We start from the raw sequence: 57671 nt of genomic DNA, 5'->3' as shown, positions 1-57671 counted from the left end.
TATGGTTATGCCTTTGTTGTTGCTTATCCAGGCTACATAAAAATAAACCAGCGGATAATGCACCAGGTACAGCGGGTATGATATATCGCCCAAAAACTTACATATCCTGTTCTCTCGCTGAGTTTGCAACACGCCGCTGGCACCCAGGTATACTATAAGCGGGAATACAATGATGATACATACCGACTCGTAAAGCCCGTTCATCCATAAATGTTCGGCACCACCAATGCGGGGCATGTAAAGTACCGCGGCAATTAATATGCTGCACCATAAAAAGGCATTTTTTATTTCGGTTGGTTTGGCTATGCGCGATAGCAGCAAACCAGCAAAGAAAGGATAAATGGTACGGGTTATGCCGATGCGCACCTGCTCTACGTTCAGTGTCCAGCCGCCGCTTACGTCGCCATTGGTGATGGCCAGTTGAGCCAGCGCTATGGCGGAGATAACCACCAGGATGGTTAACGCCGCTTTAGAGAATTTCCTGATCCATACGGCATACAGTATGTTGGCAATGTATTCAAAAAATAAAGACCAGCCCACACTATTCAGCGGGTGCATTTCCTGCCAGCCACGTATATCAAGCGATAAGGGGATGGGCAATATGGTATAGCCGATAAACAGCACCAGCAGCATCTTCCACAGCGGTACGGTATGAATGAGCGGCCACAGTGTGGAATCGGTATAATAAAAGCCGATGGCGCCCATCGTCATGCCCAGAATAACCATGGGTTGCAGGCGTTCAATACGGCGTTTAAAGAAATTGCCAACGGTCATTTTACCCCAGCGATCATCATAAGCATAGCCGATAACGAAGCCGGATAGCAGGAAGAAAAAATCGACAGCGAGATAGCCGTGGTTAACAATAATATCTAAATGACCGGTGCCCAAAGGCTCGGCAAGGTGAAAGGTAACAACTATAATGGCCGCGACACCGCGCAGTCCGTCAAGTATAGGGTAATGGGGTTTAATTTGTAATTGGTTAGATTGCATGGGGCCAAATATATAATTATGGGTGGAAAATGGAGTATTTGATGTGATTGTCTGAACCAGAATTTATAGAATTAAAGGATTTACAGAATGTGTAGCGGTAAGCTGTAATAGTTTGTTAGTGCTTCGACAGGCTCAGCATGACATGGATGCGTACACATGGACTACAAGTGGCCTAAACCCCTCTGTTTTTGTCGCGGATTGCCCTGTTGGGGTATAATGTTATGCTTTACTTTTGATATATCTCTTTAACAACCTTTAAAATGAGAAAAGTAAAATTCGGTATAAATATTAGTCTTGATGGTTATTGCGACCATACGGCCATGAGTCCGAGCGAAGAACTGCTTGATTATTTTACCGGCACTATGCACGATGTAGACCTGGTGTTTTTTGGCAGGGTAATGTATGAGCTGATGTTCCCCTATTGGGCTGATGTAGCCAGAGATCAGTCGGGCAGCCCGGCCGAGAACCGGTTTGCCGAAAGGTTTACCGACATTAATAAGATAGTTGTTTCACGATCATTGCAACATGCACGCGAGGATACCCGCATCATCCGCGAAAACCCCGTGGCCGAACTCCTGAAATTAAAGCAGCAAGCCGGCAAAAACATTACAATGGATAGCGTGAGTATGCTGCCGGAGATGATAGCCGCCGATGTTATTGATGAATTTAATCTGGTGGTACACCCGGTAATCGTTGGCCAGGGCAGGCCGCTACTGGCTGCCGGCAGCCTCCAGCAAAAGCTTAACCTGAAACTGGTTGATACCATCCCCTTTAAATCAGGCCATGTGGCGCTGCATTATGTGAGGGAGTGAGTTAGATGTGCAGATGTGCGAATATGCAGATGTGCGGATGATGTATAGAAGGGATGGCCTGTCACCCTGAGCTTGTCGAAGGGTGCGTGCGGTGGTCTGAACCAGAATTTTTGGAATTTGGTGATTTACAGAATGTGCGGCGGTTAGCTATCATAGCTTGTTAGTGCTTCGACAGGCTCAGCATGATAAGATATATCACATCATTATCCAGCCTCGTTTAAAAAATGTTAGCGTAGAATTTTGGATAAAATCTCGCATGTCCATATTTCCATTTGCTTTGGGATTGCTTAATTCAAAAAAACACACCGTAGGATTGTGCATCCCCTTTGTGTAAAGCAAAAATCTGAATCTTCTTTTCTTTGGGGAGGTCTTTATAAAATCAAGCTCCTCTATATCACTTACGTGGTAGCCGAATATTATTTCAGGATAAAGCAGCCCCTTTGAGAATATCAAGTTCATTTTTTCATCAGAATCAGATACGATTATAGAATCTCGTCCGAATATGAATACGTTATCGATGTGAGTAATATTACCGGCAAATGCTTTATACTTCAACTCCTTGTATTCTTTTTGAAAGAATTTTTGAGCCCAGTAGTCTTCCTGTTCACCTTGATTTTTGAATTCAGGAGTGTCAGTATCGTTTAATTGATTTTGAGAGAATCCATTTAAAGATAAAAAGCAAAAAAAGAGTGATAAAATATAGATTATGGTTTTTTTCATCGGCTTAATTATAGAATAAATCAGCGTACCGTGAATATATACAAAAGTATTAACAACTGTAGGCACATCCTCCCCCATTTATGCTCCCCATCACAAAATCTCCTGACCATCATCATTCCATCCCTCAACGCGTGAGTTGATATTTGTGCAGGCATTCATGGTGCCGTGTACGAATTAAAAACTCATCGTTATGAAAACCATATTCGTCCCTACTGATCTTTCGGCCGCTGCCGAAAATGCCGCGCAGTACGCGCTGGCCATTGCCCGGGCTACGGGCGCGCGTGTTAAATTGTTCAACGTGTTTATGGTGGCGGCCACCTCGCCGCTGGCACCGCAGCTTGCATGGCCTTTGTATGATTATGATGCCATTGTTGAAAGCACTAACGCCGAGCTGAACAAATTAGCCAACAAGCTCACCAATCAGGATGATAGCCGCGCTGTGGATGTACTCACCGACTGCGAAAACTCGGCAGGCAACGTGGCCGAAATGATCAGCGATAAAGCTATCGATGAGCGGGCATGCCTGGTTGTGATGGGCACCTCCGGCGCGGGCGATGTGCAACAATTCTTTTTAGGCAGTACAAGTAATGATCTGATCGGCAAAACACGTTTACCGCTGCTGCTTGTGCCGCCAAAATACCGGTTCAAGCCCATCCGCCGCATCGCCATAGCTACCGATCTGAGTGAGCACGAGGTAGAGGTGATACAATCAGTAGCCAGTTTAGCCCGCTACTTTAATGCCGAACTGGTACTGTTCCACGTAACTGATGACAAACAGGCCGCGGAGTATGGCAACAAGATAGATGCCTACCTGCGCTATGTTACCAACCGCATAAATTACAGTAACGTATTTTACAGGCACGTAACCAGCACGGGCGTTAACCCCGGCCTGGAGTGGATAGCCGAACATGGTTTGGTTGACATGCTGGCCATTGTACATCAGCAGCATAACTTTTTCGACAGGTTGTTTAACCGCAGCCATAGCCACCACGCCGCCAAGCATATTGATATACCGTTGCTGGTATATCCTTGTGCCGGAAAACGTTTCATCGCCCCTAATTTTTAACATACATATAAATACCCCTGGCCTTAAAATGTGATACACGTCACTTTTAAGGCCTCTTTGTATCACTTGAGCGGCGGGGCGCTTATCACATTTTTGTATTAACTAAAGCGAGCCATTATGTTAGTTAATACCACTGCAAAATCAACATGCTACCACTGCGGGCAGGATTGCGATGACGTGATCTATCAATTTGACCAAAAGGAGTTTTGCTGCGTGGGCTGCCGGGGCGTGTACCAGGTACTTTCGCAAAGCGGATTGTGCAACTACTACAATTACAACGAGCACCCCGGCGCTAACCGCGCCCGTACCGATAAACGCTTTGAATACCTGGACGAGCCAAAGATCATCAGCGATCTGGTTGATTTTATGGATGGCGGCATCACCATTGTTACCTTTTACATTCCGTATATACATTGCAGCTCGTGCATTTGGTTGCTGGAGCAGTTGCACCGGCTTAACCCGGCTATATATTATAGTCGTATCGATTTCCTGAAAAAGCAGGTAAACATTCGTTTTGATAGCGAGCAGGCAACACTGCGCGAGGTGGTTGAACTGCTGTTTGATATCGGCTACGAACCCTTGATCAACTTGCAGGATGTAGTGAAAAAACAATCGGCCACACCAAAGGATAACCTGGTGCGCAAAATAGCCGTAGCCGGTTTTTGCTTCGGCAATGTAATGCTGCTCAGCTTTCCGGAGTATTTAGGCCTGGCCGGGCACGAGGAAAGTTTCAGGCGCTTTTTCGGCTGGCTGAATATTGTATTCTCGCTGCCCGTGGTGTTTTACAGCGGTACGGAGTATTTTACATCAGCCTGGCATAACCTGAAAAATAAGGTTTTAAATATTGATTTCCCGCTGGCTTTAGGCATTGCCGTGCTGTTTGCGCGCACCGTTGCCGAGATACTTACCCATAGCGGTCCCGGTTTTGCCGATACGCTATGCGGGTTAGTGTTCTTTCTGCTGGTGGGTAAATTTGTTCAGCGTAAAACATACTACCATCTGTCTTTCGAGCGCGATTACCGGTCGTTTTTCCCTGTGGCGGTACAGGTAATAATTGATGAGGAGGAAAAGCCCCTGCCATTGGCCGATCTGAAAGTTGGCCAGCGTATCCGCATCCGTAATAACGAGATCATTCCTGCCGATGCTATTTTATTGAAAGGCAACGCCATGATTGATTTTAGCTTTGTAACGGGCGAATCGGCACCGGTAAATAAAACTTTGGGCGAGATCATCTACGCCGGTGGCCGCCAAATGGGCGAGGCTTTGGAAATGGAGATCGTAAAGCCCGTATCGCAAAGCTACCTTACCCAGTTATGGAACAACGAGGCCTTTACCCGGCACCAGGATAACCGCATGCAAACCTTTAACGAGCGGGTGAGCAAACATTTTTCGATCGTGCTGTTGGTCATTGCTCTTGGTTCGCTGCTGTTTTGGTTACCGTTGGATTGGCAGCGCGGTTTGTCGGCTTTAACGGCTGTGCTCATCGTGGCCTGCCCCTGCGCTTTGGCGCTGAGTACGCCGTTTACCATGTCGGCGGCATTGAGTGTGTTCGACCGTAATTTTTTCTATCTCAAAAATACCGCTGTGGTTGAGCAATTGGCCCGTATCGATACTTTGGTGTTCGATAAAACAGGAACCATCACCAGTAACAATAATAAAATACTTACCGATCATACCACCCTATCGGCAAGCCAAAAGCAACTGGTACAAAGCGTGTGTATCAACTCAGGGCACCCGCTCAGCAGGCAGATTTGCGCTTATTGGGGTACAGGTACAGTTTTGCCGGTATCAGCCTATAAAGAAATTCCGGGTAAGGGCATCCGCGCTGTGGTGGGCGAACATTTGATAGCTATAGGCAGCAGCGATTTTGTGTTGAATGGCAGCTATGAGCTAAGCAATGCCACCATGGTACATGTAGTTATTGACGATGCTTATTGTGGTTATTACAGCTTTAACCACAAATACCGGGATGGTTTGCAGCAGGTAGCCGCATTATCGCCAAAATATGAGCTCTATCTTTTATCAGGCGATCAGGATCATGAGCGCAAGGAATTACTGCCCTATTTTAATAACGACAGTAATATGCTGTTCAAACAATCGCCACAGCAAAAGCTGGATTTTATTAAACACCTGCAAAATCAGGGCAAAAAAGTAACTATGCTGGGCGATGGACTGAATGATGCCGGGGCGCTAAAGCAAAGCGACCTGGGTATAGCCATTACCGATAACGTAAACAATTTTTCGCCGGGCAGCGATGCTATTTTGGATGGGCGGTCGCTCAAAAATTTCCCCCGGTTTTTAAGGTTCGCTAAGGATGCCGTGCGGGTTATCCATATCTCCTTCTTTATATCGCTCACTTATAATCTCATCGGGTTAAGCTTCGCGGTAACGGGCAAGTTATCGCCGCTTACCGCCGCTATACTGATGCCGCTGAGTACGGCCACCATTATATCATTCACCAGTATCGCCACGCATGTGGCAGCCAAAAAACGCAGGTTATTATGAGCATAATTTATTTTTTGATAGGGTGCAGCATACTGCTGGCCCTGGGGTTTTTGTGCGCTTTTTTCTGGGCGCAGCGCCGTGGTCAGCACGATGACCTGTACACCCCATCCGTACGCATACTGCTGGATGACGATACCTCCGGCGAAGCCGAAAAATGATATACATCATGTTTGGGGCTAACGGGCATCACTCGCCCGCCGCACCGGGGCGGGTAATTTTACACCATTAATTATTTGAACTAACCGCAATATTATGCAACCCGAAAAATTTTACTACGATAACAAGATTGTACGAAATTTTGGAATTGCCACCATTGTTTGGGGAATAATCGGCATGACGGTAGGGCTACTGGTAGCCATGCAGCTGTTTAAACCCGGCATGAATATGGGCAACCAGTACACCACCTTTGGCCGCATACGTCCGCTGCACACCAATGCCGTGATATTCGCGTTTGTGGGCAATGCCATTTTTATGGGCGTTTACTACTCGCTGCAACGGCTGTTAAAGGCCCGCATGTTTAGCGATGCCCTCAGCAAGATACACTTTTGGGGATGGCAGCTCATCATTGTGGCGGCGGCCATCACCCTGCCGCTGGGGTTCACTACCTCGCACGAGTACGCCGAACTGGAATGGCCCATTGATATTGCCATAACGCTGATATGGGTCGTGTTCGGTATCAATATGTTCGGTACCATTATTAAACGCCGCGAGCGGCACTTGTATGTAGCTATATGGTTTTACATCGCCACGTTTGTTACCATAGCGGTGCTGCATATCGTCAACTCGTTCGAGCTGCCTATATCAGCCTTAAAAAGTTATTACCTGTATGCCGGCGTGCAGGACGCGCTGGTGCAATGGTGGTACGGCCACAACGCTGTGGCTTTCTTTTTAACCACGCCATATCTGGGCATGATGTATTACTTTCTGCCTAAAATGGCTAACCGCCCGGTGTATTCATACAAACTGAGCATTCTGCACTTTTGGGCGCTGATATTCATTTATATATGGGCCGGTCCTCACCACTTGTTGTACACCACCTTACCGGGCTGGGCACAATCACTGGGTATTGTATTTTCAATTATGCTGATAGCGCCAAGCTGGGGCGGCATGATCAACGGGTTGCTTACCCTACGCGGAGCGTGGGATAAGGTGCGTGATGATGTGGTACTTAAATTTATGGTGGTTGGGTTAACAGCCTACGGCATGGCCACCTTTGAGGGGCCGATGCTATCTCTTAAACAGGTAAACGCCATCGGCCACTTTACCGATTGGATAGTAGCCCACGTACATGTTGGCGCGTTGGGCTGGAACGGCTTTTTAACCTTCGCCATATTGTATTGGCTGATACCGAGAATTTACCGCACGCAGCTTTACTCTAAAAAACTGGCCTCGTTCCATTTTTGGATAGGTACGCTGGGTATATTGTTTTATGCCGTGCCGATGTATTGGGCAGGTTTTACGCAGGGGCTGATGCTGAAGGAGTTTACTCCCGAGGGCATCCTGAAATATCCGACTTTCCTTGAAACCACGCTGCGCATCATCCCGATGCATGTAATGCGCGCCGTGGGCGGGGGCTTGTACCTGCTGGGTGTTATCGCGATGGCTTATAACCTGGCTAAAACTATGGCCATAGGCAAGTTGGTAGCGCAGGAACCGGCTGAGGCCATGCCATTAGAGAAAGTGTTTGTAGCCCATAACGAGGGCGATAACTTTTGGCATCGTGTGCTGGAACGCAGGCCGATACAACTCATGGTATTATCACTACTGGTAATATTGATAGGCAGTATCATCGAGCTGATCCCTACCATGACCATCTCATCAAACGTACCTACCATCGCCAGTGTAAAACCTTATACCCCGCTGGAGTTACAGGGGCGCGATATTTACATACGCGAAGGGTGTGTTAACTGCCACTCGCAAACGGTGAGGCCTTTCCGCTCAGAAACGGAGCGTTATGGCGAGTACAGCAAGGCCGGTGAGTTTGTGTACGACCATCCTTTCCTTTGGGGATCAAAACGTACCGGGCCCGATCTGCAACGCGAGGGCGGCAAGTACAGCAACGCCTGGCATTATAACCACATGCTTGATCCACGGCTGATGTCGCCGGGCAGTATCATGCCGAATTATGATTGGCTGATCAACCAAAAGCTGGACACCACCACCACCGCGGCTAAAATAAATGCCATGCGCACATTAGGTGTACCCTACGCCAACGGTTACGAAAAACTGGCCAATACCGAGTTGGATAAACAAGCCCAAGGCATTGCCGATAATTTGGCTAAAGACAAAATCAAGGTACAATGCGACCGTGAGATAGTGGCCCTGATAGCCTATCTGCAACGCCTGGGTACTGATATTAAAGTGACTAAAACCGCCAATAACAATTAAGCGCCATGTTTAAACAATTTGTACAGGGTATTGATGGTAACCAGGTTTACCTCATCACCTCGTTAGCCATATTTCTGCTGTTTTTCATCGTGGTAACGGTAATGCTTATCCGCATAAAAAAACCACATGCCGATTATATGGGCGATATCCCGCTGAATGATGCCCAGGCCGATCACCTAAACTTACAGGAGCTATGAAAAAGATACTGACCGCTTTTTTGCTGATAACAGCTTTAGGCACTGCCCCTGCAATGGCAGCTGATGACAGCCTGATACCTGTTGATATGATGAACTACATTGGCTACGGCGTTATTATGCTGATGCTGATATTGTTTGTGATAACCATGCTGGTATTGCTGCGCACATTCAAAATACTTACCCGTTTGCTGATGGGTGCCGAGGCTAAAAATGCCGCTGCCGAGGTTGAAGCTGAGGTAATTCCGGCTCAGCCTAAAAATAGTTTGGTAAACAAACTGCTTTCGCTAAGGCCAATGGCCGAGGAGGAATCGCTACTTACCGAGCACGATTTTGACGGCATTAAGGAACTTAACAATCCTACACCTGCCTGGTTTATGGGTTTGTTTTACATCACCATTGTGTTTGCGGTTGGGTATCTGCTGGTTTACCATGTGTTTGGTGTGGGGCAGTTGCAGTACGAGGAATATCAAACCGAAATGAGCATCGCCAATAAGGAGAAGGAGGCTTTTCTGGCGAAATCAGCCAACCGGGTTGATGAAAATACGGTCACGCTTTCCAGTGATGGCGCGGTGCTGCAATCAGGTGCAGCGGTTTTTAAAACGTATTGCGCCGCCTGCCACGGCGAGCATGGGCAGGGTATTGTTGGCCCTAACCTTACGGATGAATACTGGCTGCACGGCGGTAAAATAAACGATCTTTTCAAGACCATTAAGTACGGCGTACAAGCCAAGGGTATGCCTAACTGGGAGAAACAGTTAACCCCTAAACAAATTGCCGATGTGGCTAACTACATCAAATCTATTTACGGTACGCACCCTGCCGGTGCTAAAGAACCGCAGGGCGATGAGTACAAGGAGGCCGCCACAAGTACCGCCAACACGGCATCACTATAAAAACTAACCGAACATGCTTACCGCTGACATTACCGAACAACCCAACACCACCACCGGTGGCGGCCGCCGATGGATGTACCCGGTTGTGCGCAAGGGTAAGCTGTACCGGTACCGCAGTTTGTTAAGTTATGCTTACCTGTTGCTGTTTTTTGCCGGACCATTCATCAGCATAAACGAGCACCCCATGTTGCTGCTAAATGTGATGGAGCGCCGCTTTGTAATATTAGGGCAGGTATTTTGGCCGCAGGATTTCTTTTTGTTCGTGCTGGCTATGTTGGCCGGGTTGGTATGCATCATATTGTTCACCATAGCGTTCGGCAGGGTGTTTTGTGGTTGGATATGCCCGCAAACCATTTTTATGGAGATGGTTTTCCGTAAGATTGAGATATGGATAGAGGGCGATGCTAAAAAACGCCGCAAGTTGGATGAAGGCCCGCTAACCCGCGAAAAGCTTGTTAAAAAATCAGCGAAGCATATCATATTCATCGTACTCTCTTTCCTGATAGCGAATACTTTTTTGGCCTACATTATCGGCAAGGATGCGCTGATCGATATCATTACCGAGCCGGTTGTGCTGCACTGGTCGGGCTTTATTAGTATTTGCGTATTTACAGTGGTGTTTTACCTGGTGTACAGCCAAATGCGCGAGCTGGTGTGCACAGTGGTTTGCCCCTACGGGCGTTTGCAGGGTGTATTGATAGATAAGAGCACGCTGGTAGTAGCCTACAACTTTTTACGTGGCGAACCGCGCGGCAAGATCTCTAAAAAGCAGGATCAAACTAAAAAAGGCGATTGTGTGGATTGCGGTTTATGTGTAGATGTTTGTCCCACGGGTATTGACATACGTAAGGGCACGCAATTGGAGTGTATTAACTGCACCGCCTGTATTGATGCCTGCAACCAGGTGATGGACAAGATCAACAAGCCGCTCAACCTCATCGGTTTTTACTCGGAGCAAAGCATCGCCCAAAAGGAACAACGCACCTTTAATGGCCGCATGGTTGCCTACAGCGCGGTTATTGTTGTGTTGCTGGGTGTGCTCACCTCGTTCGTGCTCAGGCGCAGCGCGGTTGATGTTACCATACTACGCTCGGCGGGTATGCTGTACCAGGAGCAACCGGGCGGTTACATCAGCAATATTTACAATGCCGATCTTATCAACAAAACCAGCTCTCCGCAACAGGTTAGCCTGGTTACTGATGATCCGGCCATCAAAATAAAATACATCCAGGCGCCCGGTACTCTTAAGGCCGAAAGCGAGGGCAAGGCTGTTTTCTTTTTAATGATACCTGCCAACCAGATAAAAAGCGCTAAAACAGATATTGAAATTAAAGTGATGCGGGGCCATGAAACGCTCGGCACCATATCAACAGCATTTATAGGACCGGTTTATGGAAGCAATTAAAAATTGGAACTGGGGCAAATGGCTGGTTACCGGCATGGTAACCTTTATGCTCTTTATTATTGGCATGGCCGTTTACATGCTAAGGCAACCTGCTGATGATTACGACAACAGCTATTACGAAAAAGGCCTCGACTACAATAGCGAATACACTAAACTAAAGCGTACGGAGCAGGATCATGCTCAACCCATCATTAAGGTTGAAGGCAACACGCTTGGCATACAATTTACCGGCGCGGCAAACGGTAGGGCGAGCTTTATTCGCCCTACAGGGCAAAAATTTGATAAGGCCATAAACTTTAAAACCGATGCCGGTAACCTGTTTACCCTGCCTGTTACTGATTTTGCACAGGGGCGCTGGCAATTAATTATCAGCTGGCAGCAGGGCGGTAAGGAGTATCTGTACAAGCAAGAGATCATGATACCATGAGCGATTGGCAGGTAGCTTTTTTTATAGGTCTTTTTGGTAGCGTGCATTGCATTGGCATGTGCGGGCCATTAATGCTGGCCGTGCCCTTTAACGGGCGCTCGGCATGGTTGCTGGCTTTCGATAAGTTGTTGTACCAGTTAGGCCGCACACTGAGCTATGTTATTCTTGGGCTGATCATCGGGCTTATCGGCAAGCAAATATGGCTGGCCAATATTCAAAACGGATTGAGTATTGTAAGCGGTGCCTTGATTATACTGGCAGCTTTATCCCGCTTATTCAAGCACTCATTTAAAAGCCCGGGCATCGCCATAAAATTAACGCGGCCGTTTAATACCATGCTGGTTTGGGCATTAAAAAAACGTGCCGGGCATTTACTTACAGGCATGCTTAACGGCCTGCTACCTTGCGGCTTTGTATACCTGGCATTGGTAGGCGCGGTAAATACCGGGTCGGTGTTGGCATCCGCAGGTTTTATGTTTTGGTTTGGAATGGGTACGCTGCCGCTCATGTTCGCCGCGGCATTTAGCAGTGGCTTTTTCACCGTATCGCTCAGGCGAAAGCTGAATACTATAGTACCTTATTTTATGCTGTGCCTGGGGTTATGGTTTGTGCTGCGGGGGCTGGAATTGAATGTGCCTTATCTTAGTCCGGCGGGCATGGATGCACCAGCCATTTGCAAGTAATCGCCCAAGTAAAAAATGTGCGCACGATCACTTTTTGCCATGACGGCAATCATGGCCGGGGCAGGGTTTTATCGGCAATTTTGAATTGTAAACAAAACGATAAAAGTTATGGCAACCATTAAAACAATAACCCCGCATTTTGTAAGTGACAATAAACCGGCAACCCGGCATTTTAACTTGTGGGACAAGTTTAATGAGTTTGCCGACGCGCAAAAAAGCAAGCAAACCTTATGGTTCTTTTTAGTGCTGATGGTGCATGGCGTAATATTTTTACCCATACCGGCAGTGCTAAGCTACTACTTCGACGGTTCTGCCGCAGTATTGGCCATCACCATGATCTGCTTTTTTGCAAACCTGATCGCCAATATGGCCGGTGCCGGTATACGTACCGTGCTCAGGCTGTTCGCGGCCAGCTTTCTTATCCATCTGGCAATGATCATCATTGTAATAGTTTAACAACAAGATTAGTGTGGTATGATTAAAAAAAGCGGTTTGTCAGCCGCTTTTTTTATTGAATAACAATTTTTCCCTTATTAATATGCACAACTTCCATATCCCGGTTTTAGGACTGGCCTTTTCAATAGATACGCCGCTAAAGGTGGCACGTTATGGTATATCATCGGTAGTTTCAATAGTTGATGATGAGCTTACGGAACGCATGCGTGAATTCCACATCCGCGAGCATAATGATGAGTACATCCCCATCCATAAAACCGAGCACGATTACCGCGCCCGCCGCATTACGGCCTACCTGGATATGCTGAACACTTATGTTAACCTGCAAATGGTAGCCATAAAGCAACAGCCATTTAATGAGGGGCACGATATTGACCGTTATTTTGATATGCTGCCCGATGGCTCGCGCCTCAAACAAAAATATACGCTGATGCAGCAAACAGACGATGCTGAACTTAAGCACAGGTTAGAGCAACAGCTACGCTGCCAAATGCAGCCCGGCAGCATTGATGTAAATATTATGGCTAAGGTTGATAAGATGAATTATGATAAGGATGGCCAGCCAACCGGAGATATGAATACCGATGCGCTTGCCGCCCTGCGTGGCTTTGCCCAAAGTGCTGTACATGGCTCAGTGGTATTATCGGCAGGGATGAACCCGAGGCTGTATAGCTACCTCGAACAGTTCAGGGATTTTTTTCCGGATGAGGATGGCAATATCCGTAAGCGGGTGATACTGAAGGTGAGCGATTACCGGTCGGCTTTGATACAGGCTAAGTTTTTGGCTAAAAAAGGTATATGGGTGCATGAATTCCGTATCGAATCGGGTCTTAACTGCGGCGGCCATGCCTTTGCTACCGATGGTTTGCTGCTTGGCCCCATTTTGCAGGAATTTAGCGAAAAGCGACAGGACATGTTTGATGAACTGCAACAGATATACTTGCATGCGCTGAATGGCAAGGGTTATCATACCCTAAATAATCCATCTATCCGCGTAAGTGTGCAGGGTGGTATAGGCACCGCTGCCGAAAATAGTTTTTTATTAGATCATTACGCGCTGGATGCTACCGGCTGGGGTAGTCCGTTTTTGTTAGTACCCGAGGCTACCAATGTGGATGAAGAAACACTACACCAACTTACTAATGCCCATCCCGATGATTTTTACGTGAGCGCGGCATCACCTCTGGGGGTATTGTTCAATAATTTCAGACCGGCAGGTATACAGCAGTTACGCTTAAAACGCATAATGGCCCATCGGCCGGGTAGCCCGTGTACTAAAAAGTATTTGTGTACCAATACCGAATTCACCAGCGAGCCAATATGTACGGCATCGCGCCAGTATCAGCACCTTAAAATTGAGCAGCTGATGGCCTCCGATCTGCCGATTGATAAGATAACCCATCAGATAAGGGAAGTAACCGAAAAGGTATGCCTTTGCGAAGGATTAGCGGTATCGGCCTATATTAAAAACGACATCCTCAAACCGCGCGAAAACAAGGCCGTAGCCATTTGCCCCGGCCCTAACCTGGCTTATTTTAAAGCGACGTACTCCTTAGATGAAATGGTGAAGCATATTTACGGCAAGCTAAACCTGTTGAAGAATGTAAGCCGCCCCAACCTGTTCATCAACGAGCTTAACCTGTATATTGATTATCTGAATAAGGAAGTAGCCCGCTCGGTAAATAACATAAACAGCAAAAAGGAAAAGTACTTAGATAAATTTAGGCAGCAATTGCAACAAGGCATCGACTATTACAAAGGGCTGATACCGCAAATAAGCAACCAAACCCGCGAATATTTGCAGGAGATGCAAGCCATGCTGCAAACCTGCGAGGCACAGTTGCACGCTATGGTATAGTTAGAGTATCAAACAGCCAGATATAAAAAGCACAACAATTTATATAAAGAAATTTCTTTATATAAAACACTCCCCCCTTACCCGCCCGGATGATGATTCTCGGGCGGGGCGGGGTGACCTGAATTTTCAAAAAAATGTTTTTCTGCATGGACTCGAACCACGATCTTCTGAACCAAAATCAGACGTGCTACCATTGCACCACAGAAAAATTTAAAACACGGAGGCCGGTACAAGATTCGAACTTGTGAACGATCCTTTTGCAGAGGATACCCTTACCACTCGGGCAACCGACCTTTATTTGTGGAAATAACAGGACTTGAACCTGTAACCGGCACCGTATAAGGGTGTTGCTCTCACCATTGAGCCATATTTCCATTTAATTACTGTAGGGTAACCCGGACTCGAACCGGGAGCCTCCACATCCCAAATGTGGTAATCTGACCAATTGATATACTACCCTGAAAAAACTCCCTAAAACAAAAAATCCCCTTAGATGAACTAAGAGGATTTTAAAGTATTTTCTTATTTTTTAGTCAATACATAGCCTATCCTCTCTGATCACTCAGTTGGGGTATAGCACATTGTATTGTTGTTGTTTTCATGCTGCAAGTATACAACTAACATTTATCAAATCAAGAATTTTTCTTTATTTTTTTTATTTAATATTTTTTATCGGATAGATCGAGGGGGTAACATCCTCCTGTCAAAAGCTAAAAAGCGGGCATGGGGTTTAAATAATTTTGCTTTGATTTGCGCATAACAAATACATTTCAACTATGGAGATCAACCTATTTGAAAAACAGGTTTATACCAACCGCCGTGATGTGCTAAAACAACGCTTTGGCACCGATGGCATTTTGCTGTTTATGGGTAACGAGGAAAGCAGCATGAACTATAAGGACAATGCCTACCTTTTTCGTCAGGATAGTAGTTTTTTATATTATTTCGGGCTTGATGTAGCCTCGCTGGCAGCCACCATTGATACCGAAACCGGTGAGGAAATCATATACGGTAATGAGCTTACCATTGATGATATTGTGTGGACAGGCACCCTGCCTACCGTTAACGAAATGGCCTCGATGGTGGGCATCAGCAATACCAAACCATACAACGCCGTTGCCGACTATATTCAGGCAGCCATAAGCAAAGGTCGCACGGTACACATATTGCCACCCTATAGGCCGGAGAATGTGATCAAGCTGGCCACGTGGTTCGGTAAAACTACGGCCGAAGTAAAAGGTTTGGTGTCCGAAAAATTGGTTCGTACAGTGATCGGGCAGCGTGTTATCAAGTCTGCTTTGGAGGTTGATGAGCTGGAGAAAGCGGTTAACACCAGTATTGATATGCAGCTGGCTGTTATTAAAAACTCGCGACCAGGTGTAAAATGTTTCGAGATGGTATCGCATGCGCACCAGGTGGCTATAGCCCAAAATTCAAGGTTGGGTTATCCGGCTATCATAACCACACAAGGTCAAACCCTGCACACCCACTATTATGGCCACGAGCTTAAAGAGGGCGATATGGTATTGAGCGATATTGGCGCCGAAAATGCCCTGCATTACGGCGGCGACCTTACCCGCACTTTTCCGGCAGGTAAAAAATTCAGTACCAAACAGGCCGATCTGTATAACACCGTGATCAGCGCTATGGATCATGCCATCAGTATGCTGAAACCGGGCGTTAGATATTTGGATATTCACTTAGCTGCCTGCCAAAAATTGGTTGAGGGCTTAACCGGCGTAGGCCTGATGAAAGGCGATGCTGCCGAAGCGGTAACCGCGGGCGCGCATACCATGTTCTTTCAATGCGGTTTAGGCCACATGCTGGGTATGGATACGCACGATATGGAAGACCTGGGCGAGCAGTTTGTTGGCTATACCGACGAGCTGAAGAAGGAAACCAGTATTTTCGGTTTAAAATCGTTGCGTTTGGGGCGTGAGTTGCAGGCCGGTTTCGTACTAACCGTTGAGCCGGGCATCTACATTATACCTGAACTGATTGACCGTTGGCAGGCCGAAAATAAGTATGCTGATTTTATTAATTACGATGTGCTGAACACCTACCGCGATTTTGGCGGCATACGTGTTGAAGATAACTTTTTAATAACCGATACCGGCCATCAGCTATTAGGCAAATACCTGCCCAAAACCCTGCACGAAATTGAGGGATTGAAATAATCCCTCAACTCCCATTACATTAAGGCTGCCTTATTAATTGATAGGCAGCCTTAATATACGCTCCAACTCCGGTGCTACTTTGTTGTTATAATAAACACTTAGCGATGCCGTGTGGCTCAATGTTGATGCGGATGACCTGCTCTCGGCATAAGCACAGGCCGATTGATAGAGGTATTTGAATGATATGAACCTGATATGCACATTGCTGTTTTGCAGCAGGCCCTGCTCAAAATGATCATATATCGGGTTAAGCAACTTTACCAGCTCGGTCCTGAAATCCTGCGCCTGAAAAATTGACGGCGATTTAAGATAGCGGCAAATAACGCTGGCTTTATCGGCATTGTGCGTGTTAAAGGCTACCAGCAAAGCCCAAAAATCTTCGGTTTTATGTTCACGATAGTCGTTGCGGTACGAGCGTAACGACATAAAGAGCGCCAGGCTATCCAAACTGGCTTGCAGGCAAACTTGCATCAGGTTGCCCAGATTACCGTATTTGGCTACTATGGCATAGCGTTTGGCATTGGCGGCAACGCCCACCTGGTCGAGCGTTAGCTGTTCAAAACCGTACTTGCTGATAAGCCTGATGGCACTATCAACAATTTGCTCCTTACTTTTTGATGTTTGCCTTTGCGCGGTTCTTGCTATCATGATTGGGTTGATTTGATCTGTAATAGAATGAATTGTGATATTGCTATAACGCAGAAACTTCGATAATCATATAGACACTTTACGTATTTATGTCGAATTATGATCAAAAAAAATTCTACTTTAATCCTTTATATAAAATCTGGGCTAACCAGTTTATTTTTTCTTCAAAATTTGGCAGCTTGTTGTATAATACTATTTCGTGCTCAAAGCTTTTAAAGGCCGTCACAAATATCTCCGACAGAAACATACTATCGTCGGTACTTAACGGGGCTATCTCCTTATTGGCCTGGGCCCATTGTATAATATTGTTCAGCAGGGCTATCTCGTTATTTTGTAGTGTATGCGTTTTTGATGCCAGTAGCGATGGATCTTGCCTGAAATCTTCGGTCACCAGTTCGTATGATGATACCAGCCTTTTCAGGTTACGCAGCTTAACGGTATAGTACTTTTCAATATTGGTAACAAAGGTAGCCTCGGGGCTTATCACCTTTTGGCATTCGCGCAGCAGCTGGGTGAACATTCTCACACCAACGGCATCAAACACTTCCATTTTATTGCGGAAGTAATAATAAAGCGTGCTCCTACCCTTACCACTGGCTTTTGAAATATCCTGCATGCTTACCTTCAGGTAACCATACTTTTTAAATACCTCTTCAGCAGCGGTAATTATATCCTCACGTACACTATCCAGAGCCTCGGCTTTAATCATTAGACAATTATACACATTTTGTCGAAAATAACAAAATCAAACCTCTGTTGTTTTTACAAACAGATGTTCTTCCGTGAAATTCTTTACATAAAGTTTTATCATATCCCTTACAACCTTAAACTGCTGCATAACCTCCACCTCGGTACCGGTAGCTTTTGCCGGGTCCGGAAAGTTGTGGTGCAGCCGGTGTACATTACCCGGAAAGTAAGGGCATGCCTCATTTGCGTTGTCGCAAACGGTTATCACATAATCAAAGGCTATGTGTTGGTATTCATCCACATGGTTTGATGTATGGGTGGATATATCCATACCCTCATCAGCCATAATTTTAATGGCTTTAGGGTTAACGCCATGTGTTTCAATACCCGCGCTGTAAACATTGGCTTTGTTACCTGCAAAATGTGTCAGGTAACCATGCGCTATCTGGCTACGGCAACTGTTACCGGTACATAGTATCAATATGTTTTTCAAACTGATGTTTGTTAAAGTGTTTTAAACATTACGATGGCTGTTTGCGGGCATACCGAGCTATATTGTTTTGAGAGCTGCAATGCGGCAGGCACATCGGCGCGCCGAGCCTCATCAAACCCCGATCGCTTAAAATATCCCGAAGCTGTTTCGGTAAATAACCATAGCTGCTTTATGCCTTTGTGTATGGCACGCGTATTCACTACGCATAACAAGCTGGCCGCAATACCCTTACCCCTATGTTCGGGCGCTACGGCAACCGAGCGCAGCAAGCCATAACTGCCATAGCTCTCAAAGCCGGCCACAGCTATTATCCTGTTATCATTTATAGCTACATAAAAATCACTCATATCATCAGGCAGATCCTGATAAGGTAAGTTTTGCGATTGCAGCAGAGCGGTTACCTGTTGCCTGTAGGGTTTTGCCGATAGTATGATCATGTTAAATTATAATTAACAGCAACCACCACCCGGTGTACAGCATGATGCCGCTGCCAAATTTTGTATGCCTGTTCTTTGTTCACTATCATCAGCCCCCGGGGTGCCGCAATTACCGCCACGCTCAATAGCCTTGCACTGTACGGTATCGGGGCGAAGGTCAACCACCAAATTGCCATCGGCAATAATAAAACCCTTGGGTATAAGCTGGCGGGTATCAAACTGCTGGTTGCCAAACTCAACCTTTACCATAGCTAACGGATGCAGGGGCATAGTTTTTTCAACCAAGTTTACTATGGCGAGTGCCTTATCAACCTTCATGGCTTCGCGATTGCCCTCGCTTACGGGCTCCCATAGTTGTATTATCACTTCTGTCCAGGCATTCATTACACCACCACAATCAACCGAAGTTACCGGCGCCTGCTTTATTTCGGTTATATGGTATGATGCATCAACCCATTGCCCTTCGGCGTACTGAAACTGTAGGGTAAGCCCCTTGTTAGCCACCAATGTATCCTTAAATGTTTGCCAGTTTAGTGTTTCCATGTTAATTGTATTATTGCAATATTACGATAGTTGTTTTCAAAAAAAATCAGCAGCAGGTATTTGCTGATCCCTTATATGATTCAAAAAAATTATTTAATAAACTGTTAAGCGCTTTCCATGCTTTAGGTTCAATACAGTAACAAACACTCGCGCCATCAATACTGCCCTGAATAAGTCCCGCGTTTTTTAGTTCTTTTAAATGTTGCGATATGGTGGCCTGAGCCAACCCTAACTCCTCAACCAGATCGCCGCAGATACAGGCATCAGCTTTAATAATATGCTGAAGTATGGCTATACGTGCCGGGTGCGCGATAGCCTTAAGCATAACAGCCAAGTGGTTTTGCTCATCAGTAAATATCTCGGTACGTGTAATCCCCATATCAATCGCAATATTACGATGGATATTTCAGAAATCCAAATCTGTTAATAACAGAAAAGGCCCGTAACAAATACGGGCCTCTTGCATATATATTGAGTTAAGAATTTTCGTTAAAAATCGAACTTAACAAAGAATCTAAATCCGCTTTTGGCAATACCCGGATTATCGAGGTATGAGAAACGTTTAACATAATCAACCCTTAATAGTTTGAATATGTTTGATATACCCACACTACCCTCCATGTATGGGTCATTGCCTAATGAATAAGTGATAGGCAAGCCTGTTTCGGTACTAACAGGGAAGTTCAGCAACTCCGGATGCAGAGCTGGGTTGTTTTGATTACGGATGCCACCCCAAAGGCTTTTAAAGTCAACAACCTCACGCCATTTCAGCTTTTTAAGCAATGGTATCTTGTTAAAAAAGAAACCATTAAAGCTATGATCGATAGTTATTGACGCGTAATGATCACTCACAAACTCCAAAAAGTTCATTAAGTTGTATGATTGGAACTGGAACGCGTACGATTGGTTGGCCCTGTGTATATCCAGCAACGGAAATGGTGCCTGCCCGAATATGTTGTTACCCTCTAACCAAATATCGGTATAACCAAACTGCGACCAGTAAAAACGTTTGTTAATGTTAGCCGTAATGCTTTGGTAATTATAATCGCCACCAAACAGATCTCTCACCCCCTGGTTATACTGCACCATAAAAATGGGATACTTATCAGGTATCGGTGTACGGTATAGTTTGCCTTGATAAAACTTTTCGTGAGGGGCATAACGCAGTTGTAACGAAAGCTCGGTAGTGCTTAGGGTACGCACGTTGTTAGGCTGACCGTTCAAATTATTTTGGAAATACAAGGCACCGGCCGGGCTTTGCGACCATGTTTTAAAGCCCAGATTGTACGAGAAGTGGTTGCGGAACTCATGTACATAATCTAACCTGAATATGTCGTTATACAACCACATATCATTATTACCACGTTTAAATGATAACAGGAAGCTACTCTCCTGCACAAACTGCAACTCCTGACCCGGAATTTTTGTATCGTGCTGAAAGCTTGCCCTGATATAGTTTTGCGGGAAACGATAGATAGACTTATCATTTAACGAGTAGGTAGCACTTAAAAAGTACTTGAACTTTTCGTCCTTAAAACCATAAGCGCCGTACGTTTCAAAATAGTAACGCTCGCTCAGCGCGGTAGTGGTACGGCCACCTAAACGCAGCCTGAAACCCTCAACCGGGTTAAAGCTGTAAAAGGTATTTACGGGGCCAACCTCAAACGGACCAAAATTCTTGTAACCGGCAATGAACAGGGTAATCAGGTCCATAGTGCGTTTAAAGGATGGTATGGTTTGCAGGCTATCAATATTCTTATAAATATCGCGCTGCTGCACGCTAAGCGTATCCAGGCGGTTTGACTGCCAGAACATATCGCTCTTATCCTCCGCATCCAACGATGTTACCACTGCCGGACCATCATAGATAGTTTTTGGCTGGGCCTGGTTAATGGCAAAATCCTGAATAGTTACGGTGCGCTGGCCAAAAATACCGCCACCTTTATTTTTATTGATACCAAAATCCATCTTCAGGTCGCTGCCGCTTAGGTGGTAACGGCCATCGGGATTTTTGGCAAAGGTTAGCGTGGCCATCATTTGGCGCACAAAGTTAAGGTTGATGTTTTTATTGACTGATAATACCGCGTTCTCAACAGCATAGTTACCATCAAGGGTGATGTATATGCGGCCTTCAAACAGCATATCGGTAGTGTTGCGCGGCGTAAAGCTCAGCTCAACCAATTGCGGACTTTGATCCTTAAGCGTATCGGTAATAAAGAATTTATAGAATGCCGGTGCAGAGTTGGCTATCGGGCTAAGTATCTGGTTGCTTAACAGGGAGATATTATTATCATATATCTCAATATCCTGGTACATGCGGTTAAAGTACTGCTGCAAGCCCTCGTTATCAATAAAGTTCTCATCAAACTTAACCTGCTTGTGGGCGGTAACTATTTGTTTTTTCCTTTCAGGATCTTTGCGGTAGTAATTGTCAGACAGCTTTTCTTCCATATACATCGGCAGCAAATTCTTGCCACCAATGGCGGTTGAATCCTGCTCTTGGAACAGGAACTGGTAGTTACGGAACATTTTACGGTTCTTGAACTTGTCAGACAGGTTGCTTAGCGAGAAGAACATCTTTTCGTACTGCTTGTACTGGGTATAGTCGTATGCTTCAGAGCGGTTTTTATCCCTGTTAGCAATAACCTTGCGGATCAGTTCAACAGCAGGGTTATTCTTGTTGCTATATTTCTTCTTTTTACCGGCTTTTACCACTACTTCGCTCAGTAGCTTGGCATCGTCGCCCATTAAAATATCAACGGTTTGCTCGCGGCTGGGCAATATGTTTTTTAGTACGGTTTTATAACCTACGTATGATGCTTGCAACTGGGTATAGGTGCCGTTAATGGTGATGCGGTAACGACCATTCATATCGGTATTTACGCCTTGTGTGGTACCCACAACAGCCACCGAAACATAGGGCAGTGTTTCTTTGGTCTTTGCATCGCGAATGGTACCCTGCACAACAGTATTTTGCGCAAAGGCCATCACGGTCAGCAACATAGCTACTGCCAATAAACTTAATTTCTTACTTACTTGTATTATGATATTCATATTTATATTCACTCAATTTACCTCGCGGCAAAAAGGCGCACAAAGATAATTACAATACCGCAGGGTAAATATCCCCGCGGTATTGTAGACGAACATTGCTTTGCAATATTTTAAGCCAATGTTAAATATTGCTAACTTTTTGACAATGCCGTGTTTTATTTCCAACCACCACCTAATGAACGGTATAGGTTCACTATGGATTGTAATTGTTGCAACCTGTCGCTTACACTGCTAAGCTGCGCGGCCAGCAGGCTTTGCTCTGATGTTAACACATCAGTATAGTTAGTTGCCGAGCTGTAGCGCAGCAACTCCTTAGTAAAATCAACCGACTTTTGTAATGCTTCCAGCTGATGGGTACGTGAGCTTTGTTTCTCCATAGCTGTTTGATAAGCATACAGCGCGTTCGATACTTCTGAACCTGCATTCAATATTGATTGCTGGAAAGCATAGTAAGCCTGCTCCTGATTAGCCTTTGCTGTACGTAACCTGGCGCGGTTCTCGCCCTTGGCAAAAATAGGTTGGGTAAGACCGCCAACTATATTGTAAAATATAGAGTTATCAAACAGGTTCTTGATTTTTAATGACGACAAACCACCCTGTGCCGTTATGGTTAAGGCCGGGTAAAAATAGGTGCGTGCCATATTAGTATTCTCGAACGCGCTGCGGAAGGCAAACTCAGCCTGCTGCACATCGGGCCTGTTTTTTAGCAATTGAGATGGTATACCCACCTGCATATCGCTATAAGGCTTTTGCTCATCTAACGAGGTGCGTTTTATGGCGCCCGGAGCACGGGCAAGCAGTATACTCAAAGCATTCTCCGTTTCGCGGATGCTGCGTTTCAGATCAGGTATGGTAACCTCGGCAGCATAACGGTTGGCCTCGCTTTGTACCACGGCAGCACCGGTAACTATGGCGCTCTCCTTCAAAGCCTTCATGGTTTCCACATCGGTAATGCGGTTTTTAAGCGTTTGCTCAGTTATGGCCAATTGCTTATCTAAAGCCAGCAGGTTGTAGTAGTTGTTGGCAATATCAGCTATCAGCTGTGTTTGCACGGCACGCTTACCGGCCTCACTCGCGAAAAAGCTTGCCAACGCCGAACGTTTCGAACTGCTTAGCTTACCCCAAATATCGGCCTCCCAGCTACTGCTTAAACCCAATTGGTGGGTAGTGGTGGTCAGGATGAACGAGCTTGCAAACTCCGGCGGAAAGTTCAAACCTGCCAGTGATTGCTTGTTACGGGTTACCTGCGCGTTGCCCGATAGGCTCGGGAAAAACGCGGCCTTGGTTTGCTGCAACGTAGCATACGCCGAGTTGATGCGCTGCATAGCCGTTTTAAGGTCGAGGTTATTTTGTATACCCTCTTTTATAAGGCCTTGTAAAACGGTATCGGCAAATAGCTGCTCAACAGGCACAGTGGCTATCGAGGTGGTATCGCTAATGGTAGTATCACGATACAGCTTATCCGTTTGTACGTTAAGGTCGGGCTGCTTATACTTTTTAGTAACACACGATGAAATGATCATCGTTGCTGCAAGCGCTGCGAGTACCGGCCATTTATATCTCTTGATCATTGTTATGATAATTATCTTTTTACTCAATAAATTACAACACGGTTATTTAGCCACTACAACTTCATCGTCCTCATCATCTTCTTCTTCCTGCGCTTTTTTACCGCTAATGCGTTCTTGCAGGCTTTGGAATATTACGAACAGCGTAGGGATAACGAACACACCGAATATGGTACCGATAAGCATACCGCCTACCGCGCCTGTACCAATTGAGCGGTTACCCTCGGCACCCGCGCCGGTGGCCAGCATCAACGGAACCAAACCCAGGATGAACGCGAACGATGTCATCAGGATAGGGCGTAAACGGGCTACGGCACCTTCAATGGCGGCATCAATAATGCTCAAACCACCTTTGCGGCGCATCACCGCGAACTCTACGATAAGGATGGCATTTTTGGCCAGCAAACCGATGAGCATGATGAGCGTGATCTGTAAATAGATGTTGTTTTGTACACCGAATATTTTGGCGAACACAAACGCGCCGGCCAAACCTACAGGCAGTGAAAGCAATACCGCGAATGGCAGAATATAGCTCTCGTACTGCGCGCTAAGCAGGAAGTATACGAATATTAAACACAGTGCGAAGATGAACAGTGTTTGGCTACCGCTTGATATCTCCTCACGGCTAAGGCCAGAGAATTCGTAGCCATAACCGGTTGGTAATGTTTGCGCGGCAACTTCCTGTACGGCCTTGATGGCATCACCCGTACTAAAACCAGGCTTAGGCGCACCGGTTATTGATATGGATGTGAACAGGTTGAAACGGCTGATAGATTCCGGACCGTAAACTTTTTTCAGGGTCACGAACTCTGATATCGGCGCCATCACATTATCATTGGTACGCACAAATATTTTGGTCATGCTCTCAGGCGTGCCGCGGAAACCCGCATCAGCCTGTATCATTACACGGTATTGTTTACCAAACTCGTTAAAGTTTGATGCATACAAACCACCAAAATAACCTTGCAGTGTACCCAACACGGCATCAACACCAATATTGGCATCCTTACACTTGGCTACGTTTACATCAACCTCGTATTGCGGAAAGTTGGTGTTAAAGAAGGTAGCACCGTATTGAATTTCGGGACGCTGATTTAAAGCACCCAGGAATTTACCATTAACAGCCATGAAATTTTCGATGCTGCCGCCGGTACGATCCTGCAATTGCAGCTCAAAACCACTGCTGTTACCAAAACCTTGCAGTGATGGTGGCGCGAAGAAGATGATCTTGGCGGCTTTGATACCGGCCGTCATGCCAAACATCTTACCTGTAACGGCTGAAACACTATGCTCGGCACCTTCACGCAGCTTCCAATCTTTCAGTTTTATGAACAATATACTGTATGAACCGCCCGCGCCGCTTAACAAGCCTGTACCGGCAACACGTGTAACCGATTCAACCTCGGGTAGCGATTGTACCATTTTACCAACCTGATTTGATACCTCGATACTACGCTCCAACGATGCCGCCGGAGGTAGGCTGATATCGGCCATGATAAAGCTTTGATCCTCATCGGGCACGAAACCGCTTGGTGTGGTTTTTAACAGGTACCAGAACAGTACGCCAAACACAGCTATACCCAATACCGCTATCCATTTTTTAACAGACAGGAAGCCTACCGAACGTTTGTATTTTTCGGTAACGGCATCAAAACCGGCGTTAAAGGCCGCGTAAAAGCGGTTAAGTAAACCTGTTTTATGATGTTCTCCTTCCGGATGCGGTTTTAATAACAGGGCACACAGCGCCGGGCTCAGCGTTAACGCGTTAACCGCCGATATAATGATGGAAATAGCCAGTGTTAAACCAAATTGTTTATAAAACACACCCGATGAACCGGTGATGAATGTTACCGGGATAAATACCGCGGCCATAACCAGGGTAATAGATATTACCGCGCCGCTGATCTCGTTCATGGCGGTTACGGTAGCTTTTTTGGCTGATTTGGCACCGTTATCCAGCTTGGCGTGTACGGCCTCAACTACCACGATGGCATCATCCACCACAATACCGATGGCTAACACCAACGCAAACAAGGTTAACAGGTTGATGGTAAAACCGAACAATTGCAGGAAGAAGAATGTACCCACAATAGCTACCGGCACGGCAATGGCCGGAATCAGCGTTGAGCGGAAATCCTGCAGGAAGATGAATACCACGATAAACACGAGGATAAATGCCTCGATAAGCGTGTGAATTACCTTTTCGATAGATACGTCAAGGAAATCATTAGCGCTAAAGATGTGCGTTACCTTAACGCCCTGCGGGAAAGTTTTTGCTGCCTGCACAAGCGTTTCATCAATCTGCTGAATCATCTCATGCGCGTTTGATCCTGCTGCCTGGTATACAGCCAGCGCTATTGATGGCTCGCCATTGGTTTCGGTAGTAACACTGTAGCTTAACGCGCCTAATTCAACACGTGCTATATCCTTAAGGCGTAAAAACTGCCCGTTACCTGCTGAGCGGATAACGATGTTCTCAAACTCGGCAGGTTTTTTTAAGCGGCCTTTGTATTTAAGTACGTACTCGAATGATTGCTTGCTGTTTTCGCCTACCTTACCCGGTGCGGCTTCAATATTCTGCTCGGCAAGGGCGGCGTTAACATCAGCTGGTATAAGGCCATAAGTAGCCATAACATCAGGCTTAAGCCAAATACGCATCGAGTAATCCTGCGATCCGAAAGAGATGGCATCACCCACACCATTGATACGCTTTACCTGTGGCAATACGTTAATGGCGGCATAGTTCTGCAAAAATGTCTGGTCGAATGATTTGTTTGAGCTTTGCAGCGCGAACACCATCACCATACTGCTTTGCTGCTTGCTGGTGGTAACACCCGCCTTGGTAACCTCGGCAGGTAGCAATGGGGTAGCTTTTGATACCCTGTTCTGCACGTTTACCGCTGCCAGATCGGGATCAGTACCCAGTTTAAAGTAAACGGTAATGGTTGCTGTACCATCATTGGCGGCTTTAGAGGTCATGTAGGTCATGTTCTCCACACCGTTTATCTGTTCTTCAAGCGGTACAATAACACTATTCATCACCACCTCGGCATTAGCGCCGGTGTATGATGCCGAAACCTGCACCGTTGGCGGCGCGATATCGGGGTATTGGGATATTGGCAGCGTGGTTAGCCCCAGTATACCCAGTATAACTATGATGACCGATATAACGGTAGAGAGTACCGGCCTTTCAATAAATTTGCGTAACATATAGTTGTTGTGCTGAGGTTGCAAGGGCACATCGGTACCCTTAATAATTCGTTATTACTTTACGTCTTTGTAAGCGGCTTCGCCACCTTTGGTATCAGGCTGTATGGTCATGCCATCCTGTAGGTTGGCCACACCATCAAACACTACGGTTTCACCGGCCTTAACACCTTCGGTAACTACAAAGTATTGCCCCGCCGGAGCTTCAACCGTTGTTATCTCGGTGCTTTTTACCTTACCGGCATTATCAACCACGTAAACAAAACGCTTGCCCTGTAACTCAAAAGTTGATTTTTGCGGAACCAGTACACCATTGGTAATTTTTTGCGGTACGCTGATGTTAGCGCTACCACCACTGCGGATAAGCCCTAACGGGTTAGCGAACGTCGCCCTTAATTGCGATGAACCGGTTGAGGTATTGATTAAACCATTAGCAGTTTCAACCTTACCTTTTTCCGGATACTCGGTACCATCAGCTAATGTTAATGATACGGGTGGCAGTTGCTTTAATTTTTCATCGAGGGTTTTGCCTTTGTTGTGCCTTGCAAAATCAAGCAGTTGCTTCTCGTTAAGCGAAAAGTAAGCGTAAACCTTACCAATGTTTGATACCGTGGTTAATGGCTGCGCAGTTGTGCTGCTTACCAAACTACCCAGTTTGTAAGGGATAGCACCTACCACACCGTTAACCGGGCTGGTAACTGTGGTGTAACCCAAATTTGTTTTAGCGTTTGACAGGCTCGCTTTAGCTTGCTTTAACGCGGCCTCGCGCGATTGCAGGGTAAGCTCGGCTGTTTCCAGCTCGAATTTACTGATGATGCCTTTCTCAACCAGCGGACGGGTTTTGTTAACCTGTAGCTTGGCGGCGTTAACATCAGCCTCGGCACTGGCAATAGCGGCAGCGGCGGTGTTTACTTCCTGCGCGTATTGCGGCGCGTTAATGCGGAACAATAGCTGGCCTTTTTTAACTACGCTGCCTTCGTCAATATAGATCTGATCAACGTAACCGTCAATCTTCGGACGTATCTCGATGTTTTGCTGCCCTTCAAGGGTAGCGGGGTAAATGGCATTGATCTCCGTATTTTGCGGCGTGATCTTAAATACCGGGAAACTTTGCGGGGGCTGAGCGCCGGCACCTGCCTGGCCTTGCTGCTGTCCGCCGCCACATGCTGATAATAACAGCACTGCCGAACCTAAACCGGCAACTATAAACGCTTTGGTCCTCATGGTAATGTTTGAAAATTGATATATGTGCATGATATTTAGTGACTTGATTGTTTGATTAGTTTGGTTGAAATTTGTTAAAATTATTTTCATTTTTTAAAAAGCATATTACAAACCAGCTGTTTACGCTCCAGCATCATTCTGTTGAATTGCTCATCGTCCATGCTGTAAAATTGCTTGTACATGGGTTTCATTACCAGCGGATAGATCATCATCGAAAACATGTTCATGGCAAAATGTATAGGGTCCATTTTCTCCAGCCTGCCCGCATCCATCTCGGCCTGTATCTGCTTTGAAAAATTCTCCACCTTTTCGCTCATGTTCTCTTTGTGATATAAATTTCCCCGGGTATTCATCTCCGTTATCAGGAAGGTTTCCTGATAAGGAAACTCCATCGAATCGGCCATGAATACATCAATAAAATCTTCAATACGTTCTCTAAAAGGTTTTTCAGTTTCCATAACCTGTGCAAGCCTTTGGCTCAGGTCATTCATCCCTTCCTCGTAAACCTGGGTGATCAGCGTATCTTTTGAGCGGAAATAATAGTTAACCAATGTTCGGTTAACACCAGCGGCGTCGGCAATATCCTGGGTGGTGGCATGCAAACGGCCTTCAGCAAAAAAAACACGTTTGGCGGTATCCTTGATCAATTTTTCGGTACCTGTATCTCGTGTTGCCATATTTGTTTGACAAAATTGTTAAACATTTAGTTTAAACAAGAATTCCAAATTCAAATCAGGGGATTTTTGACAACTTAATGATATTTGATACCCATGTAAACGTGATTATTACAATAAGGTTAGCTATTATTGCCCAACAACCTATCTATTAGCTTAATTATGCCTGAAAACATTGAAGAACAACGCGTAGCCGACCAATACACCGGAAAGACCAACTGGCTTAAATGGGGACCCTATTTATCTGAACGCCAGTGGGGAACGGTACGCGAAGACTACAGCGCCAATGGCGATGCATGGAATTACATAACGCATGATATGGCCCGCAGCAAAGCCTACCGCTGGGGTGAAGAAGGTATTGCAGGCATTTGTGATGATAAACAACACATTTGCGTAAGCCTTGCACTATGGAATGGCCATGACGCGATACTGAAGGAGCGCTTGTTCGGCCTTACTAATGGCGAGGGCAATCATGGTGAGGATGTAAAGGAGTTGTATTACTATCTGGATAATACGCCCTCGCATACGTATATGAAGATGCTGTACAAATATCCGCAGCAGGCTTTCCCTTATGATCAGCTTATACAAAAAAACGCCGCCGCCGGTAAGGACAAACCCGAGTATGAACTGATAGATACAGGCATATTTGACAACAATGCCTATTTTGATGTATTTGCTGAATATGCCAAGGTTGATGCTGATGATATACTGATACAATACACCGTTCACAATCGCGGCAGCCAAAAAAGCACGGTTGATTTGCTGCCGCAAATATGGTTTCGTAAAACATGGCATGGAGGTGATGCCCGCCCGGTTATTAAGCAAAGCGGCAAGGATGCCTTTGAGCTTACATCGGCAGCAACGGGTACTTACTACCTATACTTTGAGCAACCTACCGATACCCTTTTCACCAATAACGAAACCAACCGCCGACGCTTATATAAAACAGATAACAAAACGCCTTACGTTAAGGATGCCTTTAACGAGCGCATTGTAAAAGGCAACATCGATGCTATAAACCCCGACCATACCGGGAGCAAGGCGGCCGTTTGGCATCATTTTGAAATTGAGGCGGGCGGCAAGGCAACCATCCGTTTACGACTGAGCCGTGTGGCAACCAACTCCCCTTTCACGGAGTTTGATGATACCCTGGCACTGCGCTTAACCGAGGCTGATGCGTTTTACGCGGGCAAACAAACCACCGTACAATCGGCCGACGCGCGTTTGGTACAGCGCCAGGCCTGGGCGGGTTTATTATGGAGCAAGCAATATTACAACTACAACGTTAAGCGCTGGCTTGATGGCGATGCCGGTAATATAACGCCACCTGCCAACCGCAGAAAAGGGCGAAACACATCGTGGAAGCATTTTGTGGCCGAGGATATTTTGCTGATGCCCGATAAATGGGAGTACCCCTGGTTTGCCGCCTGGGACCACGCCTTTCATTGTATAGCTGTAGCGCCTATTGATCCGGGGCTGGCTAAGGCTCAGTTACAGATATTGATCGGCGTAAATCACATGCATCCCAACGGGCAAATACCTGCTTACGAATGGGATTTTAGCGATACCAATCCACCCGTACAGGCGGTTGCCACCTTGCAGGTTTATGAAATGGACAAAGCCGCTACCGGCAAGGGCGATACACTGTTTTTAGAAAACGTGTTTCAAAAACTGCTGCTCAACTTTACCTGGTGGGTTAACCGTAAGGATAGCGAGGGCAACAATATTTTTGAGGGTGGCTTTTTGGGGCTGGATAACATAGGCATATTTAACCGCAGCGAACCCGTACCCGGTGGTGGCTTTTTAGAGCAAGCCGATGGCACCAGCTGGATGGCCATGTACGCCCTCAACATGATGCGCATGGCCATGGAACTGGCCGTAACCAACAAGGCTTACGAGAGCATGGCCATTAAATTTGCCGAGCACTTTATGTACATAGCAGGCTCTATTGCCAATATGGGCGAGGAATCTGACGGTTTGTGGGATGATGAGGATGGCTTTTACTACGATCTGCTGCGCAAACCTAATTGCAGTTGGGAACGCTTGAAGCTACGTTCGATAGTCGGGCTGATACCGCTATTTGCTGTGAGTGTATTTAAAGAGAACCAGTGGCAGCAACTGCCCGAACTGATACACCGGTTAGAATGGTTTAAGGAACAACGCCCGGATCTGGTAGCCTTAGTAAGCCGCTGGCGAGATGTTAATGGCGATCAGCATTTGTTCTCGTTGCTGCGTGGCCACCGCATGAAGCTGTTGCTGAAACGGATGCTCGATCCGGAGGAGTTTTTGTCGGATTATGGTATACGCTCCCTGTCAAAAAAATATGAGCAGCAGCCTTATCAATACACGCTAAATGGCTCAGGCTATTCGGTAAAATATATTCCCGGCGAGAGCGACTCGTTCATGTTCGGCGGTAACAGTAACTGGCGCGGGCCGGTATGGTTTCCGCTGAATTACCTCATTATTTGCTCGTTAAGGCATTTTCATGAGTATTATACCGATGAATTTAAGGTGGAATACCCAACACGGTCGGGCCAATACTTAACCCTGGCACAAATAGCCGATGAATTGAGCAAGCGCCTGCAAAACCTGTTTTTAACTAACGAGCGCGGAGAGCGCCCGGTTAACGGCGGCCGTTTAAAGTTCAATTTTGATGAACAGTTTAAACAGTACATTCCGTTTTTTGAATACTTTAATCCCGAAACCGGTGAGGGTTTAGGCGCCAATCATCAAACCGGGTGGACAGCCCTGGTAGCCTTGCTTTTTTGAACCAGCGAACTCGCGCCCAAAATAGCGGCATCGGCCTCTTTTAAATCACTCAAAAGTAACTTAACCCGCCCCCTGAAAGCAGGGAGCAGGTTAAGTTCCATATACTTTTTGGCCGGCTTTAATAAATAATCGCCTGCCTTTATAACACCACCAAACAGCACAATAGCCTGCGGCGACGAAAACATTACAAAGTTGGCCAAAGCCTCGCCTAAAATTCTACCGGTTATCTGGTAAACCTTTTGGGCAAGCTTATCGCCTTGCACGGCCAGCTCATTGATCACCTTGGCGGTAATATCATCAACCTTAACCTGGCGCAGTTTACTATCAGGATACGCCTTCTTTTTCAGCTGCTCCTTAGCGGTAATAACAATGCCCGTTGCCGAGCAATATGCCTCAACCGAACCACGCGAACCAGTTGACCAGTGCTTACGCCCACCCGGCCTGATGATGGTATGCCCCAGCTCACCGGCAATACCGTTGCAGCCGTAAAGCAGCTTACCATCAACCACTATACCGCTGCCTACACCTGTGCCCAGTGTTATCTCAATAAAGTGTTGCATACCTTTGGCTATGCCATATTGCATTTCGCCGGCGGCGGCAGCGTTGGCATCATTGGTAAGTATGCAGGTAAGGTCAAACTTATCAGTCATCAGCTTGGCTAAGGGCACTTCCTCACCCCAGCGCAGGTTAGGCGCATGATCGATACAGCCGGTGTAAAAATTACCATTGGGTGCGCCCATGCCTATGCCTTTTACCGTTTTATCGGTATGGTTTTTAAGCAGGGGCGTAATGTTCTCGTACAAGGCATCAACAAACAATTCAACTGTAGCATAATCGGTGGTTTTTATACGCCCTTCATCAAGTATGTTTCCCTGGCTGTCTACCAGCCCGAACTTGGTATTGGTTCCACCAACGTCTATCCCTATAACTATCTCTTTGTTTGTAGCCATTCCTTGTAGTAAGTGTAATTATTTAGATGCTTTTGCTTCGTCAGACAGTTTTGAGGCCGCGCCTTCATCAACCATCCACATCAGTTTGCCGCTTGCTGGGTTAAGCAATTGCGATGGGTATTGCTCAAAATTGCGCTCACCCTCTAAAACCTCGTGCAATGCCGGTGCCTTGTTGGCGCCAAATACCAGCACCGCTACCTTTTGCGCCTTGTTAATGAAAGGCTCGGTAAGCGTGATGCGGTACATTTGCTGCGGCTCAAGGTAATAGGCATCCACCCATTTGGTACGCTCGTGCAGCACCTCGGTATGCGGGAACAATGAAGCGGTGTGCCCGTCATCGCCCATGCCTAATATCAGCAGGTCGAAATTGGCTTCATCTTCGCCAAAAAAACCACGCAATATTTGCTCGTAATCGGCAGCGTAAGCCTTGGCATCCTTATCATCGCTCCACATCGGGAAGATGTTTTGCTTTGGGATAGGCACATGGTTAAGCAGGGTTTCAAAAGCCATTTTGGCATTGCTTTTCTCATCTGTTAACGGCACCCAGCGCTCATCGCCCCAAAACACAAATACCTTGCTCCAGTCAAGCTGTTCCTGGTACTCAGGCTGGGCCAGTATTTTGTGCAGCGCCACCGGTGATGAACCACCGGTTAACGCCACCGTAAACCTGCCATTTTTAGCAATGGCCGATGTACCGGTGCTGATAAACAGATCGGCAAGGGCGGTGCAAAGCTCTACATTATCTTTAAATATACTTATCATGTTAGCAGTCTTTCTTACGGTCGTTAGCATGTATGTTTATTGCCCAAACATGGCCCTCGCGGGCTATCAAAGCCTCAGAGGTTTCAGGGCCCCATGATCCGGCGGCGTAGTTAGGGAAATCAAGCGAGTCGCGCGATTCCCAGGTTTCCAGTATCGGGGTGATCACATCCCATGCTTCCTCTACCTGGTCAGATCGCATAAACAGCGTGGCATCACCCCTCATGGCATCAAGCAACAAGGTTTCGTAAGCCTCCGGTGTTTGGGTTGAGCAGGTATCGTAATCAAATATCATCTCGGCCGGGTTCAGCTCCATTTCAAGGCCGGTTTTTTTGGCCATAAAACGTAAGCGAATATCCATTTGCGGCTGAATATTGATGGTCAATCTGTTCGGCATCAGGTTATCCGACTGGCGCTCCTGGAAAGTGGAGTGCGGCACCGGTTTAAACTGTATGGTGATTGATGAGGTTTTCTCCTGCATGCGTTTACCGGTACGCAGGTAAAACGGCACATCCTGCCAGCGCCAGTTATCAATAAAGAATTTGATAGCGGCAAAGGTTTCCGTATTCGAGTGCTTATCTACCCCTTGCTCCTGGCGGTAGCCCGGTACTTTTTTACCTTGCAGCCAACCTTCGGCATACTGACCGCGCACGGCGTATTTGTGCACCTCGTCATGCTTCATGCGGCGCACGGCACGCATAATATCAACCTTGCGGTTACGTACTTCCTCAGCCTTGAATGATGCCGGTGGTTCCATAGCCACCATGCAAAGTATCTGCAACAGGTGGTTCTGTATCATATCGCGCAAAGCGCCCGAGCCTTCGTAGTAACCACCACGATCCTCAACACCTACCTGTTCGGCCACGGTTATCTGCACGTAATCAATATAATTACGGTTCCAAAGCGGCTCAAACAATGAGTTTGCGAAGCGAAAAGCCAGGATATTCTGCACGGTTTCCTTACCCAGGTAGTGATCTATACGATAGATCTGCTCCTCGTGAAAGGTTTTAGTAAGCAGCTTGTTCAGCTCAATAGCGGTTTCTTTATTATGGCCAAATGGTTTTTCGATCACCATGCGGTCGCGTGCGGTATCAGCCGCCAAACCTGCCTTTTTAATGTTTACGGTAACCGCCTCAATAAACTGCGGCGCTACCGAAAGATAGAACAACCTGTTGGCACGTACGCCCCAGGCCTTGCTCTGATCTTCCATCTTCTTGTTCAGATCGGCGTATGATTTAGCATCGTTGATGTTTGACTGAAAGTAAGAGATAGACTCCTTAAAGGCCTCCCATTTTTCAGGATCAGGTGCCCCGCTGCGCGAAAATTCACCTAAACCCTCGTGCAGGCGCTCCCTGAACTGGTCGTCCGTTAATTCGGTACGGCCCAGGCCTATAATAGCGAAATTATCGGGCAGCCAGCTTTCAAGGTACAAATTGTATAATGCCGGTATAAGTTTACGTTTGGCAAGGTCACCTGTACCGCCAAATATCACCATTATTACCGGATGGTCATTTTTATTAACCGTTTTCATTTTTTGCGATTGTTTGGTATGAATTTGTTTTTCGTACTATTTCCACTCGGTATGGAATACACCTTCGCGGTCAGTACGTTCGTACTGGTGCGCGCCAAAGTAATCGCGCTGCGCCTGTACTAAATTAGTTGGCAGGGTTGCACTGCGGTAACCATCAAAATAGCTTAATGAGGCCATAAACGCCGGTACCGGAATTCCTTTATCAATAGCTATCTTAATAATATCGCGGGTATCGCCTTGTTTTGCCAGCAGGGTTGCGCCAATTTCTTCATCCAGCAGGATGTTTGGCAGGCCCGGTTGTTTTTGGAACGCCTTGCGGAAATCTTCCAGACATACCGCGCGGATGATACAGCCACCACGCCATATTTTAGCTACTTCGTCCAAATTAAGCTCGTAGTTATACTCTTTTGAAGCTACGAACAGCTGAGCCAAACCTTGCGCGTAAGTGTTTATCATGGCAAAGTAGTAGGCATTTTTAAGCTGGGCTACAAACTTTTGCTTGTCAACAGCGCCAATTTCGGTTGGGGCTACTTTTAATAATCCGGCAGCTTTAACGCGCTCGGTTTTATAGGCCGACAGATCGCGCATGGTAACAGCGGCATCAATAACCGGAACCGGAACCTGTAGGTTCATGGCATCCTGCGATGTCCATTTACCGGTACCTTTTGAACGGGCGCGATCAGACACGAAGTTTACCAGCAGCTCGTCGCTGTTATCATCTTTCTTGGCCAGAATATCAGCCGTTATCTCAATCAGGAATGATTTAAGCTCGGTATTGTTCCACTCCTCAAAAATGGGTTGCAGCTCGGCATCCTCAAAACCCAGACCGCGTTTTAACAGGTCATAGCTTTCAGATATCAGTTGCATCAAGGCATACTCGATACCGTTGTGCGCCATTTTAACATAGTTACCGGCCGAGCCATTGCCCAGGTAAGCCACACATGGCTCGCCATCAACCTTAGCGGCTATAGCTTCAAATACAGGGCGCAGGCGCTCGTAAGCGTTCTTATCGCCACCCGGCATCATGCTCGGGCCAAAACGGGCACCTTTTTCGCCACCTGATATACCCATGCCGAAGAAGTGAATGCCTTTATCGGCAAGCTCGGTAACACGGCGGTCGGTATCAGGGAAAAAGCTGTTACCACCATCAATAACAATATCGCCTTTTTCAAGAAATGGTAACAGGGTTTGTATAGCGGCATCAACCGGTTTACCGGCAGGTACCAGCAGCATTATCGCTCGCGGCGTTTTTATTGAACCTACAAATTCCTCGGCCGAGGTGGTACCTTTTACCTGCTGACCTTCTTTAGCGGCCTTTTCAAAAGCGCTCGCTTTTTCAGCGTCAACGTCCAAACCTGCGGCGGCAAAGTTATGATCAGCTACGTTAAGCAGTAAATTCCTGCCCATAACGCCTAAACCAACAATGCCAAAATCATATTGAGCCATAGTTTTTTGTGTTTTATTTTATTGTGTTCAGATTAAAGTGTTTCAATTAAGCCAAATTCGGCAAGCGCCTGTTTTGTTGTTTCAAATTTGGTATGATGTATGCCCCGTATACCCAGCGCCGCGGCCGCTTCTGTAAATACCTTACGGTCGTCAATATATATCACCTGCTCGGGCTTTACCTGCGATAGGTCGAGCGCGGAAAGGTAAATATCTTTATCGGGTTTGCGGGTATGCACAAAACACGATGAAGCAAATATATCTATCCAGCCCGTAAGACCAAACTTATCTATACGGTATTCATTCAATTCACGGCCTTCGTTATTAACGGCCACCGTTCTGAGGTTATATTTTTTCTTTAAACGACAAACCAGATCGATCATATCCTGATACGGGGCTGATTCCTCGTACATAAAATCAATAAACTGCTGCGGTGTAAAATCGCGTTGCTGATGGAAAACCAACAGGTTAACGTATTCAACAAGCGTCATTTTACCGGCCTCGTAGGCATCAAAAATTATGCGATGGCGCTCATTCATATCGGCAAAATCGAGCGAAAAAGCCTCGGCGGCTTTTTGTCTGGAATTGCGATCCCAACCATTGGTCAGGAATACGCCGCCGAGGTCAAGAAAGAGTGCCTTTACAGCGGGTTGGCTCATACGGCCACCTCCCCTTTTTTATTTTCGATGGTTTTCATCAGGCTATCAAAAGGCTTGATGAATTTCTGGATACCTTCATCCTCCAGCTTTTGGGTAACTTCGGGCAGGCTTATCTCAACTACATCCTCCAGTTGGTAAAGCACCCAGTGAGCTTCCTCATAAGTACCATCAAGGCGCGATTCCGGGTCACCATGATCGCGGTAAGCGTTCAGGGTATCAACCGGTACAGTGTTCACAGTTTCAGGGCCTATTAATGATTCCACGTAGATAACATCACTGAAAGCCGGGTTTTTAGCGCTGGTACTTGCCCACAGTAAACGCTGCGGTTTAGCGCCTTTGGCCTCAAGGGCCTTAAAGCGATCGCTTTTAAATATATCCTTATATATCTGGTAAGCGGCTTGCGCGCTGGCAATGGCTACCTTACCTAATACCTTACGTGCAGCAGAGGCTTTGGCCGGGTTATCATTGATAACAGCCTCAATTAATGGATCGACCATAGTATCGATACGGCTTAGGAAGAAACTGGCTACGGAAGCCACCTTATCAACCGCCTCGCCATTGGCCAAACGTTTCTCGATACCAGCCACATAAGCTTCGGCTACCGCGCGGTAACGGTCAAGGCTGAACAACAGGGTAACGTTTACGTTGATACCTTCGCTGATGAGTTGCTCAATAGCGGGTAAACCCTCTTTGGTACCCGGTACCTTGATCATCACATTCTTACGATCAAGCAATTTCCATGATGAACGGGCTTCGGTGATAGTCCCTTCGGTATCCTGTGCCAATGTTGGCGATACCTCTAAACTTACATAACCATCAAGCGCGTTGGTGTTTTCATAAACGCCTTTAAACAGGTCGGCGGCAGCACGTACATCTTCAACAGATATCGACAAAAATATTTCTTCGGGTGTTTTGCCCTGTTTTGTCAATTCCAGTATCGATTCATTATAATCATCGCTTTTAGCAATGGCTTCTTCAAAAATGGCCGGGTTTGAGGTTAGGCCTTTAAGCTCTCCATCATCAATTAATTTCTTTAGTTCGCCTGATTGAACAAACTTTCTTCTAATATAATCAAGCCAGATGCTCTGGCCGTAATCTGATACTCTTTGCAGTGGATTTTTCATATGCTTTAATTTTTTTCTAATGCGAGAACTTTATCCAAACGGCGCTGAAAACGCTCGCCACCATCATACTTAGCGTTGATGAACGCGTGCGCCAGTTCGGTTATTAATGATGCGCCCAATACACGGCCGCCTATACACATCAGGTTCATATCATCGTGCTCAACGCCCTGGTGTGCCGAGTAGCTTTCGGTAATAAGTGCCGCGCGGATACCCTTTATTTTATTGGCCGCTACCGATACGCCTACACCGCTGCCGCAAACGGCAATGCCCTTTTCAACCTCGCCGCTTACAATGGCGTTGGCCAGGGGCACAACAATGTCGGGGTAATCGTCAACAGCGTCATACTCATAGGCGCCATAGTCAACTATGTCATACCCTTCGCTTTGCAGCTGTTTTAAAAGCAACTGTTTTTGATCAAGACCGGCATGATCGGCCGCTATTCCAATTTTCATAGATAGATATATTATTTATTCAAGAGCGCTTTAGCCCTGTTGTATACATTATCAATAGTGAAGCCGAAGTGTGCCAGTACTTCCTCACCCGGGCCCGATTCGCCAAAGCGATCTAAACCGATAACATCGCCCTCGGCGGTAATGTATTTGTACCAGCCCAACGTAACACCGGCCTCAACAGCCAAACGTTTGTGTACTGATGGCGGCAACACACTATCACGATAAGTCTGATCCTGTTTATCAAATAACTCCCACGATGGCATGCTCACCACACTTGCGGCAACACCCTCGGCAACCAGTTTCTCGTAAGCGCCGATAACCAGTTGAACTTCTGAACCGGTAGCTAACAGTATAACTTCGGGAGTGGCTGACGAACTGGCCAGCACATAGGCACCCTTTTCGGTGTTTGAAGCGGCAGCATACTTGGCGGTATCAATAACCGGCAGTTTTTGCCTTGACAATATCAATGCTACCGGGCCATGTTGCCTTGATATTGCTATGCGCCACGCGGCAACGGTTTCGTTAGCATCCGCAGGGCGGATAACCGTTAAGTTTGGTGTGGTACGCAATGAGGTAACCTGCTCAACCGATTGGTGGGTAGGGCCATCCTCGCCTAGTGCTACACTATCGTGTGTAAATATATAGGTAACCGGCGCCTCGGTAAGTGCTGCCAGGCGGATAGAGCCGCGCATGTAATCACTAAAAGTTAAGAACGTTGCGCCATAAGTGCGAATACCGCCGTATGATGCCAAACCGTTCAGTATTGAACCCATGCCATGTTCGCGCACACCAAACCAGATATTGGTATCCTGGTAACGGCCGGGCTGAAAGCTCAAACCGCCATCTTTTGGAGTTTCGTTAGAGCTGGCCAGATCGGCAGAACCACCAATTAACCACGGGATGCTGCTACGCAAGGCATCCAACGCCTTGCCCGATGCCTGGCGTGTAGCTAATGATTCGCCTGCTTTAAACTCAGGCAGCTCCTTATCCCAACCTTCGGGCAGTTCGCCTTTAACGGCTATTTTTAGTTGCTCAGCCTCTGTAGGATAAGCTTCGCCGTATTTTTTAAATTCGTCTTCCCATTGCTGATGCAGGTCGGCACCTTTTCGGCCGGCTTCGGCCAAATGGGCTTTCACCTCGTCAGGGATAACAAAGGTTTGCTCAGGGTCCCAGCCAAAAAACTCTTTGGTTTTTTTCAGGTTATCGGCACCCAGTGGGTTACCGTGTACCTTGTTGGTGCCTTGCTGCGGGCTACCATAGCCAATAATGGTTTTTACTGATATTAATGATGGTTTATCAGTAACCGCCTGCGCGGCTAAAATAGCTTCTTCAATCGATTTCAGGTCATTACCGTCTTCAACAGTAATGGTGTGCCAGCCATAAGCATCAAAGCGGGCGGCTACATTTTCGGTAAAGGCCAGTTCGGTTGAACCATCTAACGATATCTTGTTATCATCATACAAATAAATAAGCTTACCCAATTGCAGGTGACCGGCCAATGATGCGGCCTCAGATGCTACACCTTCCATCAAATCACCATCGCTCACAATGGCATAGGTGTAATGGTCCGTATGGGTATGGCCGGGTTTGTTGTAGGTGGCGCCTATAAATGCCTCGGCAATGGCGATGCCTATGCCGTTACCAAAACCCTGACCCAACGGGCCGGTAGTTACTTCTATTCCCGGTGTTAATACCGATTCAGGGTGGCCGGGGGTTTTTGAGCCCAGCTGCCTGAATTTTTTAAGCTCATCCAACGGCAGATCATAACCATATAAATGCAGCAAGCTATATAATAATGCCGAACCGTGCCCGGCCGATAGCACAAAACGATCGCGGTTTGGCCATTTCGGGTCAGTTGGGTCGAACCTTAAAAATTTGCTCCAAAGTACATAAACCATAGGCGCGGCGCCCAAAGGTAAACCGGGGTGACCGGAGTTGGCTTTTTCAACCATATCGGTTGACAGGAAACGAATGGTGTTTACACTTAATTCTTCAATTGTGTTGTTTTTCATAGTAGTTGCTTTCAGATAAATATAAAGTTACAACTTGTATTGTAAGCTGGATGTTAAATTCACTATACAGCAGATCCGGCCTTGCCTGTTATACATACTTCACCATTCCGAAAAGGTTTGCCGGTTAGGCCGCAAGTGACAATAAAATGATGTGCATACTTACCAACTTAAGTCAGTCGCTAAAAACATGGCAGGTGTTAGGTTTTTTTAGTTAATAACAAGTTACGGTTGCATATTTACATATTTTAAGCTAATTTGTTGCCATTGTTTTAACTGATTAATAGATAATTACAACTTATTAACGTTAAAATAACATTCCGCTATTTATAAAATTAAAAAGTTTTGGCAACTCCCCTATCCTCAACCTCATTTTTTAGCCGGTACTCTGTTTGTGCATTATTAATTTGCTTAAGCCTGATCATTAATTCCTGTAAGAAAAATGGCGATAGTCCTGATCGCGACCCACGGGGAGTGACAACGTTTACACACCCAGGGATATTGAATACTACTGCCAGCCTGAATTTTATAAGTAATGATGCCAACACCGCCGGATCATGGCGCGAGGAGATGTTTGACAATACCGTTGATGGATATATTGAGCGGAATATAAACAACATCACAGCAACATACCCTGATGTAGTTTATGTAAAGGCATCGGGCAGTACACCTACCGAAAACAAGATGCGTACCGACCCTCAGCTGGCTTATGCGCTTGCATTAAAGTGGGCAAAAACGCAAGATTCAACCTACGCCCTGCAAGCCATCACCATATTAAATAACTGGGCCGATAATTTTAAGAGCATTGAAACCGTAGCGGGCACTTTTGAACAACAAAGGTATTTGGAAGCAGCTTGGGTGATACCTACGTTTGCAGCAGCAGGCGAGATCATTCGCTGGCATGGTGTTAATGACACTACAGCGAGCCTGTGGAAACCTGCCGCTATAACCAAGTTTGAAGGCTTTTTGCGTACAATGATGACCGAGTACTCGGACAAAATATTCGCGATAAACTATATTAACAACTGGTATGTAAGCGCGGCCTACGCTAAAATGGCGGTAAGTGTTTTTATAAATGATGTGGCATCGTACAATACGGGGTACGATCTGATTAAAAACATCATGCCTAAAATTATAGACAAAGACGGCACGATGCGTGAATACTGTTCGAGAGCTGATTGTGTGCACTTTCAATATACACTTACCGGCTTTACCATGGCTGCCGATATTGATAAGATACAATCAGGATCGACCGAGTTATATGAATATGGAAGCCTTTTACGTAAAGGGTACGGCTTTATGCAAAAGGCCTACGGTGGCGGCGTTAACGGCTGCGATTATTGCAACCCTACTAAAGAAGTTTACCCCGGCATAGCAGTAGCCTATCGCGCGTTCTCTAACAATAATCTTAATTATTTAACCACGTTACCACAACCCGCATTTGGTGTAAATAATGATAAGACCTTTTTAGGCTTTACCATGTACACCCACTACAATGTACCTTAATTATTTTGCGGGTAGATGCTGAGCAGCTTTAGCAACACACCATTCGTCCAGCCGAAGCCGTCTTGCAGGGGGTATTCGCCGCCGCCGGCTTTGGCCGCGTCGCCCTTAAGTTCAATATTATATTTTTCGAGCAGTTTGCCTGTTTGTTTAAAGGCGGTGGTGTTTTGTTTTATCCAGCCGGTGGCTATGGTTTTGGCCAATGCCGTTTGCTTGTAATTGCGTAAACCTATAATGGTTACGTATTGCAAGGGCGCCCAGCCATTTGGCCTGTCCCATTGCTGGCCGGAGTTTTTTAGCGTGGTTGATACACCGCCGGTATGTAAAAAGCGACTCTTTATTTTGGCTGATACCTGTTTAGCCTGAGCATTGCTTGCTATATTAAAAAACAGCGGGAATGCGGCGGCAATGGTCAGCTCGGGTGAATGTATTCTGGCTTTCCAGTTATAATCAACATAGAATCCCTGTCCGGCATCCCAGGTATATTTAGTTAAGGCTATGCGGCGGGCTTTGGCTTTGGCTTCGTAAACCGCTGCCTTTGCCTTATTGCCTTCGGCACGATAGCTTAAGGCAATAGTGGTTTCGAGGTTGTACACCAGGCAATTCAGATCAACCGGAATTAAGTTGGTAGTTTGTATGCTGTGCAGGTTTTTACCATCAGCAAACCAGCGGGTGCTAAAATCCCATCCCGATTCAGCAGCGGCGCGTATGTTGCGGTAAAACTCAGCTTTGGGTTGCTTGCTGTGCGCGGCTTCCAATACATCTTCACGGTACGATTCTTCGCGGGGCTGATCGCTATCATCCCAATAACGGTTAAGCACCTCGCCACCCTGCAATTTAATTACGTGTCTGTGTGCCTGTCCGGGTTTAAGCTTAGCGGCACCATCCATCCAAAAGGCATACTCCTTTAACAATTGCGGCTGATACTTTTTAAATATGGCATTGCCCTTAGCCCCAGCCAGCAACTTCACCATCATGGCGAAGAATGGCGGCTGCGACCGGGTTAAGTAATACGTACGGTTACCATTCGGTATATGCCCGTACTTATCTATCAGCCAGGCAAAATTATCTACCATATCCTGTATCACATCAATTTTATCGGCCTGTTGCAAGCCCAGCATAGTGAAGTACGAATCCCAGTAATACACTTCTCTAAACCTGCCACCCGGCACAATGTATGGATTAGGCAAGGCTAACAACGATGTACCTTTGGCTGTATCCGGATGGCGTTGCAGTACCGTCCACAAAGTATCAATATGTTTTACAACGCCTTTTGATGGGTCGCTTTTAAAGATATCCGTATTGGCTACCGGCTCCTGGAAGTATTTATTTACAAAAGCTTTCAAGCTAAAACCTGCCTTGCCTTTTTGTGCCGCATACTCCTTATTAATAACCTCGGCACTTGCCAGCGGCACCACATCCGGAAAGGTTTTACCATCCGCATAAATACGCTCCATTTGTATCCGGTTAAATAATTCGGGATAAAGCTGCGCGGGTGTTTTTACCTGTGCAAATGCGGTGCAGCTAATAATGCTCAACCATAATATAAATAGCTTCCTCATATTAACTATAACGACAGAATGCCGAAATTGTAAGGCAAAAATTTAAAATCGGGTGGTTAAACAGCTATATAGCTCCATAAAAACAACTAACGCCGGGCATTGCCGGCGTTGCTACATGGCTACTTCGTGGCCGGGCCGGGGGTCTTCAGGGAGTATCTCCATCTGCGGATAATCCACATACTCGGCATACCACTGTATGGCACTTACTACATCGAGCGCGTCTTCGGATGTTATGTTGATGGTTTCAAAGGCATACAACTTACTGTGGGCATAGCCAAACAGCTGTATCTCATTTTTATTGGGCGTAAATGGATCATTGCTCAGACAAAAAACACGCACCTTCAGGCCGGTATCTCTTGAATGGATAATGTCTCGGCAAGGGTCGTTCGGATCGGTAGCTAACAGATATACGTTATGGTCCATAATATTCTGTTAACAAAGCAAGTTGGGTATAGTTTCGGATATTTTTGAGGGCGATACTTATTTATTCAGTTCTGCCTCTAAAGCCTCTACTGAGAGCGATATACCCTCAATTACGTGTTGCGCCTGCAAATAAAAACCTTCGCGCTCTGCCAATTTACCGGTAATAAACTCAACCAGTTCATCACCTTTTTTGCCTTGCAACACCGGGCGAACGGTCTTGCTGTTCTCCAATCTATCGGCCAGGGTTTTGGGCGAGAGCTTTACGTAGAGGGTTTTACCGTTGTTGTTCATCCAATCCATATTATCAAAAAAACATGGCAGGCCACCACCTGTAGATACAATGACCTTTTCAGGATAATCAGCTTCCTTCAGCATAGCCGATTCCAGCTTACGAAAGGCATCCTCACCAAATGATGAAAAATATTCGGCAATACGCATGCCCACCTTTTCTTCGAGGGCGTGGTCGAGGTCAATAAACTCGTAGCCCAGGTGTGCGGCAAGCTTGCGGCCCCAGGTGGTTTTACCACAGCCCATAAAGCCGGTAAAAAATATGCGGTGCGGATTGTATGCTGTATTATCAGTTGCAGAATGGCTCATCGGTAAAATAAAAAAATTGATCAGGCGATGGTTACACGCGGATCTATCCAAACATATAGAATATCTACCAAAATATTGATCACCACAAAAATAAAGGCAATAAATAATATGGACCCCATGATGACCGGAAAATCCGACATTTCGAGCGCATCAACCGTTACTTTGCCCAGTCCGTTGTAACCAAATACATATTCTACAAAAAATGACCCGGCCAGCAGCGATGCGAACCAGTTGGCAATAGCGGTAATAACCGGGTTAAGCGCGTTTTTTAGGGCATGGCGATACACCACCGCGTTATTACTTAAACCCTTGGCTCGGGCAGTGCGAATGTAATCCTGCCCCAAAACATCGAGCATGGCATTACGGGTTAGCTGTACAATAATGGCCAGCGGGCGCAAGCCTAACGTCAGCGCGGGCAGCAGTAAATTTTTGATGGTGATCACCTCGCCCCTGAACGGATCATAACTATATAAACTGCCCGACATATTAAGGCCGGTATACTTGTTCAATACAAAGCCAAACAGCCAGGCGATGATGATACCGGCGAAAAATGAGGGGGCGGAAATACCTAATGTAGATAAGCTGATCAGCGAACGATCGATCCATGAATTTTGATGCAGCGCACATAAAACGCCTAAAAATACACCAAGCGCTATAGCGAATACCATTGCCGAGGCGGCTAACAACAAGGTATTAGGCAGCACATCCATCAGCAAGGCCGATACATCCTTATGGGTTTGGTATGAGCGGCGCAGATAAGGCCATTTTAATGCCAGCACTTTATTGCCCCACACGGGTATCAGCTTAAGGTAATCATAACGCTGCTGCTCATCGGCACTGTTAACGTGCACACCAAGCGGCGACAGATCATTCAGATAATATAAGAATTGAACCGGCACAGGCTTATCCAAACCGAACTCCTTGCGTACGGCTTCCAGCGATTGAACATCGGCACGCTGCCCCTGCGTCATGCGGGCAGGGTCAACCGGTAATATATTGAACAGAAAGAAAACCACTACCACTATGCCCAGCATTACTGCCATGGCATACCCCGTTTTGCGGATGAGGTAGTTGATCATTTTTCTGTTTTATTCCTGAAAGTATGCTTTTACCAATTCATCGTAAGATGGCATGGTATGGAAATGCCATTTGTTGATCACCGTGCCATTCTTCAACAACATTACACCGGGATTAGCGCGAACCATACTTTTAAGCGGCACGGCATCAGCAAAGAAAACTTCGGTGTATAGTTTGTAACGTTTCTCCAACTCCAAAACATCCTGTGCCGAGTTCGAGGTTATCATTACGCTACGTACGTTGTAGTTTTCGGTCAGATTCAACGCGATAGTACTCAGTTTTTGCAGGGCTTCGTCATTAGTATGACCCAAATCGTAAGCTACAATAATAAGGTTGTAGAACGGATTACTGATGATCTCCTGCGTGTAATCATTGCCCTGCATATCGGTAATATTCAGGTCGACTATTTTTGGTGTAAAACCTTTTTTAACCAGTTTGCTTTCGGGGTTGCCTACAACTTCCCAGTTATTATCTTTCCAGATGCCGGTTCTCATGTACTCCTTATCGGTCATGGTTTTGGTTTCGCCGGTAGCCTTATTTTTCAGATTATAGGTAAGCTCGTACTCGTCGGGCTTAGCACCGGGGGGCACCTTCATTTCATCGGGTAGGTTAGCGCCTATGTTGTAGGGCAGAAAATCTATCACCGGTAAAAAGTTATAGGTATAAAAACCGACGCCTAACGCCAACACAGTAGCGATAGCCAAGGCGACATCGCCGGGTTTACGGCTAAACAAAGGTTTTATTTTATCCGGATTAAAGAACAGTACCAGCGTTAACAACAGCAATACCAGATCTTTACCGAACGACTCCCACGGGGTAAGCGGAATAGCATCGCCAAAGCAGCCGCAGGTTTGCACCACCTTAAAAAATGCCGAGTAAAAGGTAAGGAAAGCGAAGAAGATTATAAGCAGCAGCAAGCCCCAAACTGTAGCGCGGGCACGGGCGCCTATCAGCAGTGCAAAGCCCATGATCATCTCGAGAGCGCAAAGCAATACGGCAATACCTACTGCCAGGCTATCCAGAAAAGTGATGTGGAATACCTCGAAGTACTCGATCAGCTTGTACGAAAAGCCCAGCGGATCATTAGCCTTGATCAACCCTGAGAATATGAACAGCAGGCCAACCAGTATGCGGCAAACCCACACTAATACATTCTTCATTTTACCTCCAATTTTATCAGCGCGAATACAGCATAGTTAAGCATATCCTGGTAGTTGGCCTTTACCCCTTCGGATGCAAGCGTTTCGCCCTGATTGTCTTCTATCTGTTTTACACGCAGCAGTTTCATCAGTATCAAATCAGTTAACGAGCTGATACGCATATCGCGCCAGGCCTCACCGTAATCGTGATTTTTGGCGAACATTAGTTCCTTGGTTTCGTTCACGCGCTCGTTAAATAACACACCAACCTCGTCGGCAGGCAGCTCAAGCGGGGTTTCGTCCGTGCAATCCAGCTGCATCATGGCAATAACGCAATAGTTTACTATGCCGATGTACTCGCCGGTAATATCATCGCCTACCTTTGATATCTTTTTTTCTTCGAGCGTACGGATGCGTTGGGCCTTAATAAATATCTGATCGGTGATGGATGAGATACGTAAAATACGCCATGCGGTGCCGTAGTCGCGCGTTTTTTTGATGAAAAGATCCCTGCAAAGGGTTATAACTGCGTCGTATTCTGCTGCGGTGTTTGTCACTAAGATGTATGGTGCATTGCTGATACTGATAGATTGCAGAGCGCACCGTTCTCACATTGCTCCTATAAGGTGTCTATCAATTAACGGATAAATACTATTTGCAAAGATATAAAGTAACTTTACATCCTCTAATGTTTAACATACTCCCCTAAAATAATGTTAAAAGATACGTTTTTTAATAAAAAGGATAGCATAAATGCAGGCGGCAGACTTATTGACCTAAGCACGCCAAAGGTTATGGGCATCATTAACCTCACGCCCGACTCATTTTTTGAGGACAGCCGTAAACCCGCCGTTGCCGATGCCGTGCAACAAGCCGAAAAGATGATGGCCGATGGCGCTACCTTTCTTGATCTGGGTGCCTACTCATCACGCCCCGGCGCTGCCGACATCAGCGTGCAGGAGGAAACAGACAGGCTTACCCCTGCTGTAGAAGCTATTGCTGCTGCTTTTCCGCAAGCTGTTATATCTATTGATACCTTCAGAGCATCTGTGGCCGAGGCTGCCGTAAAAGCGGGTGCGCATATAATTAATGATATATCGGGCGGGCAACTGGATGCCGATATGTTTGCCACCGCAGCCCGTTTACAGGTACCTTATATATTGATGCACATGCGTGGCAATCCACAAAACATGGCCACGCTAACTGAGTATGATGATATGTTTGGCGAGATATTCGATTACTTTGTTGACAAATACCACCAGCTAAAGCAGTTGGGCGTTAACGATGTGATATTAGACCCCGGCTTTGGTTTCGCCAAAAAAGGCGAACAAAACTTTGCCCTGCTAAAGCGCATGGATGAATTTGCCCCGTTGGAATTACCGATACTGGCAGGCGTATCGCGCAAGCGAATGATCTACGGACTGCTGGGCAACACCGCCGCCGAAGCCCTGAACGGCACCACCGTAATCAACACCATAGCCCTTACCAAAGATGCCGATATTTTACGTGTGCACGATGTTAAGGAAGCTGTAGAGGCGGTTAAGTTGTGGATGGCGGTGAACCCCTCCTAATTTTCCCCGAGGGGAAGGACTTTTAGAATAAAAAATTGTCATTTCGAACGAGGTACGAGGAGAAATCTGTGCGCGTGATTATGAACGCAGGCAGATCTCTCACTATCGTTCGAGATGACAAGAAAAAAATATTTCTACTTCAAATATTCCCCATCATTCTTAGGATAACCTTCTTCGTCGAGGTCGTCGCGGTCATCTTCGGGGGTGCGTGATATGGCTTCGTCAACCGGGTCAACTTCGGTTATGCGGCCGCTATCAATGTGCATACCCAGGTTGTCTACATCCTTTTCAAGATTCTCGTTCGGTATGTATTCGTCTACCGCGTAAGGGTTGGCCTCATCATAGGTCGAATCAATATCGTTGCCAAATTTTGATGAGGTATTATATGGGTCGGGATGATCATAGTCGGGGTCTTCGCTGTCAACGTCGTACTCAAAACTGTCGGCATCTTCATTAAATTTCAGATCCTCAATGTCGGTCGAGTTGTTTACATCTGTATCACGGTTGGTATCCGCATCCAGATCATTACGCAAGTCGTTATCGTTGTCCGCGCTGTCATCATTAAAGCCCGGATATTGTTTTTTAGCGTCCATAGGTTATAGTTTTAATACAACTAAATAACACTAAAAACCCTGCCAAAGTTTTAAGCCCAATAAGATTACCGTGCGCTACGCTATCAATTATTATTGATAGGTTTACGGTATGAGGTTAAGCCGCCTATAGAGAACTTTACGCCCAGGGTGATCTGTGTCCATACATCCTTGCGCGAACCGGCTTCAAAACCATCCAGGTTATCGCCGGTCATTAAATTTATCTGATAGCCAAGGTCAATTTTTACGGCAGGCTCGTTATAACTGTTAAATATTTTGTACTCGTAACCCAGCTTTAGCGGGACATAAAACTCGGTGCTTTCATCCTTACCCGGTGTGTAAAAGCCCGATATGGTGTTTGAGTAGCGCGATACTTCCTTTATACGGTTTGATACCAGCCCCACCCCTACCGAGCCGTAAAAGTTTTTGAGCACATCCATTACCGGGCTGCCTGAATAATCAATAAGCTCACCGGCCTGCAACTGCGCCCGGAATGTACCGGCTATAAAATTGTTTTTGAACTGCCTGCCCGAGCGGTAAGCAATGGAATCGCCCCCTTTTAATGATCCGGCCTGAAACTCCACAATGTAGTTTAAAAACGGTGTAGCATTGTAAGTATAATTTATATGGCCGGATACGGTTGAGGTTGTTTTTTCGGCATCGCCGTATACCTGGTTGTTGCTGATGCCAAAACCAAGATCGTGCTGACTGAAATTATAACCAAGTTGTGCTTTTGCCGTAAAGGTTGCCATGGCAAAAAACATCGCAAGTAATAATATCCGGGTAGATGTTATTATCATTATGTGGAGCTTTGTGGTAAAGTATTCAACCCCTTAAACGGCAGAACACTAATTATAGTTTGGCTTAAAGGTAAATAAGCACAGGCATATTTTATAATCGATTGCGCTAAGTATTAAAATAGTTATTTATTTAAAACATCGTAATGGGTATTTTATATATTTGAAACCTTTAAAAAAACCTAATAACAGATAGTTATGTCAAAAATTAAAGTAGAAAACCCGGTAGTTGAACTGGATGGCGATGAAATGACCCGCATTATCTGGAAATTCATCAAGGATAAACTGATTTTCCCGTATCTGGATCTGGATATAAAATATTTTGACCTGGGTATTGAGTACCGCGATCAAACCGACGACCAGGTTACTATTGATGCCGCTAACGCCATTAAACAATATGGTGTAGGTATTAAATGTGCCACCATTACGCCTGATGAGGCACGTGTTGAAGAATTTGGCCTTAAACAAATGTGGAAATCGCCAAACGGAACTATCCGTAATATATTAGATGGTACCGTTTTTCGCGAGCCTATTGTAATGAGCAACGTACCGCGCCTGGTACCTAACTGGACAGCCCCTATCTGTATAGGCCGTCACGCGTTTGGTGACCAATACCGCGCTACCGACTTTTTAGCTAAAGGCAAAGGTAAGCTAACAGTAACTTTTACCCCAGAGGATGGTAGCCCGGAGCAATCATACGAAGTATATAACTTTAAAGGCGACGGTGTGGCCCTGACCATGTACAATACCGACGAATCAATAAAAGGCTTTGCGCACGCTTGTTTTAACCAGGCGCTGATGAAAGGCTGGCCGTTGTACCTGTCAACCAAAAACACCATCCTTAAAAAATACGATGGTCGTTTTAAAGATATTTTTGAGGAGATATACCAAAGCAATTACAAAGAGAAGTTTACCGCTGCTGGTATTACTTATGAGCACCGCCTGATTGACGACATGGTTGCCGCCGCCCTTAAATGGAACGGTAACTTTGTATGGGCTTGTAAAAACTATGATGGCGACGTACAGAGCGACACTGTAGCACAAGGCTTTGGCTCATTAGGTTTAATGACCTCTACACTGATCACTCCTGATGGTAAAACTATGGAGGCTGAGGCTGCACACGGTACCGTAACCCGCCACTACCGCGATCACCAGGCCGGTAAGCCAACATCAACCAACCCTATCGCGTCAATTTTCGCATGGACCCGTGGTTTAGAGTTCCGTGGCAAATTGGATGGCAACCAGGAACTGGTTGATTTTTGCCACACCCTTGAGCAGGTTTGTATTGAAACTGTTGAGAGTGGCAAAATGACCAAGGATTTAGCTATCACCGCTAAAGCTAAGGTTGAGCACGGTGTTGATTATCTTTACACTGAGGAATTCCTTGCCGCTATTGATGAAAACCTGAAAGCTAAATTAGGTAAGTAATTACAGCACAATAATTATATTTGAGCAGGCCGCGATATTTAATATTGCGGCCTGTTTGTTTTTATAATTATATTTAAAACCATGAAACCTATACGCTTAAAACATTTGTTCGCACTTTTTGCCACCCTTATTGCAGGCACAGGCTGTGTACGTAATAATTGTGGTAATGTGGCCTGCTTTACCCCGGCACCGGCTATTGTGTTTGAGCTAAGAGATTCCATTGGTCGGGACTTGCTTAACCCGGCAACGCCCAATTATTATGATACAACCAGGATCAAGGAATTGAACAATGGCAACGTAGGCATCGTACCCAAAGGATCAGGCAAAAATCCCAGCAGGATAAAATTAGGGTTCAGTACCCCGTTTGGCGGACAAACCAATTTAATTGTAAAGCTTAACAGTACCGATCAGGATACCATATCAGCGGCAAACCGCGAATTGCAGCAGGATTGCTGTACCTCATTTGAAACCACGGCCTTTAAATACAACCAGCAAAATTTTACCGACTCGTTAAAGAGCGGCTATTTTGTGGTGGTGAAAAAGTAACTATTAAAAGTAGATATAGTTTAAAAAGCAATTATTAGAACACGCCTTTAATATTCAGGCCAAACATTATACCTCCTTTCAACAACACGGTAGAAGTAGTAGCAACAAATAATAGTAATATTGGGAGAAATATTACAAATCCGTATAAAATAATCTTGTTTAATATTTTTGTCTTATATTTCTCTGACAGTCTGAATATTAATCTATTTTTAATATAGATAGCATACACAGCAGCAGTGATGCTAACCATAACCAAAATTACTGTCACAGACATTGCTATTTTATTATAGTTGATACTGTTCGCAAAATAAATCTTGTTCAAAACCTCACTAACCGAAAGGTATATGCAAAAAAGCACAAAGAAATAGATTGTACTTATATACATGGTTATACTAAATATCGGCGAATCACCTTTTCGTTGATATTCATCAAAAAGTTTAGCAAATAAAAAATTCATAATGCGATAAAGTTTCAGGCCACAAAAATACAAGCTTAGGCCATAATCTCAAATTAATAAATATGGCGTTTGAGGTTAAATACAGGGCTTTAAACACGCAATATTTAAAGTAAATAATTCCCTTTTCGGTATTTACTGATAACTTAGCGGCCAACAAACTTTAAGATCATGTCAACACTATATCCACTAAAATTTAAAACCATCTATAAAGACAAAATCTGGGGTGGTCAAAAAATCAGGACTTACTTAAATAAAGATTTTGGCAGCCTGCCAAACTGCGGCGAAACCTGGGAAATATCAGGCGTAAAGAGTGATGTATCGGTAGTAGCAAACGGCGCGCTTGAGGGTCGCTCATTAGCCGATTTGCTTGAGGAATACAAAGGCGAACTGGTAGGCGAAAAGGTTTACGAGCGCTTTGGCAACACCTTCCCGCTGCTGGTTAAGTTTATTGATGCCAATGAGGATCTTTCAATACAGGTTCACCCTGATGATAAACTGGCTAAGGAGCGCCACAACTCATTCGGTAAAACCGAAATGTGGTATGTTATTGAGGCCGATCAGGGCGCTACGCTGATCACCGGCTTTAACCAGGAAGTGAACGAGCAGGTTTATCTTGAAAAATTCACCAGCGGCCACCTTACCGATATCCTGAACCGTGAGGATGTTACCGCGGGCGATATTTACTTTTTACCTGCCGGCCGTGTGCACACCATTGGCGCGGGCTTACTGATAGCCGAAATTCAGCAAACATCAGACATTACTTACCGTATTTACGATTTTGACCGTGTCGACGACAAAGGCAACAAACGCGAACTGCACGTTGAGGAAGCCTTAGCCGCTATTGACTACAAGTTTTACCCTGAATATAAAACAGCTTACGAGCACACGCCAAACAAGGCCGTTGAAGCCGTTACCTGCCAGTACTTCACCACCAATGTGCTTGACTTTACCGAAGGCACCACGCGCGATTACAGCAGTATCGACTCGTTTGTGATACATGTTTGTGTGGCCGGTGCATACACCATTAAGTACGATGGCGGTACGCTTGATGTTAAAATGGGCGACAGCATTTTGCTGCCAAAAAACATCAATAACGTTGAAATTACTACTGAGGGTGGCTTTAAAATATTGGAAAGCTACGTTCCGTAAAAAATATTTCAGCTGCCTTACAGACAGTTAACCCGTACTGTAGATGTTTTTTCAAAAAAAGTTTTCATAAACAAAAAAACAAGCTACATTTGCAGACCCAAAAACGGGAGCGGTGCCATAGCTCAGTTGGTAGAGCAAAGGACTGAAAATCCTTGTGTCGCTGGTTCGATTCCAGCTGGCACCACTTAAAAGGCTTTCTGAACATTCAGGAGGCCTTTTTTTATTATCAGGGGACAGTATAGGGGACAGTTCTGTAAAATTCGATAGTTACTTACTATGTCTTTAGCTCCTTTCTTTAAGGTTTAAATTCCAACTAATTTAACGATAACTACTGCAACTTGTGCGAGTGTTTAAGTTTTTCCTACATAACGTTTAATGTTTTAAGTGAATAAATAATTATAAAGCTCTTACAGGTTTTAGATGGAACTAAAAGCAAGGAGGAACGAAATAAATGTTGGGTTGTGGAGAGGTTGTGTTTATGTCGTAGTTCCTTGCATTGTGTTCGAGATAAGCCCTAACTTTGCTGCAATAATTATTCTTCACTCCTACAGTAATTTATAACTTTATTCATTTTGGGGTTCAATACAATGAATAGTCATCTCAATTCTATAAAAGGCAAATGGAGATTGGTTTATTTCCATCTAGTCAAATGAAAAATTTATATACCAGTGAGATTAAAGAATTTAAAAGCGCTGGTTAAACTACAAAGCTGAAAATACAAGAGCCAGTGTCCAAATTAACACAATCAGATAGAACATTGCCCAGCGTATAGTTTGCACGTTGCCTATCTTTGTGATCGGGTGACCGTCTGCCTTTCCAGGAACAAAGTGAATATGGATATGTCTTTCAATAGCTTGAATATATGCTGATGATCTGTTTTGAAAAGCTCGATGATGTTCTGCAAAGATAACCCAAAACAACATTAGAGATATAGATGCTAAGGCTATTGGAATAACGCTCAAAGGAGGCGCATCTTTAACAGTTGCAAGCCCAGCCAATGATAAGGGAATTAATATTGATGCGGTTGACCATATCCTATTGTTGTCTTGCAGAAACTTTTCACTATAGTGTGAATGCAACTGCCTTAACCAATTATGATGTTCCTCTGCTGGCACAAATTCTAAGAAATCACTTAGCTCTGCGATAGACTTTTGTATTAGTGCTTCTGTTTGAGGTAACCTACTATTTGTGGCCATTATTATGAAATTAGATACTTTTAATGTCTACAATTTATCAAAAGATATCTCTCAGTATTGCCTTATTGTTTAAATGTATAACAATCTGTATATCAAATTGGCAATTAGCTATATCGAGTGATTACTATGCATTAATTTTAGCATTAATGCACGACACTGGAAGGATTATTTAAGCATCACAAAGCTATATAACAAGAAACGCCAAGCTATTAATCCTGGCGTTAAACTTGATCTTATTTTGAATCCTGTCTGAAAACAAAGTCTAATAAAAAGTTTTAATTCATTTTAATTTGAAAAATTAACTGTGATTACAGCATATATTTAGGGTTTATTTATCAATATTTATTTACTATTCATTACATTGAGCATTAGTTTTATACCATTTACATCCTCCAATGTCAAGATCATCGATATAAACCCAAATGTATCCATATCTGCATTCTTGTCGACCGCAAGGCTCTCCAGGCTCTATGATTAAATTATTATTCAATATTTCTTCTTCAGTTGCTTGTACTGCTTCATAAGCTACACCATTGATCTTAATGTGTTTCATGACTTTTTTTGCTTATTGTACGATATTATACTCGAATTTATAATCTGATGCAGTCCAGTGATGCAGGCCGATAATAAATGCCGTATTCGGTAAAATTTCAACACATCCCTCTCTATCACGTTTCCAATCACGGATGTCGGTATCATACCAAATTATTTTATAACACAAAACTCCAGACTTACCTCCCTCATTTCTGTAAACAAAATCCGCTCTGTTTCCTTTTATATTGATTATTGCGGAGCTTATTTTCGCTGTTTGCGTAACAGCTGTCTCAACAGGTTTTGGGTTTGAAACAGATTGGGTTATTGGTAGAGGCATGTCACAACCGCATTCTTCTCTAAATTTATTGTCGAGATTAGACTTTATCGCATAAACCTTTATGTTACTGATATATACGCTAGATGGGTTTCCAACGTCACCATGGCCTGTCAAATATAAATTATGGCCTATGATTCTTGCAGGAACTTGAGAATCATATTGTTTAAAAATAGGCTCAAATCGAAACCTGCCATGTCGAACTATTTTTTGTTCAAAGAACAATTTACACACTTGCCATCCTTCTGGCAACATGAGCGGTATTTTTTCATTGCAGTCATACTTTGTATCACCACCACTATTTCTAGAAGAGCACCACAGAGTACCAGAATGATAGAAAATCATTTTATTAGGGTCAATTATTTTTATTGTTTCTCCACCTGGACGAATAGTACATCCTCCTTCAATAGTTTTCATATAGAATTCTTCTAAAGTCGGCTTATATTTCGCGTTATCAAAAACTTCGCCAACAGATACAGATCGTAATGAGTCCTGCATTTTGATGCCTAGCCATTGGAATTTAATATCGTGCTTAGTTACTATAGGCAAAGACTCCATAATCATTCTCCTACCGCTATCTGTTTTACATAGCACCTTCCATTCTTGTGGAACAGGAACGCTATCAGTAATCGCAGTCTTCATGAGCCAATCATCCTGCGCCTTCGCCGACCTTCCGAAAAGAACTAAAATGGCAACAATAATATATATGTAAGTTAAACTTCTCATATTTAAATCTAATGGATTGTTTATATATCTGATTGCCAAAGATATATGCTGTATATAATTATGTATAACTATCTACTTATTGCATAAAATATTCCAATAATGTGTAAGGTGATATTGTTATAGTTCAGGATTAATGGTAATTAAGACGATTAAATAGCCTGTTTAAAACAGGCTTCCTTGTACACCATTGATAACAACGCTTGACTTTACAGGCACAAAAGGCTTGTCGAAAGCTTCTTTAGCTTTTAAAGGCTTAAGCCAGATATAGCTATTTTCGGGTTTGCTGAACTCCATGAAGTAAGGTTGATGATAGCCAGCAACTAAGGTGGTGTTCACTTTGTAACCTGTGTAAAACTCATTGCTAAGCGTATTCATGTGCGCTATCTCACCTGTAAGTGAGTTAAGTAGCATATTTACAAGAGCCATCTTACAACAAGTGATATCCAGGTCTGCACCGTAGAACTTTGCATGTCGGTTTAACTTAGCTGCTGCAAGTAACATCCTACCACTACCACAAGCCGGGTCACAAACTGTCTGACCATCTTCCAAAGCACCAATGGTTATCGCTGACATCATATCACAGATTGGTTCAGGTGTGAAGTACTGACCGTTATGGCCATTGGATATAGCTTGCATGAACAGTTCGCCTAAAGGGTCGCTAAAGTTCTCTGATAGATCACCTATCAACTTTATAAGTTGAACAAGCTTGTCGGCCTTCTTATGGCCTCTATAGGCTTCTAATGATGTACGCTGACTGGCAGAGTCATTATGCAACTTAAAAGGTAGTAGCATCCAGTCGAGCATATCTACAAATGCTGTGTGTAGGGATTGTCCGTAGGCAAAGCGTTCAAAGGCAGTAAGCAGTTGTTTAAAGTCTGTCATAACAGTAAGTTTTAAGTTCGAGTGAATTCTCGAAGCAGACTCACTGCTGGACAGCCACACTAAAGGCAAGGTGGAGATAGAGTAATTGTGGAGGCTCCCGAAAGGGATACCCAATTACGATATACTACCTTGAACGAAGTAACCTGTGTGTTGGATGGATCAGCTAACTTTGGGGAGAAAATTAGCTCATCTTCCCTCGGTCTTCAAAATAACCTTATCACCAATCTTAGGGTAACCGACAAGATGTGTTTTGTAGATATATAACCTGCGTGTGCTATCACCTAACATAATAGTATCCTGATACTCCTCATACTTCCCACTATTAAATTCTAATGTAGAACCATCGCCAATT

At 45.3% G+C, this 57671-nt stretch carries 53 protein-coding genes and 5 tRNA genes (2 of these 58 running past the window's edge); 20 read left to right on the top strand and 38 right to left on the bottom strand.

Going from position 1 to position 57671, the window contains the following annotated elements:
- Positions 1 to 990, bottom strand: the 5' portion of a protein-coding gene (locus tag IM792_RS06435) for an acyltransferase (RefSeq protein WP_194101014.1). Its footprint begins 117 nt before the window's first position; 990 of the gene's 1107 nt are visible here — the first part of the coding sequence; the start codon lies at positions 988 to 990; its stop codon lies off the left edge, out of view.
- A 260-nt stretch (positions 991 to 1250) separates the two neighbouring features.
- Here IM792_RS06435 and IM792_RS06430 point away from each other — a divergent pair, with 260 nt between their 5' ends.
- The gene (locus tag IM792_RS06430; RefSeq protein WP_194101013.1) at positions 1251 to 1802 is read left to right on the top strand and encodes a dihydrofolate reductase family protein; all 552 of its coding nucleotides are present in this window, start codon (positions 1251 to 1253) and stop codon (positions 1800 to 1802) included.
- Positions 1803 to 1997: 195 nt separating this feature from the next.
- Here IM792_RS06430 and IM792_RS06425 read toward each other — a convergent pair whose 3' ends face one another.
- The gene (locus IM792_RS06425; RefSeq protein ID WP_194101012.1) at positions 1998 to 2522 is read right to left on the bottom strand and encodes a hypothetical protein; all 525 of its coding nucleotides are present in this window, start codon (positions 2520 to 2522) and stop codon (positions 1998 to 2000) included.
- A 190-nt stretch (positions 2523 to 2712) separates the two neighbouring features.
- On the opposite strand from IM792_RS06425, the gene IM792_RS06420 reads away from it, so the two are divergent.
- From IM792_RS06420 to IM792_RS06370, 11 genes are all read left to right on the top strand, one after another.
- Positions 2713 to 3588: a universal stress protein gene (locus tag IM792_RS06420; RefSeq protein ID WP_194101011.1), complete on the top strand. Its 876-nt coding sequence runs from the start codon at positions 2713 to 2715 to the stop codon at positions 3586 to 3588.
- Positions 3589 to 3705: 117 nt separating this feature from the next.
- Entirely contained in the window at positions 3706 to 6093 is a 2388-nt protein-coding gene (locus IM792_RS06415) for a heavy metal translocating P-type ATPase metal-binding domain-containing protein (protein WP_194101010.1), read from the top strand.
- On the top strand, positions 6090 to 6251 hold the full coding sequence (gene ccoS / locus IM792_RS06410; RefSeq protein ID WP_194101009.1) for a cbb3-type cytochrome oxidase assembly protein CcoS: 162 nt from the start codon (positions 6090 to 6092) through the stop codon (positions 6249 to 6251). Before IM792_RS06415 ends, ccoS begins: the two co-directional genes overlap by 4 nt.
- Positions 6252 to 6345: 94 nt before the next feature.
- The gene (ccoN, locus tag IM792_RS06405) at positions 6346 to 8481 is read left to right on the top strand and encodes a cytochrome-c oxidase, cbb3-type subunit I (protein ID WP_194101008.1); all 2136 of its coding nucleotides are present in this window, start codon (positions 6346 to 6348) and stop codon (positions 8479 to 8481) included.
- Between the two features lie 5 nt (positions 8482 to 8486).
- Positions 8487 to 8678, top strand: a complete 192-nt coding sequence (locus IM792_RS06400; RefSeq protein WP_194101007.1) for a hypothetical protein — start codon at positions 8487 to 8489, stop codon at positions 8676 to 8678.
- Positions 8675 to 9571: a cbb3-type cytochrome c oxidase N-terminal domain-containing protein gene (locus tag IM792_RS06395; RefSeq protein ID WP_194101006.1), complete on the top strand. Its 897-nt coding sequence runs from the start codon at positions 8675 to 8677 to the stop codon at positions 9569 to 9571. Before IM792_RS06400 ends, IM792_RS06395 begins: the two co-directional genes overlap by 4 nt.
- Before the next feature lie 13 nt (positions 9572 to 9584).
- Positions 9585 to 10976, top strand: a complete 1392-nt coding sequence (gene ccoG, locus IM792_RS06390) for a cytochrome c oxidase accessory protein CcoG (RefSeq protein ID WP_194101005.1) — start codon at positions 9585 to 9587, stop codon at positions 10974 to 10976.
- Positions 10963 to 11403, top strand: a complete 441-nt coding sequence (locus IM792_RS06385) for a FixH family protein (RefSeq protein WP_194101004.1) — start codon at positions 10963 to 10965, stop codon at positions 11401 to 11403. Before ccoG ends, IM792_RS06385 begins: the two co-directional genes overlap by 14 nt.
- On the top strand, positions 11400 to 12086 hold the full coding sequence (locus tag IM792_RS06380) for a sulfite exporter TauE/SafE family protein (protein ID WP_194101003.1): 687 nt from the start codon (positions 11400 to 11402) through the stop codon (positions 12084 to 12086). The genes IM792_RS06385 and IM792_RS06380 overlap by 4 nt, the downstream gene beginning before the upstream one ends.
- A gap of 108 nt (positions 12087 to 12194) precedes the next feature.
- On the top strand, positions 12195 to 12542 hold the full coding sequence (locus tag IM792_RS06375; RefSeq protein ID WP_194101002.1) for a hypothetical protein: 348 nt from the start codon (positions 12195 to 12197) through the stop codon (positions 12540 to 12542).
- Positions 12543 to 12624: 82 nt separating this feature from the next.
- On the top strand, positions 12625 to 14400 hold the full coding sequence (locus tag IM792_RS06370) for a hypothetical protein (protein WP_194101001.1): 1776 nt from the start codon (positions 12625 to 12627) through the stop codon (positions 14398 to 14400).
- Positions 14401 to 14537: 137 nt separating this feature from the next.
- Here the strand turns inward: IM792_RS06370 and IM792_RS06365 are convergent.
- From IM792_RS06365 to IM792_RS06350, 4 genes are all read right to left on the bottom strand, one after another.
- Positions 14538 to 14608 (bottom strand) — tRNA-Gln (locus IM792_RS06365).
- 13 nt (positions 14609 to 14621) lie between these two features.
- Positions 14622 to 14693 (bottom strand) — tRNA-Cys (locus IM792_RS06360).
- 8 nt (positions 14694 to 14701) lie between these two features.
- Positions 14702 to 14774: transfer RNA gene (locus IM792_RS06355), tRNA-Ile, on the bottom strand.
- 12 nt (positions 14775 to 14786) lie between these two features.
- A tRNA-Pro gene (locus tag IM792_RS06350) sits at positions 14787 to 14860 on the bottom strand.
- A gap of 316 nt (positions 14861 to 15176) precedes the next feature.
- Between IM792_RS06350 and IM792_RS06345 the strand changes: the two genes are divergently transcribed.
- The gene (locus IM792_RS06345) at positions 15177 to 16577 is read left to right on the top strand and encodes an aminopeptidase P family protein (RefSeq protein WP_194101000.1); all 1401 of its coding nucleotides are present in this window, start codon (positions 15177 to 15179) and stop codon (positions 16575 to 16577) included.
- Positions 16578 to 16610: 33 nt separating this feature from the next.
- Here IM792_RS06345 and IM792_RS06340 read toward each other — a convergent pair whose 3' ends face one another.
- From IM792_RS06340 to IM792_RS06290, 11 genes are all read right to left on the bottom strand, one after another.
- Positions 16611 to 17225, bottom strand: a complete 615-nt coding sequence (locus IM792_RS06340; protein ID WP_194100999.1) for a TetR/AcrR family transcriptional regulator — start codon at positions 17223 to 17225, stop codon at positions 16611 to 16613.
- 115 nt (positions 17226 to 17340) lie between these two features.
- Complete coding sequence (locus IM792_RS06335) at positions 17341 to 17934, bottom strand: TetR/AcrR family transcriptional regulator (RefSeq protein WP_194100998.1); 594 nt, start codon at positions 17932 to 17934, stop codon at positions 17341 to 17343.
- A 36-nt stretch (positions 17935 to 17970) separates the two neighbouring features.
- A complete protein-coding gene (locus IM792_RS06330; protein ID WP_194100997.1) occupies positions 17971 to 18405 on the bottom strand; it encodes an arsenate reductase ArsC in 435 nt (144 codons plus the stop codon).
- Positions 18406 to 18416: 11 nt separating this feature from the next.
- Positions 18417 to 18842, bottom strand: a complete 426-nt coding sequence (arsN2, locus tag IM792_RS06325) for an arsenic resistance N-acetyltransferase ArsN2 (RefSeq protein WP_194100996.1) — start codon at positions 18840 to 18842, stop codon at positions 18417 to 18419.
- A 12-nt stretch (positions 18843 to 18854) separates the two neighbouring features.
- Positions 18855 to 19385 carry a DUF6428 family protein gene (locus IM792_RS06320; protein ID WP_194100995.1) on the bottom strand — a complete coding sequence of 177 codons (531 nt, stop codon included), beginning with the start codon at positions 19383 to 19385 and terminating at the stop codon, positions 18855 to 18857.
- Between the two features lie 46 nt (positions 19386 to 19431).
- Positions 19432 to 19764 carry a metalloregulator ArsR/SmtB family transcription factor gene (locus tag IM792_RS06315; RefSeq protein ID WP_194100994.1) on the bottom strand — a complete coding sequence of 111 codons (333 nt, stop codon included), beginning with the start codon at positions 19762 to 19764 and terminating at the stop codon, positions 19432 to 19434.
- A gap of 110 nt (positions 19765 to 19874) precedes the next feature.
- Complete coding sequence (locus tag IM792_RS06310) at positions 19875 to 22439, bottom strand: DUF5686 and carboxypeptidase-like regulatory domain-containing protein (RefSeq protein WP_194100993.1); 2565 nt, start codon at positions 22437 to 22439, stop codon at positions 19875 to 19877.
- A gap of 155 nt (positions 22440 to 22594) precedes the next feature.
- Complete coding sequence (locus tag IM792_RS06305; protein ID WP_194100992.1) at positions 22595 to 24010, bottom strand: efflux transporter outer membrane subunit; 1416 nt, start codon at positions 24008 to 24010, stop codon at positions 22595 to 22597.
- A gap of 42 nt (positions 24011 to 24052) precedes the next feature.
- The gene (locus IM792_RS06300; protein WP_194100991.1) at positions 24053 to 27217 is read right to left on the bottom strand and encodes an efflux RND transporter permease subunit; all 3165 of its coding nucleotides are present in this window, start codon (positions 27215 to 27217) and stop codon (positions 24053 to 24055) included.
- A 54-nt stretch (positions 27218 to 27271) separates the two neighbouring features.
- Positions 27272 to 28438 carry an efflux RND transporter periplasmic adaptor subunit gene (locus IM792_RS06295; RefSeq protein ID WP_194100990.1) on the bottom strand — a complete coding sequence of 389 codons (1167 nt, stop codon included), beginning with the start codon at positions 28436 to 28438 and terminating at the stop codon, positions 27272 to 27274.
- Between the two features lie 86 nt (positions 28439 to 28524).
- Entirely contained in the window at positions 28525 to 29115 is a 591-nt protein-coding gene (locus IM792_RS06290; RefSeq protein ID WP_194100989.1) for a TetR/AcrR family transcriptional regulator, read from the bottom strand.
- A 159-nt stretch (positions 29116 to 29274) separates the two neighbouring features.
- Between IM792_RS06290 and IM792_RS06285 the strand changes: the two genes are divergently transcribed.
- On the top strand, positions 29275 to 31881 hold the full coding sequence (locus tag IM792_RS06285) for a glucosidase (RefSeq protein WP_194100988.1): 2607 nt from the start codon (positions 29275 to 29277) through the stop codon (positions 31879 to 31881).
- Here IM792_RS06285 and IM792_RS06280 read toward each other — a convergent pair.
- The 8 genes from IM792_RS06280 to tkt are packed head-to-tail and all read right to left on the bottom strand — an operon-like array spanning position 31842 to position 40811.
- Positions 31842 to 32831, bottom strand: coding sequence for an ROK family protein (locus IM792_RS06280; protein ID WP_194100987.1), 990 nt, complete (start codon positions 32829 to 32831; stop codon positions 31842 to 31844). The two genes, IM792_RS06285 and IM792_RS06280, sit on opposite strands and share 40 nt — an antisense overlap.
- Before the next feature lie 18 nt (positions 32832 to 32849).
- Complete coding sequence (gene pgl, locus IM792_RS06275; protein WP_194100986.1) at positions 32850 to 33593, bottom strand: 6-phosphogluconolactonase; 744 nt, start codon at positions 33591 to 33593, stop codon at positions 32850 to 32852.
- A gap of 1 nt (position 33594) precedes the next feature.
- Positions 33595 to 35121: a glucose-6-phosphate dehydrogenase gene (gene zwf, locus IM792_RS06270; protein WP_194100985.1), complete on the bottom strand. Its 1527-nt coding sequence runs from the start codon at positions 35119 to 35121 to the stop codon at positions 33595 to 33597.
- A gap of 36 nt (positions 35122 to 35157) precedes the next feature.
- Positions 35158 to 36567, bottom strand: coding sequence for an NADP-dependent phosphogluconate dehydrogenase (gene gndA / locus IM792_RS06265; protein ID WP_194100984.1), 1410 nt, complete (start codon positions 36565 to 36567; stop codon positions 35158 to 35160).
- A 32-nt stretch (positions 36568 to 36599) separates the two neighbouring features.
- Positions 36600 to 37223 carry an HAD-IA family hydrolase gene (locus tag IM792_RS06260; RefSeq protein ID WP_194100983.1) on the bottom strand — a complete coding sequence of 208 codons (624 nt, stop codon included), beginning with the start codon at positions 37221 to 37223 and terminating at the stop codon, positions 36600 to 36602.
- Positions 37220 to 38347 carry a transaldolase gene (tal, locus tag IM792_RS06255; protein ID WP_194100982.1) on the bottom strand — a complete coding sequence of 376 codons (1128 nt, stop codon included), beginning with the start codon at positions 38345 to 38347 and terminating at the stop codon, positions 37220 to 37222. Before tal ends, IM792_RS06260 begins: the two co-directional genes overlap by 4 nt.
- Before the next feature lie 5 nt (positions 38348 to 38352).
- On the bottom strand, positions 38353 to 38799 hold the full coding sequence (locus IM792_RS06250) for an RpiB/LacA/LacB family sugar-phosphate isomerase (RefSeq protein WP_194100981.1): 447 nt from the start codon (positions 38797 to 38799) through the stop codon (positions 38353 to 38355).
- 11 nt (positions 38800 to 38810) lie between these two features.
- Positions 38811 to 40811, bottom strand: coding sequence for a transketolase (tkt, locus tag IM792_RS06245; RefSeq protein WP_194100980.1), 2001 nt, complete (start codon positions 40809 to 40811; stop codon positions 38811 to 38813).
- A gap of 498 nt (positions 40812 to 41309) precedes the next feature.
- Here tkt and IM792_RS06240 point away from each other — a divergent pair, with 498 nt between their 5' ends.
- On the top strand, positions 41310 to 42314 hold the full coding sequence (locus tag IM792_RS06240; protein ID WP_194100979.1) for an alginate lyase family protein: 1005 nt from the start codon (positions 41310 to 41312) through the stop codon (positions 42312 to 42314).
- Here IM792_RS06240 and treF read toward each other — a convergent pair.
- From treF to IM792_RS06210, 6 genes are all read right to left on the bottom strand, one after another.
- Complete coding sequence (gene treF, locus IM792_RS06235) at positions 42311 to 43873, bottom strand: alpha,alpha-trehalase TreF (RefSeq protein WP_194100978.1); 1563 nt, start codon at positions 43871 to 43873, stop codon at positions 42311 to 42313. The genes IM792_RS06240 and treF overlap by 4 nt on opposite strands.
- 111 nt (positions 43874 to 43984) lie before the next feature.
- On the bottom strand, positions 43985 to 44296 hold the full coding sequence (locus tag IM792_RS06230; protein ID WP_194100977.1) for a hypothetical protein: 312 nt from the start codon (positions 44294 to 44296) through the stop codon (positions 43985 to 43987).
- 57 nt (positions 44297 to 44353) lie between these two features.
- Entirely contained in the window at positions 44354 to 44893 is a 540-nt protein-coding gene (locus IM792_RS06225) for a shikimate kinase (RefSeq protein ID WP_194100976.1), read from the bottom strand.
- Positions 44894 to 44913: 20 nt separating this feature from the next.
- The gene (locus IM792_RS06220) at positions 44914 to 45972 is read right to left on the bottom strand and encodes an ABC transporter permease (protein ID WP_194100975.1); all 1059 of its coding nucleotides are present in this window, start codon (positions 45970 to 45972) and stop codon (positions 44914 to 44916) included.
- Between the two features lie 9 nt (positions 45973 to 45981).
- On the bottom strand, positions 45982 to 47130 hold the full coding sequence (locus tag IM792_RS06215; protein WP_194100974.1) for a BT_3928 family protein: 1149 nt from the start codon (positions 47128 to 47130) through the stop codon (positions 45982 to 45984).
- Entirely contained in the window at positions 47127 to 47666 is a 540-nt protein-coding gene (locus tag IM792_RS06210) for a DUF1599 domain-containing protein (RefSeq protein WP_194100973.1), read from the bottom strand. The genes IM792_RS06215 and IM792_RS06210 overlap by 4 nt, the downstream gene beginning before the upstream one ends.
- 156 nt (positions 47667 to 47822) lie before the next feature.
- Here IM792_RS06210 and folP point away from each other — a divergent pair, with 156 nt between their 5' ends.
- Positions 47823 to 48680, top strand: coding sequence for a dihydropteroate synthase (folP, locus tag IM792_RS06205; protein WP_194100972.1), 858 nt, complete (start codon positions 47823 to 47825; stop codon positions 48678 to 48680).
- A 134-nt stretch (positions 48681 to 48814) separates the two neighbouring features.
- On the opposite strand, the gene IM792_RS06200 is transcribed toward folP, so the two are convergent.
- Both IM792_RS06200 and IM792_RS06195 read right to left on the bottom strand, forming a co-directional pair.
- Entirely contained in the window at positions 48815 to 49273 is a 459-nt protein-coding gene (locus IM792_RS06200; protein ID WP_194100971.1) for a hypothetical protein, read from the bottom strand.
- Positions 49274 to 49356: 83 nt separating this feature from the next.
- Positions 49357 to 50070 carry a hypothetical protein gene (locus IM792_RS06195; RefSeq protein ID WP_194100970.1) on the bottom strand — a complete coding sequence of 238 codons (714 nt, stop codon included), beginning with the start codon at positions 50068 to 50070 and terminating at the stop codon, positions 49357 to 49359.
- Positions 50071 to 50265: 195 nt separating this feature from the next.
- Between IM792_RS06195 and IM792_RS06190 the strand changes: the two genes are divergently transcribed.
- The 4 genes from IM792_RS06190 to IM792_RS06175 all read left to right on the top strand — a co-directional run bounded on the left by IM792_RS06190 (position 50266) and on the right by IM792_RS06175 (position 53831).
- Positions 50266 to 51495 carry an NADP-dependent isocitrate dehydrogenase gene (locus IM792_RS06190; RefSeq protein WP_194100969.1) on the top strand — a complete coding sequence of 410 codons (1230 nt, stop codon included), beginning with the start codon at positions 50266 to 50268 and terminating at the stop codon, positions 51493 to 51495.
- A gap of 81 nt (positions 51496 to 51576) precedes the next feature.
- On the top strand, positions 51577 to 52041 hold the full coding sequence (locus IM792_RS06185; RefSeq protein ID WP_194100968.1) for a hypothetical protein: 465 nt from the start codon (positions 51577 to 51579) through the stop codon (positions 52039 to 52041).
- 625 nt (positions 52042 to 52666) lie between these two features.
- Positions 52667 to 53647 carry a type I phosphomannose isomerase catalytic subunit gene (locus IM792_RS06180; RefSeq protein ID WP_194100967.1) on the top strand — a complete coding sequence of 327 codons (981 nt, stop codon included), beginning with the start codon at positions 52667 to 52669 and terminating at the stop codon, positions 53645 to 53647.
- A gap of 111 nt (positions 53648 to 53758) precedes the next feature.
- Positions 53759 to 53831, top strand: a tRNA-Phe gene (locus tag IM792_RS06175).
- A 517-nt stretch (positions 53832 to 54348) separates the two neighbouring features.
- Here IM792_RS06175 and IM792_RS06170 read toward each other — a convergent pair.
- The 5 genes from IM792_RS06170 to IM792_RS06150 form a co-directional block, all read right to left on the bottom strand.
- Positions 54349 to 54843: a hypothetical protein gene (locus tag IM792_RS06170; protein ID WP_194100966.1), complete on the bottom strand. Its 495-nt coding sequence runs from the start codon at positions 54841 to 54843 to the stop codon at positions 54349 to 54351.
- A 349-nt stretch (positions 54844 to 55192) separates the two neighbouring features.
- Complete coding sequence (locus IM792_RS06165; protein ID WP_194100965.1) at positions 55193 to 55396, bottom strand: hypothetical protein; 204 nt, start codon at positions 55394 to 55396, stop codon at positions 55193 to 55195.
- A gap of 12 nt (positions 55397 to 55408) precedes the next feature.
- Positions 55409 to 56437: a hypothetical protein gene (locus IM792_RS06160; protein ID WP_194100964.1), complete on the bottom strand. Its 1029-nt coding sequence runs from the start codon at positions 56435 to 56437 to the stop codon at positions 55409 to 55411.
- A 162-nt stretch (positions 56438 to 56599) separates the two neighbouring features.
- Positions 56600 to 57319, bottom strand: a complete 720-nt coding sequence (locus IM792_RS06155) for an N-6 DNA methylase (RefSeq protein ID WP_194100963.1) — start codon at positions 57317 to 57319, stop codon at positions 56600 to 56602.
- A 186-nt stretch (positions 57320 to 57505) separates the two neighbouring features.
- Positions 57506 to 57671, bottom strand: the 3' portion of a protein-coding gene (locus IM792_RS06150; protein ID WP_194100962.1) for a DUF4040 domain-containing protein. It continues 371 nt past the right edge of the window; only the last 166 of its 537 coding nucleotides appear in the window; its start codon lies beyond the right edge, outside the window; it ends in the stop codon at positions 57506 to 57508.

Source organism: Mucilaginibacter sp. JRF (assembly GCF_015223065.1).
Taxonomy (GTDB): domain Bacteria; phylum Bacteroidota; class Bacteroidia; order Sphingobacteriales; family Sphingobacteriaceae; genus Mucilaginibacter.
The sequence above is the reverse complement of the archived record's forward strand: the minus strand, read 5'-3'. Positions and strand labels throughout refer to the sequence as shown.

Bases quoted from the DNA above. Each gene is read 5' to 3' on its own strand.
- IM792_RS06430 (WP_194101013.1), top strand. From the start codon at position 1,251: ATGAGAAAAGTAAAATTCGGTATAAATATTAGTCTTGATGGTTATTGC.
- IM792_RS06425 (WP_194101012.1), bottom strand. From the start codon at position 2,522: ATGAAAAAAACCATAATCTATATTTTATCACTCTTTTTTTGCTTTTTA.
- IM792_RS06420 (WP_194101011.1), top strand. From the start codon at position 2,713: ATGAAAACCATATTCGTCCCTACTGATCTTTCGGCCGCTGCCGAAAAT.
- IM792_RS06415 (WP_194101010.1), top strand. From the start codon at position 3,706: ATGTTAGTTAATACCACTGCAAAATCAACATGCTACCACTGCGGGCAG.
- ccoS (WP_194101009.1), top strand. From the start codon at position 6,090: ATGAGCATAATTTATTTTTTGATAGGGTGCAGCATACTGCTGGCCCTG.
- ccoN (WP_194101008.1), top strand. From the start codon at position 6,346: ATGCAACCCGAAAAATTTTACTACGATAACAAGATTGTACGAAATTTT.
- IM792_RS06400 (WP_194101007.1), top strand. From the start codon at position 8,487: ATGTTTAAACAATTTGTACAGGGTATTGATGGTAACCAGGTTTACCTC.
- IM792_RS06395 (WP_194101006.1), top strand. From the start codon at position 8,675: ATGAAAAAGATACTGACCGCTTTTTTGCTGATAACAGCTTTAGGCACT.
- ccoG (WP_194101005.1), top strand. From the start codon at position 9,585: ATGCTTACCGCTGACATTACCGAACAACCCAACACCACCACCGGTGGC.
- IM792_RS06385 (WP_194101004.1), top strand. From the start codon at position 10,963: ATGGAAGCAATTAAAAATTGGAACTGGGGCAAATGGCTGGTTACCGGC.
- IM792_RS06380 (WP_194101003.1), top strand. From the start codon at position 11,400: ATGAGCGATTGGCAGGTAGCTTTTTTTATAGGTCTTTTTGGTAGCGTG.
- IM792_RS06375 (WP_194101002.1), top strand. From the start codon at position 12,195: ATGGCAACCATTAAAACAATAACCCCGCATTTTGTAAGTGACAATAAA.
- IM792_RS06370 (WP_194101001.1), top strand. From the start codon at position 12,625: ATGCACAACTTCCATATCCCGGTTTTAGGACTGGCCTTTTCAATAGAT.
- IM792_RS06345 (WP_194101000.1), top strand. From the start codon at position 15,177: ATGGAGATCAACCTATTTGAAAAACAGGTTTATACCAACCGCCGTGAT.
- IM792_RS06340 (WP_194100999.1), bottom strand. From the start codon at position 17,225: ATGATAGCAAGAACCGCGCAAAGGCAAACATCAAAAAGTAAGGAGCAA.
- IM792_RS06335 (WP_194100998.1), bottom strand. From the start codon at position 17,934: ATGATTAAAGCCGAGGCTCTGGATAGTGTACGTGAGGATATAATTACC.
- arsN2 (WP_194100996.1), bottom strand. From the start codon at position 18,842: ATGATCATACTATCGGCAAAACCCTACAGGCAACAGGTAACCGCTCTG.
- IM792_RS06320 (WP_194100995.1), bottom strand. From the start codon at position 19,385: ATGGAAACACTAAACTGGCAAACATTTAAGGATACATTGGTGGCTAAC.
- IM792_RS06315 (WP_194100994.1), bottom strand. From the start codon at position 19,764: ATGGGGATTACACGTACCGAGATATTTACTGATGAGCAAAACCACTTG.
- IM792_RS06310 (WP_194100993.1), bottom strand. From the start codon at position 22,439: ATGAATATCATAATACAAGTAAGTAAGAAATTAAGTTTATTGGCAGTA.
- IM792_RS06305 (WP_194100992.1), bottom strand. From the start codon at position 24,010: ATGATCAAGAGATATAAATGGCCGGTACTCGCAGCGCTTGCAGCAACG.
- IM792_RS06300 (WP_194100991.1), bottom strand. From the start codon at position 27,217: ATGTTACGCAAATTTATTGAAAGGCCGGTACTCTCTACCGTTATATCG.
- IM792_RS06295 (WP_194100990.1), bottom strand. From the start codon at position 28,438: ATGAGGACCAAAGCGTTTATAGTTGCCGGTTTAGGTTCGGCAGTGCTG.
- IM792_RS06290 (WP_194100989.1), bottom strand. From the start codon at position 29,115: ATGGCAACACGAGATACAGGTACCGAAAAATTGATCAAGGATACCGCC.
- IM792_RS06285 (WP_194100988.1), top strand. From the start codon at position 29,275: ATGCCTGAAAACATTGAAGAACAACGCGTAGCCGACCAATACACCGGA.
- IM792_RS06280 (WP_194100987.1), bottom strand. From the start codon at position 32,831: ATGGCTACAAACAAAGAGATAGTTATAGGGATAGACGTTGGTGGAACC.
- pgl (WP_194100986.1), bottom strand. From the start codon at position 33,593: ATGATAAGTATATTTAAAGATAATGTAGAGCTTTGCACCGCCCTTGCC.
- zwf (WP_194100985.1), bottom strand. From the start codon at position 35,121: ATGAAAACGGTTAATAAAAATGACCATCCGGTAATAATGGTGATATTT.
- gndA (WP_194100984.1), bottom strand. From the start codon at position 36,567: ATGGCTCAATATGATTTTGGCATTGTTGGTTTAGGCGTTATGGGCAGG.
- IM792_RS06260 (WP_194100983.1), bottom strand. From the start codon at position 37,223: ATGAGCCAACCCGCTGTAAAGGCACTCTTTCTTGACCTCGGCGGCGTA.
- tal (WP_194100982.1), bottom strand. From the start codon at position 38,347: ATGAAAAATCCACTGCAAAGAGTATCAGATTACGGCCAGAGCATCTGG.
- IM792_RS06250 (WP_194100981.1), bottom strand. From the start codon at position 38,799: ATGAAAATTGGAATAGCGGCCGATCATGCCGGTCTTGATCAAAAACAG.
- tkt (WP_194100980.1), bottom strand. From the start codon at position 40,811: ATGAAAAACAACACAATTGAAGAATTAAGTGTAAACACCATTCGTTTC.
- treF (WP_194100978.1), bottom strand. From the start codon at position 43,873: ATGAGGAAGCTATTTATATTATGGTTGAGCATTATTAGCTGCACCGCA.
- IM792_RS06230 (WP_194100977.1), bottom strand. From the start codon at position 44,296: ATGGACCATAACGTATATCTGTTAGCTACCGATCCGAACGACCCTTGC.
- IM792_RS06225 (WP_194100976.1), bottom strand. From the start codon at position 44,893: ATGAGCCATTCTGCAACTGATAATACAGCATACAATCCGCACCGCATA.
- IM792_RS06220 (WP_194100975.1), bottom strand. From the start codon at position 45,972: ATGATCAACTACCTCATCCGCAAAACGGGGTATGCCATGGCAGTAATG.
- IM792_RS06215 (WP_194100974.1), bottom strand. From the start codon at position 47,130: ATGAAGAATGTATTAGTGTGGGTTTGCCGCATACTGGTTGGCCTGCTG.
- folP (WP_194100972.1), top strand. From the start codon at position 47,823: ATGTTAAAAGATACGTTTTTTAATAAAAAGGATAGCATAAATGCAGGC.
- IM792_RS06200 (WP_194100971.1), bottom strand. From the start codon at position 49,273: ATGGACGCTAAAAAACAATATCCGGGCTTTAATGATGACAGCGCGGAC.
- IM792_RS06195 (WP_194100970.1), bottom strand. From the start codon at position 50,070: ATGATAATAACATCTACCCGGATATTATTACTTGCGATGTTTTTTGCC.
- IM792_RS06190 (WP_194100969.1), top strand. From the start codon at position 50,266: ATGTCAAAAATTAAAGTAGAAAACCCGGTAGTTGAACTGGATGGCGAT.
- IM792_RS06185 (WP_194100968.1), top strand. From the start codon at position 51,577: ATGAAACCTATACGCTTAAAACATTTGTTCGCACTTTTTGCCACCCTT.
- IM792_RS06180 (WP_194100967.1), top strand. From the start codon at position 52,667: ATGTCAACACTATATCCACTAAAATTTAAAACCATCTATAAAGACAAA.
- IM792_RS06170 (WP_194100966.1), bottom strand. From the start codon at position 54,843: ATGGCCACAAATAGTAGGTTACCTCAAACAGAAGCACTAATACAAAAG.
- IM792_RS06165 (WP_194100965.1), bottom strand. From the start codon at position 55,396: ATGAAACACATTAAGATCAATGGTGTAGCTTATGAAGCAGTACAAGCA.
- IM792_RS06160 (WP_194100964.1), bottom strand. From the start codon at position 56,437: ATGAGAAGTTTAACTTACATATATATTATTGTTGCCATTTTAGTTCTT.
- IM792_RS06155 (WP_194100963.1), bottom strand. From the start codon at position 57,319: ATGACAGACTTTAAACAACTGCTTACTGCCTTTGAACGCTTTGCCTAC.